We start from the raw sequence: 46559 nt of genomic DNA, 5'->3' as shown, positions 1-46559 counted from the left end.
AGGGAAGTGAGAGAAAAAAGGTCGAAATATCCCTTAAAAAACAATGCCGGTCACCTTAAGTGACCGGCATTAGCCTTTCTGGCCCGTTTTCTGTTTCATCCATAGAGCGTTTTAAACCCCCATGATTTTCTTCACCGGCATAATGCTATCGCGCAGGCGGGTGAGCCACTGGCTGATCTGCGCCGCAACAGCAATGGCTTCGCGTGCATCGCTTTTGATCAACTGAATGCTCTGACCGGGCTGAACCTGCGCCAGACGCCATAAGTCTTCTTCAATAATTCCGGCAATTTTCGGATAGCCTCCGGCGGTATTGGCGTCAGCCAGTTGAATGATCGGCTCGCCGGCAGGTGGAACCTGAACGATGCCGGGGACTAAACCGTATGAACGCATTTCGATGACTTTCGAGGGCGTGACCGGCGCGCCGGATAAGCGGTAACCGGTGCGGTTGCTGTGCAGGGACACTTTCCACGGCTGCGACCAGAAGCGGGGAAGATCGGCTTCAAACAGCGAATATTCTCCGGCGGGAATAGCCCGCAGTTGCACGCATCCCTCAGTGCTGGTCGGGAATACGTTTGCCAGCGCGATCTCCGGCGGCTCGATGCCCATACCTTGCGCAGGCAGGGGAGATGCGGTGTTTTTACCCGCCGCGAGGCGATCGTTTTTCTCCAGTGGTCGTCCGTCTAAACCACCAAAGCCACCACGCAGCGCGGTGCTGCGCGAGCCCATAACGACCGGCACGTCAATGCCTCCGGCGACGCACAAATAGCTGCGGGCACCGTAACGCGGGAACTGCATTTCCAGCTCCTGCCCTGCGCGGACGGAACACGCCCACCAGGGCGGAAGATCTGTACCGTCGAGCTTCGTGCGGCAATCTGCGCCGGTGATGGCGATGCTGGTATCGGCGAGAAACCGGACCTTAAACGGAAACATCTGCACTTCAATGCAGGCGGCGTTTTCGTCATTGCCCAGCATGATGTTGCCCGCGTGAAACGCCAGCGGATCCATCACGCCGCTGACAGACACGCCGATATCCCGGAATCCGCTGCGGCCCGCGTCCTGAACAGTATTCAGCGGGCCGGTTTTCACTATTTCAATCACGGCTGGTTCAGTCACAATTCAATCCTTTCTGGCAGAAAGCGCACGCTGTCCCCCGGTGCCATCAGCGCAGGATTCTCTGCCTGCGGGTCAAACAGCGTCAGTTCGGCGAATCCGATGGCGTTCCAGCCGTTTGGCCCGGTCAGCGCGGAAATCCCGGTCTGTGCGCCGCCGATAGTCACGGTGCCTTTGAGCATATTCAGCGAGGGGACTTTTTTACGCGGCGTGGCAAGAGACGGATCCAGCCCGTGGAGATAGCCAAAACCCGGCGCGCTGCCCAGTGAAAACACCGTGTAGCAACCCTCAGAATGGCGGCGGATGACCTCGCGCGGCGAAAGCCCGGTATGCTGGCAAACCGCGTCCAGATCGGTGGCATGTTCACCGCCGTAAATCACCGGAATTTCAATCAGCTTGCCTTGCGGATGTACGGCCTGTGCCTGTTCCCAGGCGGCCACCAGCAGGGCAAAGGTGGCGTCGTAATCTGCCGGTGTCTGGCGAAACAGCACCAGCAAATTGGTCACGCCGGGGATCAGTGATTCGATATCATCACGCGCGCGCAATGCGACCGCCAGTGACCAGATGCGGCGCTGGGCGGGCAGGTCGAAATCTCCCGGTGCTTCAATCAGCCATGCACGGCTGCCGATGGTGGAGATTTTGATGTTGTCGCCCTGACTGGCAAGAATAAAAGAGGCGCGGGAAGGCGCCTCGTGCGACGCAGTGATCATCGGTTATTCCAGAGGTTCGAATTTAAGGCTGGAGAGCGGCTGAACTTTGTCTTCGCGCACCATTTTGTATTCGGTATTTGGCCCGATCCAGGTATCCCAGATTTTATCGATGGTGCCGTCGTCATCCATCGCTTTCAGGCTGCTGTTAACCTTCGCCAGCAATGCCGGTTCGTCCTTTTTCATGCCGACGCCAATCGGCTCCAGCGCCATCGGCTCTTTGATCATCCCCAGTTCAATGCCGTCTTTTCCGGCCTGAGAAATCATTTTGATGGCGGTCATGGTGTTGGTCACAAAGCCCACCGCTTTATTCTGTTCCAGCGCCAGAAAGGCCGACGCAGCATCCTGGAAGGTCACCGCTTTTGCGCCTGCCAGATATATCGATTGTTCAGACGTCGTGCCTTTGGTGGCGCTGATGCGTTTGCCTTTAAAATCCGCACGAGTTTTATCGACGTTGGGCTTTTTCACCACCAGCACTTCTTTCGCCACATAATACGGATCGCTGAACTGAATCTGTTGGCCGCGTGTTTTGGTATACGCCAGATTGGCAATCAGCACGTCGGCGCGGCCAGTGGCGATCACTGCAATACGCGCTTCAATAGACGTCGGCATCAGATTGAGTTTTACGCCCATCTGTTTGGCTAATGCCGTGCATAAATCGACGTCCATTCCCGCCAACTGGCGCGTTTTCGGATCCGGCGACGAGAACGGCGGCACATCGGAATACACGGCACAATTGAGTGAACCGCGTGCCTGAATATCAGAGAGAACATCCGCTTTCGCAGAGGAAAAGGCCGCCATCAGTGGCAACGCCAGCAAGGAACAAGACAGTAACTTCAGTTTCATCATTCATTCTCCGGGATTTTTTAATTAGCAGTGTGTGACGACAACTTCCCCTGGCTCACTGTGAGCAAAACTGGCTGCGGTTTCTTTATGAGTCAGCCCGACTATATAAGCTCACCCTGGCGTTGTATAAGAAGTAAACCCTGTATGGCGATACGCTTTTTGTATGACCGGGAAAAAGGCGGCTCTGCCAGAATAGCGGACAGATTCATCCCGCTGCTCACCAGGAACGAAGGTTAATAATGAACGCCAGAATGGGTATTTCGCTAAAAATATTATCAGCCCTGTGTGCCACATTAATGTTGGCCTGCGTGAAAGGGCTGGGCGGAAATATACCTACCGGAGAAGTGATATTTTTTCGCTCTTTCGTCGCCTTATTCCCGCTGCTGATCTGGCTCAAATTGCAGGGCCCTGTTTTCCCCCAAATTAAAACGAAGAATATATCCGGCCATTTAATTCGCGGCTTTTCCGGCACGGGGGGAATGTATTTTAACTATCTGGCGTTAGTGTATATCTCGCTGGCGGATGCCACGGCGATAAGCTACGCCGCGCCGCTATTTACGGTGGTCATGGCCGCGGTTTTGCTGCGTGAAAATGTTCACGCAGCCCGCTGGCTGGCGGTGGGTATCGGTTTCACCGGCATTATCGTCATGCTGTGGGCGCATCTGACAGACAGCGGTTCGCTGCTCTCGGGCAGTTTTAAGCAGGTTTCGGCGGGGCTGGGCGTGATTCTGGCACTGCTGGCGGCGATGTGTACGGCGGTATCTTCGGTGCAAATCCGTTTTTTAAATGGCATTGAAAGACCGGGCGCGATCGTTTTCTACTTCTCGCTGATGACCATGCTGATTGGTCTGGCGACGATTTTCTTCGGCTGGAAAATCCCGACCACTTTGCAGCTTTTACTGCTCATCGGTTGCGGCTTTTTTGGCGGAATGGCACAAATCCTGATTACGCTGAGCCTGCGTTACGCCGATGCGTCGCTGCTGGCGCCTTTTGATTACACCACGATGGTCTGGTCGATGATGCTTGGTTTTCTGTTCCTCGACAGTTTTCCGTCATCTTCCACGCTGGCCGGTGCGTCAATCGTGGCCGCAGCCGGGATTTTCGCCTTATTGAGTGAGAGGCGTATAAACAGAACGGCTATTATCAAATCAGCAAAGTAGGGGAGTAAGGGGGGCGGTAAGCATCCTGATCTCCTCCCGGATATCTCAAACGTGCGTGGAACTAAAACGGGTGTGCTTACACCAGAAGCGGACCTTAAAAGATCGTGATGTGTTAGTAGGTTAGTTTCACTGCGAAAACTTGTGAAAAGAATCGGTAAATAATGAATGAATCACTCTCGTCCGCCTTTTCTCGCATCGCCGTATTACGATTAGATAGGGAATAATATGGTCAAGATATCATCTATTTTAGTGCTGATTAAGCACTAATTTATTATTGTCGCACGACTGATAATTAAGCAGTCTTGTTTTTTATTTCTTTGAATTTCCGGCTAGAATAGTTCATAGCAATACTTTGTGACGCGTATTACAATGCTATAAATCTCGAGGTGATACTATTAAGCCGCTGATACATTAATCTTTAGGAGAAATATGAACAAGGAAATCAACACCTTAAAGTTATTAAATGAAATAGGAAACGCTCCATCATTTAGTGACGCGATTGACCAGTATGAGTATTTTAAGAATGATTTAGGTGAGTGGAGGCTTATTTATTCCAACGAGTCTTCTGATGGACCATTTTATCTACCTAAAAAAGAGTTATCACCGAAATGTTACCTCTTAACGCCATTTAAAGGCAGTTCACTATATGTCATAGATAAAGAAGTGATTGAAATTAAGGGATTAACAAAACATTTCATCTCGACAGCAATATATGTTGACAGTAATACTGCCAGCTATATTCGTTCATTTGCCTATGAAGACCAACCGTCAGATAGAGTTTTTCAGGTTTGTCGTTCTGTATCTGAAAATATGTTGCAAGATGATGTTAATAATTTAAATATGGCATTGTATCTATCTGAGATAGAAAATAACCTGAAAGAAACTGACCTTAAAAAGGTTAGAGAAACAGTATCTGCCTTAAAATCGATTTCCATGATGAACTCTCCCTTTAATGATTCGTGGAGAGAGTCGTTTCTAAAAAAATATAAGACAATATCTGAAAGGGATGCCGATGAACTTCTCTTTGACTACTATAACAAAGATGGACGCCCGTTTGGTCAGTTTTCGGCGATAGTAGACCTAATGGAGCTGTTATTGCTAAAAACGAAAATAATTGAATACAGTTCAAAACGGTCCTCTGAAAATAAGTTGTTGAATCTTTTATCTGTGATTGACAAGGAAATCAACATTTTAATGCCAAAAGAAATGGCGGTTTGTGTTGATATTCTCTTCTACAAAAACACGCTACAAATAACCAGGAAACTGAATGGTCTAACAAATACATCTGAACCACTTCAGTTGATTAGAAATTGTGCTATGGATTTATTTATAGTTAGAATGTTAGATTTACTGACTAATACCATTAATGATGGAAACAATACACAGTTTCACCTTGCACAAATATTAACTTGTGATGTTGATGTTTGGGATATATTGAACCTCACTGGGCTCAATGCGATTGCGGTTCATCGAGAGTCATGTAAGTCACTTCCAGTTTATAGTAGTGATTTCACGGAATGGATATTTGATACACTTGGAGATAAAAAGCTAGATAGCATATCAAGAATGTTTACTCCTCAAGGCATTGTCGAAAGAAAAAAAAGGCATTCTCACAATGAGATAAAAAATAACTTACTTAGATCCCGTCAAGAGTTAGTTGAACTATTGAGAAGCAAAAGAAAAACATGACGCTATTTAACTCTGAGTAACCACATTTCCGTCAAATGCGCATGAGTTATTTATGGCTAATCTCGACACTCTGAAATCGGAAGATAACGGGGCGCACAAGCTTCCGTTCCTCGCTCACAGCACACCTTCAGCGTCACGTGTTTGTCTGCTGCGTGCCGCAAGCGGACGTTCAACACTTCTGATTATGTGGCCAAAATCGGTGTGCCACTACAGGTTGATATTCGCGATGAAGATGGTTGAGGTTTTTTTTTTAGCCAATAGAGAACCGAGTTTCTGAAATTCTGACTGTTTAAGAACAAAGCAAGCATCTTGCGGTAGTTCATAAACAGGAAAATATTCACTGGAGGAATTTGATACTTCTTTATGCTTCAATATATAGTCATAAACATCAGGTGGTGCATTTTGAGTTAAACGCATGATCTGCTGATTGACACGTGTTTGTCGGGACAGCCTCTCGAAAACCTGAAATGTTTTATTTGATATGGTAACTGTGATGCCATAATTAACATCAATTGATTGGTGTGTAAGGAGTGGTATTTTCAGAGCCTTAGCAAGTAGTTGTTGCAGAAGAACATATTCATAGCCGCAGAACATCGTGTCAATTATTTTTTCATGTGGATAGATGTAATCACCCTCTGTGCTAAATGTTAAGTTTATTCCGTTAAGAAAACAATCCTTATCTAATAAACAAAGGCGATTGATGAAAGAAGAATTGATCGGGCTAAGCTTCAGCTTTTGTTGTGAGGTTTTTATTTTTCTTATGATTACAGGTGACTGAAAGTAAATAGAAAGAAAAATATCACCATGAAGGGCATAGCGATAAATATCACTTTCTCTTATTTTTTGATCGAATAGCTCATTGGCCTTTTTTACGGATTCTCTTACAGTCATCCAGCCAGTCTCTCTGAATATTCTTCTGGTAGTAGGTATGGTTTTTGGCATGATGAATTTCCTCGAGCAATTTTTTCATAAACATAAAGCCCAACGTGATTTAGTTTAACTATATTGTAAAAAATTTATTTAATGTTGAAGTGTGAATTTGAATATATTCATCGCTTATTTCTTCACAACTAATTATTGCTTTAAACCAAAGCGGCGACACCAACATTTCAGTAGATTGTCTAACACGAATGCTGTTACTAATCTCGCCTCGTTTAATTGCTTCTTCAAATATTTTATCAGCCAGTTTTAATCTTGACTGCCATATGCCCTTGATTGCTTCTTTAACTTCTTCATCTCCCGTTCCAACAGCGGCGATTAAGCTATATACAAACCTTTTACCTTTTCCAGAGTTTAATAAATTGGCTATGGATTTTAAAAGATCTCTTAAATCATCCTGAATACTTCCTGTATTTGGCATCAGAACATAGCTTTCAGCTATGTGATTAAGAGTGTCTGCAATTAATCCGGCTCGCTCCGGCCAGCGCCTATAGATGGTTGATGGGCTTACATTTGCGAGAATTGCTATCTTCCTGTAGGTAAGAGCCTCAACCCCTTCTTCTGACAAAAGATGCTCTGCAGCTAGAAGTACAGCAGCACGATTCTTGGCACTACGGCCGCCAGTGCGCTCTGTTACATGGTCTAAACGATTAGCTCGAATAAAACTTGATCTGGCCATAATTACCCCATAATCTAAATGCAATACTTGTTGCATTAGAGGTTGGCATGAAAATTCATTGTTTGCAAACAGGTGATGTTCAGATTAAGAGTCGCCATGAGTTAGCTCGTTATGAATCGCGTCCGGCGAGGTTGTTTGACGTGCTCAAAGATAAGCATTGGAGTTCTCGTTTACCGATCGGTTGTTGGCTTGTCGAGCATCATGAAGGCCTTATACTTATTGATACTGGCGAAAGTACACATGCAAATGATCCCGGATATCAGCCTTGGTGGCATCCATTTATGCAAAAATGCGAACGTAGATGGGTCAGACCTGAAGAGGAGGTGAATGAAAAAATTAAGCAGTTAGGATTTATGGCTAATGATGTTCGCTGGGTCATTATGACACACATGCACGGAGACCATGCTGGCGGAATAAGACATTTTCCAAATAGTGAATTTATCCTAAGTGAGCTTGAAGCATCAGAGTGCTTATCTTGGAAGGGCCCTGTACAAGGATTTCTGAATATGCATTATCCTAATTGGTTTAGACCATCTACTATAAGATACGAAGATGGCCCATTTGTATCCTTCGAGAAACATCAATGCCTTACTTCAGATGGTTTAATTCGTATTGTTCCAACACCGGGGCATACAGCAGGTCATCAGTCTGTCATTATAGATTGTGGAGAATATAACGTTTTAATCGCTGGTGATGCCTCTTATCAGGAGAGTTACATGCTTGAAGGAAGTGTTGATGGGGTTGCGGTCGATGGAAATCTTCACCAGGAAACTACTAAGAAATTGCGTGCACTATGCAAAAGTAAACCTACGATAACGCAATTTGCTCATGACAATCTCAGCGCTGAGAGATTGGAAAATAAAATTTTCACTGTGCCAAATGAGCATTTTGACTGAAGTGTTTTCCCTCGACCCTTTTCATTATCTAACTGTATTAAGATAGCTCGTAATTTTTAGGTTCTAGGTCAGAATTCTTTTAATGATTTTGTTAATAAAATTTTTTGATTATTGAAGTAATCATTAAATGGAGAGCGAGTATTAAGGACGTTCTCCAATTAGAATTATTTTTCTACAGTTAACGTGTTATCAACCCATTAAGCATGAGATCCAAGTGCGCTTCTATTAATATTTCCTTCTTAAGATGACGGCGGCCGGTGACGTTTATGTGCAATATCATCAGGTTTAGAATAGAACTCATAATCACCTCAGGGAAACCTGACGCGGGTCCATCACGAAACTCTCCTGCTTCGACTCCTTCTTTTAATAATTTGCCTATTGCTCCTGCCAGAGGTTCTACGAATTCGTCATAGTGACGCTCAACAATTTCGGGAAGACGTACACCCTCAGTCAAAGACAAGCGCAGCATTTGCTGGATTTTTTTATCCTTTGATATTTTCTCAAAGGCATAGAGAAGCAGCTGACGCAGGCGTTCAGTGCAAGTACCATTGAATGAGTCTGACATGCTCAACACATCACGGTATGGTTGGGAATGGTGATGAGCCATCGCTTCGAAGAGCGCCTCTTTGGTGGGGAAATACAGATAGATTGTGCCCTTACTGATACCCAGTCGTCTGGCTATATCATCAAGTCTGGCAGCGGCATAGCCCTTAATTGCGAACTCTTCGAAAGCAGCCTCCATAATTTCTTGAGGGCGTTGCGCTTTTTGTTCAGCCCGTGTCATCTTATTTATCATGTTGAAAACTCCATAAATTACCTTGTCCGGGCCTCGATTTTATCCTGGTAGGATCATGTCACAGTTCTGCATCTCCGCAAATACCCTTAGTGTCCTGTCACTGATTTCAAAACCATTCAACCCAGTCTGTCTACTGTCGCACAGGTGATTGTCAGAAGTTAATCATTAAATTGACTGACTGGTCAGTCAGTGATAAATATAGCGTCTATTTTTCGTGGTTTCAATGATGGGGATCCCATGCAACGGGTTTCGATAATCGCATGCAGTTTGATATGCATAGCTCTGACAGGGTGTGACGGACAAAAACAAGCATCTGCCCCACTACAGCCGGTGCGTGCCATCCAGGTGCAACGGGTTCGATATCATAACGTGGCACATATATCGGGTGAGGTTGCTGCCCGGTTCCAGGCCGATCTGGCGTTCAGGACAGAAGGTCGGGTGATCGCGCGGCTGGTTGATGTGGGGAGCCGGGTGCATAAAGGAGACGTGCTGGCCCGGCTCGACGACGTAGAAAAAAAAGCAGACGTGGAGGTTGCGCAGGCCACACTTAACGGCGCACGCGCAACGCTCAAGTTAAAACTAAGCACCTTCAGTCGCGATCAGAAGTTGCTCGCAACCCATGCGATTTCACAGGCTGAATGGGATCAGGCGCGCGAAGACCTCAGCAGTGCACAGGCGGGGTTGGTCAGCGCGCAGTCATCACTTAATACGGCAAACGATGCGTTAACCTACACCGAACTCAGAGCGGATGCGGATGGGGTGATCGTTTCGCGACAGCTAGAGGTCGGCCAGGTAGTTGCCTCGGCCCAGACCGTTTTCACACTCGCTCATGATGGCTTACGCGATGCCGTGTTTGAGGTACCGGAGGCCCTGTTAGTCAACGAGCAGCCGGGAGATCACATTGAAGTCGGACTGCTTTCAATGGCTACTTCTCCTTTAACTGCCAGGGTGCGGGAAGTGGCACCGTTGCTGGATGAGTCGCGCGGCACCGTCAGAGTGAAAGCTACGCTACCGGCACCGGTACAGTGGTCACTCGGCGCACCGGTTGTCGGCGACTTCGAGGCGAAAGAAGAGCAGGGCATTTTACTCCCACCCGGTGCGCTGACCTCAATTCAGGGTAAACCCGCCGTATGGGTGATAGATAAGCAAAAAGACGTCGTTTCGCTGCAGGCTATTAAGGTTTCACGCTACCGCGCCCATGACGTGGTTGTGGCCGCTGGGTTAACGTCAGGGAGCTGGGTAGTCACTGAAGGCGGAAAGTTTCTGATAGCTGGTCAGCGCGTTTCTCCGGAGCAAAAATAGATGAACAGAAATCCATGGTTTTTTTTATGCCCACTGACCCTGCTGCTGGCAACTGTCTCTGGTTGCGATGATAAAACTACAGCACCTCCGGCCCCGCGTTACGTCCTTTCCGCAGCAGCCCTCGCCGAGTCCGCCGCTGGTATGCATCTCGCCGGCACAGTGCAACCCCGCATCACGTCCCCGCTTTCCTTCCAGACTCCGGGGCGGGTGGTGTCACGTCATGTCGTCGTAGGCGATGAAGTCAATGCCGGTGATGTGCTTGCTGAATTGGACCCTCTCTCTCTGGAGTTTTCGGAACAAAGCGCGAGGGCGAGTCTGCAGGATGCGCAGGCCAAACTTCAAAATGCCATGGTCAGTGCCAAACGGCAACGTAGCCTTGCCACAGCACGAGTTACGAGCGTTGAAGAACTGGAAGAGGCCGAACAGAATCTGACTGCCGCTCAGGCAGCGGTAGGAGAGGCCCAGGCGAGGCTGCGTAAAGCCGGTGAACAACTGAGTTATGCCCGGTTGAAATCGAATTATAACGGCGTAATCACATCGGTATCTGTCGAAGCCGGACAAACCGTTGCCGCAGGTCAAACCGTTTTTCAGGTGGCCAGCCTGGAGGGGCGTGACGTCGTGGTTGATGTGCCTGAAGAAGAGTTAAGAAATGTAACGCTTGGGCATAAATTTGAAATGACATTACAAATAGATCCCTCCATCAAATGGACTGGCGTACTAAGAGAAGTTGCGCCGGCAGCGGATGCGGCTACGCGTCTGCGGAGGGTCAAGATCGCCATAAATGATGCCCCGCCGGCATTTCGATTAGGCACTGTGGTCACTGTTTATCCCCTGATATCAAACAACTCAGGTACGTCCGTGATCATTCCTGAAACCGCCGTCTTTGAGCGTCAGCAGACGCACTTTGTCTGGGTGATTAACCCAGCTTCCCTGACCGTCGAACAGAGAAAGGTCCAACTCATACCATTTAATCAGGCAAATTCGGTTCGTGTACTAAGCGGACTGAAAGAAGGGGAGCAGATTGTTACGGCCGGTGTGAACAGCTTACTACCGGGGCAAAAAATTCGCATTGAGAGGACGTCAACGCTGTGAACAAATTTAACCTTTCGGACTGGGCGCTCGAACATCGCTCTCTGGTCTGGTACTTCATTATTATTTCGGCAGTGATTGGCTTCTTCTCTTATCAGGAACTGGGAAGAGAAGAAGACCCGGCTTTTACGATCAAAACGATGGTCATACAGGCGCAGTGGCCTGGGGCGACTGCGGAAGAAATGACAAACCAGGTAACAGATCGTATTGAGAAGAAGCTGCAGGAAATTGATACGTTAGACCACACCCGCAGTCAGACAACGGCGGGGCAAACCATCATTTTTGTGGATTTGAAGGAAGAAACGCCATCTAAGGACGTTCGCGCCGTCTGGCAGCGGATCCGAAATATGATGGCGGACATTCAGGGAGATTTTCCCGCCGGCATACAGGGGCCTTTTTTAAACGATCGTTTCGATGATGTGTTTGGCAATATTTATGCCTTTACCAGCGACGGTATAAGCCAGCGTCAACTGCGTGATTATGTTAATGAGGCACAAAAGAAAGTGCTGACTATTCCCAACGTCGGCAAAGTTGAGATCCTGGGAGCTCAGGATGAAGTCATTTATCTGGAGTTCAATCCACGTAAAAGTGCCGAACTGGGCGTGAGCCGCAGTCAAGTTATCGCCGCGCTGCAGGCGCAGAACGCCGTCACCGCTAGCGGGTTTATCGAAGCCGGTTCGGACCGGATCGCACTGCGGGTCGATGGGGGGTTTGCGTCTGAGCAAAGCCTGCGGCAAATCAACCTGCGTATTAATAACCGGTTCTTCCCTCTCACCGATGTGGTCAATATTACGCGCGGTTATGTTGATCCGCCGACCTCGCTGTTTCGCTACAACGGTAAACCTGCCATCGCACTGGCGGTGGGCATTAAATCAGGCAGCAATTTGCTGGTGTTTGGGCGCGCGCTGGACCAGATGGTTGACAATATTGTGCACGACCTGCCTGCCGGCGTGTTTGTTTCAAAAGTCTCCGACCAGCCTGCTATTGTGGATGAGGCCGTCTCCGGATTTACCCGCGCGTTATTTGAGGCCGTCGTCATAGTACTGGCGATCAGTTTTATCAGCTTGGGTGTCCGGGCCGGTTTGGTGGTCGCCATTTCAATTCCGCTGGTACTGGCCATTACTTTCCTGGTGATGTATTACGCGGGTATTTCGTTGCAACGCATCTCGCTGGGCGCATTGATCATTGCGTTAGGATTGTTAGTCGACGATGCGATGATTGCCACTGAAATGATGGTGGCGCGCCTGGAAATGGGCGACAGCCTCAGAAAGGCGGCCACGCATGTTTATACCTCCACTGCGTTTCCGATGTTGACGGGAACGCTGGTCACCGTAGCCAGTTTTATTCCTGTAGGATTTAACGCCAGCAATGCGGGCGAGTTCCTCTTTACGCTGTTTGTTGTCATTGCCGTATCGCTGATTGTCTCATGGGTCGTGGCAGTATTGATTGCGCCACTGCTGGGCGTGGCACTGCTGCCAAAAACGATTAAAAAGAAAGCGGAACATAAGAGCCGTACCGATAAAACCTTTTCCCGTATGTTGCACTGGTGTCTCCGCCACCGGTGGCTGACGATTGGTAGCGCCTGTGCGGCATTTATTCTCTCTGTTCTGGGCATGTCGCTGGTTCAGCATCAGTTTTTCCCCAGTTCAGACCGCCCTGAACTGATTATTGACTGGAACCTGCCGCAGAACAGTTCTATCGATGAAACCAGCCGGCAAATGGCGCAGTTTGAGCGGGAAGAGCTGCAAAACAGCCCTGACGTGGATCACTGGTCGAGCTATGTGGGCACCGGTGCTCCAAGATTTATCTTATCGTTTGACGTTCAGCCCTCGTCGTTGTCATTTGGCCAGACTGTCATTGTGGCAAAAGACATCAAAACGCGGGACCGTTTGCAGATAAAGTTCCGCACCTACTTAGCCCACACCTTCCCCGGCACCGACGCCTACGTCAAATTGCTGGATATCGGCCCGCCGGTTGGTAAGCCGGTACAGTACAGGGTAGCAGGACCGGATATTCAACAGGTGCGCAGCGAAGCACACAAACTGGCCGCCATCCTGGGACAGGATCCTGCGCTGAACAATCTTGCCTTTGACTGGAATGAGCCTGCCCGGGTGGTCAGGGTCAACGTCCTGCAGGATAAGGCCCGCCAGATGGGAGTCTCATCGCAGGCAATCGCTCAGGCGATGAATGGTCTGGCTGGGGGGGAAGCGATCACACAGGTCCGGGACGATATCTATCTGATAAACGTATTATGGCGTGGTCAGGCAAAAGACCGCGGCTCAGTCGATGCATTGAGAGACCTCCAGCTTGATGGTGCTAATGGTCAGCAGATACCGTTATCTTCTGTCGCCACTTTCAGCTATCAACTTGAGCAACCGACCATCTGGCGGCGTGACCGTGCGGCCACCATTACGCTCAAAGCGGGCGTGACCGGAGATATTCAACCGGCCACCATTGTGCAACGCCTTGAGCCAAAAGTAGAGACGTTCCGGCAAAGCCTGCCTCAGGGATATTCTGTCGAGACGGGCGGGGCGGTTGAGGAGAGCGCGAAGTCACAGGCGCCGATCGTGAAAGTAGTGCCCGCCATGCTGTTTGTCATTGCGACCATTTTGATGATCCAGTTGCAAAGTTTCCATCGTCTTTTTTTGGTCTTTTCCGTCGCACCGCTCGCGTTAATAGGCGTGGTAGCCGCGCTGCTGCTCAGTAACGCACCGCTGGGTTTTGTGGCCATACTGGGCGTGTTAGCGCTGGTCGGCATACTGATCCGCAACTCGGTTATCCTGGTGGTACATATCGACACGTTGCGGGCTGAGGGCGTAGCGCCCTGGCATGCAGTCGTGCAGGCAACCGAACATCGTATGCGTCCTATCATGTTAACGGCCGCAGCCGCAACGCTTGCACTTATCCCTATTGCGCGGGAAATATTCTGGGGGCCTATGGCGTACGCCATGATGGGCGGCATCATTATCGGGACAGTCCTGACGCTGTTATTCCTTCCCGCGCTCTACGTCACGTGGTTCAAAATCCCACAAGAGGAGAAAGCAGAATGATTCGTTTGCTGATGTGTACCGGCTCGAACAAAAGACCCTCTTTTACACTGAATCAGGTAGCAAAGGCATGAGTTATTTTATTGTTTCCCGAATCCTGCGCTTATCCCATCGCGCCCTGACGCCGGTCGCTGCAATGGTGTTCGCCACCTTGTTCACAGGTTGCACGTTAGCGCCCGATTATCATCGTCCCACTGCCCCCATTCCACCTGTGTGGCCAGTAAAGACTAAAACGAGCGTGTCAGACACGTCCGTTGCATCGATAACCTGGCAAACGTTATTCATAGATCCTAAGCTACGGGGGGTCGTTCAGCTAGCCTTGGACAATAATCATGATTTGAGAATCGCGATTCTGAATATAGAGAAGGCCCAGGCGCAGTACCGGATACAGCGCTCAGCGCTGATGCCTCAGGTTGGAATAACGGGAGCAGAACAAGCCCAGCGCACACCTGCGTCGGTATCTTACACGGGGATTGGGGGGGTAAGCCGAGGGTACAGTCTCGATGTCGGTATAAGCGCTTATGAGCTCGATCTTTTCGGGCGCATCCGTAGCCTGAAGGAAGAGGCTCAGCAGGATTACCTGTCGACAGCCTGGTCTCGACAGGCTACGCAGATAAGTCTGATCGCTGAAGTTGCGGGAAGCTATCTATCGCTGGCTGCAGACCAGGACCTGCAGCGTCTGGCACGGGATACATTGCGCAGCCGCCAGGCAGCATATGATTTGCAGCAGAGCCTGACCAGCGTCGGTAAATCATCCCAACTGCCGTTGCATCAGGCTGAAAGTGAGCTCGAGAGCGCCCGATTCCAGTCCCTACTTGCCGATAAGCAAGTGATGTCAGACAGTAATGCGCTGGCTTTACTGGTAGGCACACCTTTACCCGCAAACCTGTTGCCTTCAACAGACTCATTAGCGCACATGATCAGTGATAAGACTTTATCTGCGGGCCTCCCCTCTGATTTGCTGCAACAACGCCCTGATATCGTTTCAACAGAACATAATTTATTGGCTGCTAATGCTGACATCGGTGCAGCACGTGCAGCGTTCTTCCCAAGCATTAGCCTGACAACTTCTGCTGGGCGTGCGAGTAACGCCCTAGGGGAACTTTTTGACGCGGGTGGGCAAAGCTGGAGTTTTGCGCCTCAGGTTAATCTGCCCATTTTCAGTGGCGGGCGGCTGATGGCTCAATTAGAGACCTCCAAAGTTGAACGTGACATTGCGGTGGCAGAGTATGAGAAATCTGTTCAAACCGCTTTTCGTGAGGTTTCGGATGCGCTGGCAGAACGCAGCGTGGTTGATGATGAAACCCAGGCGCAGCAAAAGAATGTCCAGGCTGCTCAGGCAGCATTTGACTTCGTTCAGATTCAGTACGCTAACGGTGCGACGGACTACCTGAATGTGCTGGATGCGCAGCGGACATTATTCTCTGCGCAACAGTCTCTGATTCAGAGCAGACTTTCGCAGCAAAACAGTCTAATTACCCTTTACAAGGCCTTGGGAGGAGGGTGGGAGCGTGGAGCTGTAGACTAGCGGACCCTGCCATGTACGGCTGTTTACGTGCAGGCTAAGTATATTGCGCACTTCGCCTGCATGTTCATAAGTTCGGATTAAACGGATTTAATTGATTCCAATCCATTGAAATCTTGTAAAAATTTTTTCAATAATCTTTCCAATTCTATGCGGTCTTCATTTGGCCAGCTATTGAAGACGTCGTTATAAATGAGAGCTCGCGTATGATCGATTTTATCTGTCATCATTTTTCCTTCAGGCGTGACTACTGCTTCGTTAATTCGCTTATCTTTAACATTTTTCTGTCGGTAGGTTAGACCTATTTGCTCGAGTTTAGTTATCTGACGGCTCACCGTCGTGTAATCCCGGCCCACCCGGTCAGCGAGTTCTCCTACGCCTACAGGCCCAAAGCGGCCGATCAGGACCAGCAATGGAAACAATGCTCGATCAATATTAATACCGGAGTTTTTTATCATTATTTCATCACGTTGCGGCCGATTAAAAGTACCGACAATAGCCAGCAACGTATCATGTAAGTCATCAAAATTATCGTTTTTATGTGTATTTTGCACTCTTTTCATTGACGGCATCCTGGAGCGTGGATAATATGTGTATTATACACATCTATTTCTTTAACTAAAGGTTAACTCAATGAAAGCAGCACTTGTTAATGGCAAAGGCGAAACCCCGATTTACGGTGATTTTATGGATCCACAGGAAGATGAGCAGCATTTTGTGGTCAATGTTAAAGCCGCCGCAATCAGTCAACTGGCTAAGGCACGGGCCGCCGGAATACACTACAGCTCAGTAACTGAATATCCGTTTATACCCGGAATTGATGGTGCAGGTTATCTGACTAACGGTGAGCCGGTCTATTTTTTCTCATTGAGCTCCCCTTTTGGCAGTATGGCTGAGCTGAGCCTGGTAACGCCTAAAAGTATTGTGCCGCTCCCGGCAACACTTGATCTCTCAATGGCAGCCGCTATTGGTAATCCAGGAATGTCATCCTGGGCGGCATTAACGCGCAAAGCACAGTTGCGCGCAGGAGAAACTGTTCTTATAAATGGTGCGACAGGCACCTCAGGAGGGCTGGCTGTGCGTATCGCTCGTCACCTGGGTGCAGGGAAAATCATTGCGACTGGGCGTAACACTGTGGAACTGGCGAAACTTCGTACTCAGGGGGCTGATATCACGCTTACGTTGGATGAGTTACCGCATGAACTCCCGACCCTAATGAAACAGGGTGTTGATGTCGTGTTGGATTATCTCTGGGGGGACAGTGCTCTTGGCATTATGAAATCCGCCTCTGAAGGAGGTGCTAGGTTGGTGCGTTTTGTGCAGATCGGCTCATTAAGTGGGCAAGAAATATCATTACATAGCAAATTATTACGCTCATCAGGACTGACCCTGATGGGGAGCGGGCTTGGCAGCGTATCTAATACTGAACTGGTCGCTTCGGTTGGAGAACTATTACAAGCCGCTGCTTTGAGTGATTTCTCAGTCCCGTTTAGTATTCGGCCGTTAAGCGAAGTAAACGACGCCTGGAACAAGGATGACAGTCGTTGTCGTACTGTTTTCAATATCTGATATTAAAAATACGATCTGGTACTTAACAATTCCTAGTAATTTCCACTTCGCTCGTGAATAAATGGAAATTTCTGCTGAGATACTTATTGGCTCATAACAGTTTTTGAGAAGGTGGACCATTATCGTAATAGGCGGATGAGAAATCAGATAATCAGTTGAAATACCCTTATAAGGAAAAATATGAATATAAAAATCATCACGATTTCCATTAGATAATTCTGATAGCACTTTTTCTACTGGGCAGTCTGCAATGTCCGCTGCTCGCTCATAACAGACCTAATCCGTTTCCGTGGATAGTTCTGTATGAGAAGCGGATCTCACACTTTGGATTCACTCAGGACATTTTACCTGAAGATGCTAATAAACGGTTTAGCAATTAGTCCGAATTGAAGCCAGAAAAATGCCGTAACAGTACAGACTGATACGGCTATTTTTGTGGTTTATTTTATCAGAGGGGTTATAACATTGTGCAACTGATTTCCTTCCCACAAATATAAGGCGGCACATACTGTTTCGGGCACATATCCAGATAATCCGACCACCACTGCATCATCGCTTTACGGGCATCGAGATATTCTGCTTTATGGATGTAAGCCGCTCGAACGCTGTTACGCTCCTGGTGACTCATCTGCCGTTCAACCGCATCCTGTGCCCATAGGCCAGACTCCATTAGGGCACTACAGGCCATTGCCCGTAATCCGTGGCCGCAGATTTCATTTTTTGTGTCATATCTCATCAGGCGCAACGCCTTGTTGACGGTGTTTTCACACATTGGCTTATACGGATTATGGTCACCGGGGAATATCAGCACGCGACGCCCGGATATTTCCCGTATCTGTTTCAGAATAGCGATGGACTGACGGGAGAGTGGAACGATATGTGGAGTGCGCATTTTTGCACCAAGCTCAGAGTAGCGGACACCGGGGATGGCCTCGCGAGTGGCAGGAATGGTCCAGATTCTATTTTTGAAATCGATCTCAGACCAACAGGCGAAACGCAGCTCGCTGGAACGGATGAATAGGTGAAGGGTGAGTAATACGGCCAGGCGGGTTAACTCTCGTCCTTGCTGGTAGTCCTCAATGCGAGCCAACAGTTCCGGTAGTCGTTCCAGCGGAAGGGCGGGGTAGTGACGTTTAACGGGCGGGGCAATAATACCCTCCAGATTTGCTGCCGGATTGTTCTTTATCAAATCCTGATGTATGGCATGACGCATGATGTTGCACATATGCTGCCGGGTACGTGCTGCGACTTCCAGCAGACCTTTTTGCTCAATGCCTTTCAGCAGGTCGATAAAGTGACGAGGCTTCAGTTCAGCTACCGGCAAGTGTCCAATCACAGGGAATATATGATTGTTCATGCTGGCAAGCAGACGGGAGGCGTGGTTCTCTGACCATGTTCGGTTGCTTTTATGCCAGTCCAGTGCCACATACTTGAAAGTTTTTTCTGGCGAGGAAGTGGCTCTTTCAGCAGAGCGCTGTTGTGCTGGATTGATATTCTGCGCCAGCAATTTACGGATACCATCACGCTGTTGACGAGCATCAGCCAAAGACACGTCCGGGTAGGCGCCTAAGCCAAGGCGGGATTCTTTACCATCGATACGATATTTGAGATACCAGAGACGTGAACCGCCTGGATTAACCAACAGGTACAGACCATGGGAATCGGAAATTTTGAAGGGTTTTTCGGATGGTTTTAAGTTGCGGATTTTTGAGTCGTTAAGAGACATTTGGGGGTCACTCCATAATCGAACTGAAATGACCTCACAGCGGACCACCAATCCCTCCCGATGCGGAGGGAAAACAGAAGATACACCAGGATGAGATTACAGACTAACGCGCTGCGACAAGAGCGCGGATTAGCAAAAAGCCCGCTTAAGTTTCCTTAAGCGGGCTTCTCTAATTTGGCTCCTCTGACTGGGATCGCCTTTGCCAGTAACTGGCTAATAAGTAAGCTAAACCTGAATTTCCTTTCTGTCAAGACCCCCAGAATGACCACCTTAAACAAATATAGCGATGTGTTAATCAATAGTAAGCGGTGATCCCCTTTACCCTGATATACCAAATAACTCAGTTTCAACAATTATAATGGCAGACTCAAAGGTTAAGACTACTGACAGTTCCACAAATAATCAGATATAGAGTCAAAACATCAGCCTTTTCTGATAATCCCGACAAATTTGCGTGCGCGTAGACCGTTAGTGTTGTAGGGGGTATTTAAGCAGTCTCCTTGCAACTATATCGAGATAACCGCTAATCGGCTTGCCTTGTTTATCAAAACGCGGCGCTCCGCCAATGGAACGCAATACGGACCGCGACAGCAGTTTGTTGCTGGCGATACAGGAAGTTTCAGGCATCATCATACAATCTGGACAGGCACCTCCGCGCGCAGTGCACAACGATCCGGTACCGCATTGCGTAGCCTTTGAGCTAAGCATATTGGTTAACATTTCAATACCGACGTTGCGCCAGAGAGAGGATAAGTTGCCGAGATCCATGGTGGTACCGTTTCGATATACAACAAATGCTAGGTCATTAGGAAATATGTACTCTCCAAGTGAGCCCTGATCCAAGCCGGAGTACTCAGACACATACTTCATTAGTAGATGTGAAAAGCTGTGTAAGAGCGTATAGAGGTAGTGATAAACATGTGGGGTTGAATTTTCCGGCAAATTATCTAGGAATTGACTCATCGGTTGCGCTGTAAGCAAAAGTCCTGCGCCAATCTTTTCGTCGCCATTCAGTGTAAACATATCTAGGCAGTTTAAGCCGCGCAACCATTCAAGAACGAGATCCTCTTTAAGACGTACATATAGTGCTTCATTACCCTGCTGTATGACATAGACAGGATGGCGCATGCTGTCGTTCTGTTTCATTGGCGGGAACAAATTTAGGCGAACTGGCATGTCCATCCCGCGCTTTTCCCGCAAAATAGGAGAGGATTCCATGCGCGAATAACCAAAGCTGAAGCGACATAAGTCGAATTCCCTGATAAGGCCCATGTCTTCAAATCCCAGCTTGTCGAGTAACTCTTGCGTTAAGCTTTGTACATGGCCCTTATTGTCCTTGTCCTCCGGTGCAAGATCCTCGTCAAGGCGAGTGAAAGATACATACGGTTTCTTACCGTTGTTCTTTGCCTCCACATCAAGTCGGGTATTTTTGAGTGCCGCATGCTCAATGGCTAGACGGAAGGGGTCGAACTTAGATGCAAAAATCGATTGCCTATTTTGCAGGTTCGCAGCAACAGGCCCAGGTAGTTCACTCCTAGATATCAGAATTTGTCGCTGGCGAAGATCGTCCAGAATCCGTTGCCGGCTTGTATATGCTATATCAATAGCACCTTTGAGTACTGAGCCCATTGTCCCAGATAGCAGCCCTTCAAGAATGCGAATTTGTTCTACGGCAGCCATGTAATCTGCAAAGTCTTTGCTACATTCTGGTTTACTGTCGCAGGCCTTACGGACATCATCATCAGCAATGGGCTGAACGGCAAATCCATACTGCTTTGCTACAAAGTCTTTAAGCTCAGCTTCTCGTCCCGGTTGCAGTCGGTTAAGCAATTGCTGGCTGCTGTCCTTAAAGTCGATGAATAGATCAGATTTAACATAGTAAGCATTTGATGCGCGATAGGAGGTCGCTTGCATCCTCACTTCAGTCAGTCGATTAGGTGCCATTGATTGACCCAAAATGCGTAATGTTGCACTGTCATTCTGCAACCACTTAGCCGACAAGGGCTTATCACAGGTTGCGCACTCGAAAAACCAGTCGCCAATGCCAGCCGATCGTCGGTTCAACCGGAAAAGACTGCTCCCACAGACGCAATTATCACGACGCTTTATTACCTTGGAATCACGTTCACTCCAATGCCATTGTCCGGGAAAAGCGGCTTCCCAATTACCGGACCAGTGGACAAAAATGACATCGAGCTGCTCCCAGTCACATCGCCCCTTTTTTTTAGGATCTGAGCAGTGATTAGGTGTTAGAAATTTTAGATCCTTATCAAGATCTGTGAGTGTTGCGTAATCCTTGAATATCCCGCAGGTGCGGCAGACGAATGTCAATGGCGCAGGCGTGTATTCCATGTGAGAAGGTCGACATAAATAAAAGCGTTCTTGCCCCGGCAGTTGGAATGTTATCCTATTCATATCCAGCATAACTTGGTCAACACATTGCTCTGGAAGTATATTTGGTTTCGTCGGGTCGCCATCACGTACAGACGAAGCTGCAATGAACCAAGCGCGTCCAAGTTCATTCATCCGCTCGAATACTAAGTTTTTGGTCGACTCGGATAATTCTAGGGATTCTCCAGCAGTCGAGCGGGAAATACAGGCCCCCTTACCACCTTCAAAAGTGAAGAAACTCTCTGGTGCGTAAGCTGTGGCAAGCTGGTTGCGTGATCGGTTCATTGTTTTGGCTTTAGTCATTTTTTTCTCCGTCAACTCCATGCTTATTTTTCAATATCGGTCTAATCAATATCTGCGCCAGAGCCTTTCCTAATGAAAGTCATCGCGCGGGCTGTAGTCCCATCCGCCACACGTTTGTTAAACGCGTCAAAGGTTGATTCGCGGATAATACCAGGCTGGTCCACATCACGTAGCGACGTCATCGGTCGCATAAGATTGTTACGTTCCTCGAAGAATTGGAGCAGACGAGTGCCGTTAACCAGTCTTTCAATGCTAAGGTCCTGCCGGTAGTGGTTGAGCTCCTGTTTTAGTAAGGAAAGATAATAATGCTTTCCATTAGGGGAAGGAGAAAAATGCAGGCCAAGCGCCTTTTCCATGAATGTGGCGACAGATTTCATATTATCGGGGATTTCCAGGAAGTCGCGTACATCTGATGCCCAAGCGAATGTAGGGCTGTTGCGCTTCTTATCATCGTCTACTGCGCACAAACGTTCAATGGCGTTAACCCCACAGACATACTCCTGAAAGAAACTAGGCATTACACGTACTAAAGCTTTTTCTGCCCAACGATCGATAGCAGCAGGAAGGATCATTCTTTCCAAGAAACGGTGGAAGATATCATGAATTTCAAGTACGAAACGGTCGCGGTGTCGTTGTGGTACTGGTACCAATAATGAGAAACCAACATGAGTGCGCCCTACGCGCGAGGATGCTTGTATGTATTCCGCAATATCTGATGGGATACCTGCAAAGAACATGGCATTGAACTCTTCTACGTCAACGCCATGTGAAATTGCAGAAGTAGCAATAACTGATCGAAGTGTATCATTTAGGTCTGGGAATGGATTGTTTACTTCAGTACGACTCTCTGCCCGCCGGACGATGTCCTGAATATCAGCAGCTGATACCGCCCCTGAAATTAGTTCAGAATTTAGCGACTGGGCTGGGTATCCAGCCGACTGATGCAGTGCCGTGAACTGGCCCCTTTCAGTGTCGATGACTTGGTCACCACCTTTCTTGTTTGTCACATAAGTCAGGGCAATACGATGTAGGTCAATGAGCGTCAATAGCGTTGGGACATCAACGGACTCTAAAAGTCGGACGAACTGTGCCTGCAGCTGTCCCGGCGTCACCCATTGTATCAGTTCATTGCGCGCCTCATCTTCTTGGGATGATTCCTCGCTGCGTAAGCGTTCGTATAAACCCGTTAACATAACATGATAATGACCAAGGACGGAGGCCATAGCTACGGTGTGGCGATGACCATTGGTCAGTAATGATGAATAGACCCGTGCCCAGTGGCTTCGCAGTTCAATATCAGCCTCAGGGATAGCGGAGCGTTCGGAGTCATATGAGGTATTATCCGGCTGGAAAGGGGTTGCATAAAATGAATCGTAGAGTGTAGGACCGGGATACGGAAACTGGATTGTGCTGTCGCGCTGATAAAGATTACGCATTTGGCGCTGCGGTTCGGTGACTGTGGCCGATGCGGCAATAATCTTGATTTTGCGACGGACCGTAGATTTGGGTTCGTAAGAAAGATAATCTTTATAGAGTGGCGAGAGTTGATCGAATGCCGCTTCCAGTGCTGATTCAAAAAGACCGGAAAAGGTTCCGAGTGATTCGTCGAGAAGATGAGCCTCATCTTGAATCAGCAGGGCAGGAAAAGGGTCAAAGAATCGTCTTTCACCGGAAGTGAACGAGGGGAATAGGGGACGTGTGTCCGCGCTCTCACGAGTATCCCAGTCTCTTTGTTTCAGCGGTATATACAGTCGTTCACTGTCGACTTTTAAAAGAGGAGCGAAACCGAACATACCAAAGAATTTACGGATAGTTCCCTGAGACTGTCCTATTGCGGCGAGTTTGTCGACTGTACCCAGTAGGACTGTCGGAGCAAGGTCGTAGATGTCTTCATCGACAATATAAAAGGGCAGCGGAGTAGGCTTATTGAACCGGGCGTTCCAGGAACAATTCTTTTGGGACCCGGAGCAGTAGTGCCCCATTGCGTTAGCCCCTTTGCCCGAATGACGACGAAGTGCCAATATGCTGCCTTCTTTATTGCCACAGAACGGGCAGGATGTTAGCTTAAGCCAGCGTTCGCGGGCACTCTTATAGATTGGGACATTCTTGTATTCAGATTCTATATCAATCGCGACTTCGTCATCGCGGGGAACGTCGTTATAGCCGTCACCGGAATGCCAGTTTGGAGTGTTACTACTACCGACCCAAAATCCTAGCGAGAAGGGCTCACCCGGCAGTCCGCGCATGTGTCGGATCTCCTCGGCAGCACCAATTGTTGCAAAGGTGCGCCGCGCTTGCTGAAGAGTAAGCAGTCGTAGCGGATAGCGCATCAGTGCTGACACGCCTCTAAGTTTGCCCCTGAGGCGATCAAGAAAGAGCACGTAGGTTAGCAAACCAAGGAATGCCTCGGATTTACCACCGCCGGTAGAGAAATAAAGCAAAGTCACTGCGTTCGAGTGCCTTGCTACTTCCGGTGTGTAGAAACTGTGGAACTCAGGAATACGTGTTGCGAAAGCTGGGATGGATGCCAAGATAAAACTGAGCTGGAATAGCCTCCATTCATTATAGCCCTTTGATTTTGATACCTTTTCCATTGCTTTGTTCATTGATAACCATGCTTCGAATGGGATACCAAGCGGAGACGTCTGTTTGCCGGGTCCACTCCAATTTTCGCGGGACTTTTCAAGAATATCCAGACCACATCGAATAGCATTTAGTTCGGATTGCCATTCGGTGATATCTAACTGGAACTTATCTTCCTCTGCTGCCAATTGCTCTGGAGTATTCAGTCCAACGCCTTTCTGGGCCACGGCTTCTTTTTCAACTTTCTTCAGCCAAGCCTCATAGGCTTGGATTATTGGTTTTAGCCCTGTCATACAGTCTGGTTGCGACAGTTTTTCAAAGTTCAGCTCAACGGGGCGGTCGGTTGGGATGATTCTTGGCAGCACGTAACGTGGTGCCCATGTTGTGGTTAACTTCAGCTTACTCTCACCTGCCAACATTATTACGCCACCATTGAATCCCAGAGCTGGATATTTAAGGTATTGGTTATATCGATATGACGGTTTTACGCGGTCAAGATACATGTACCTGTGGACTGCTGTCGGTATTGTAGCGCTAACTGAGACTTGGAAGAACGAGGGTTCAATCTCGTTGAAGTTATTGACTGTAGGGATGTTTGTCCAGTTCTCCAATGCCAAATGAACGGTCAGGCGTGAGGGAGAGATAGGGTCCGGCACGGCTTGAATAATCCAACGCAACTCAAGGTGCGGCACTATAACCGGAAGGCTTGAGGTGCGAACTCGTTCTAGGTAATTATTCCAGTCCCGCACGTCGGATGGACGGATCCGTGTTCGCCTGTATCCCCATAATATTCCTCCTGTCTCAGTAGCATTACTTGCAGCCCAATCAGAGAGTTGTCTGGCAATCGATTCATTTAAGACATTCGTTGCTATCCTAGCATCCTCTGCGGCGCTCGACGGTCTGAATTCAAAGGACGGCAGGGTAAGATCTAATCGGAGCCACTTTGCAGGAGGAGAGATATCCTCCGTTAAAATATCTGGGGTCGACAGATTGGTCAGAACTTCTTGAACAGATCTTTCTTCTTCAATAATATTTGTTCTGTCTTCTGTTTCAACAGATTCGACTTCAGCCTCTCCGCTGGCTGGAGTTAGGTCAAGGCGGTTGTCGAACGTAAGCCCCATCGACTCATATACTCTTTTACGAACATTGTAACTTTTTGCTCCCCACTCCAGATCTGACTTTCCATGCGTCAGTTCGGTTGCGAGTTTTGCGAGTCCGTCCTTAACTTTGCTACGGATTTCTCTTTGGGCATCACGTGTTAATGGAAATATGGCCTCGAGCTTTCCACCAGGCTGTACCTCGCTTTCTTGAGGTAGAATGCGAACATATACAGCCCCTGTCAACGATACCTCCAGTCTTTCGTCTCCTGCCGCCGAGTTAATCTGAAAATCCATGCCGTGCGCGCTTATACGAATGGGATCTGCTTCCTCGTCATTTTCACGCTCATCAGCCGGCACAGGCATAATGAATTCTGACATCAGTACTGCACTAGGCTTAGTACTATAAATGATCTTATAGAAATCACCCCGTCCAGCTAAACGTGCGGACAGTCCGTTTAAAAGGCTGTCGACAACAGCCTCTTTATATGCCGGATGGATACCACGCGGATCTTTACTAAGAATGGGCATTTGTCGTTTCCTTATTGCTTAAGACCATACTTGGTGGTATGACGCGTTCGACTCTGAACACGCAACGAAGAGCATCCTTTTGAAGTTCCGGAAGAATTTCTTCAGGAACTTTCCTGTATATCGTCGCACTCTCTGGTTGGAAAAGGATCTCTGAGTATCGAGCGAGTAGCTCTCGTCCAAGAGATTGGTTTAGGTTTCTGGCATTCTTTATAAAGTTCCAGTGCTGCTGCGCGACATCTTCGCTAATACCAAGAGCTTTACAAAAAATCCTGAAATATATGGCGTTTCTGGATGCGTGAGGGCGTTTATTATCTTTTTTTAATGGAGCAAGCCAATAATAGATACGCCCTATTCGGCATTCGGCAGCGGTAGGATCAAGTTCAACCATCCTGCTATGAATTTCACGAGCAAGTACTGAACGTTTCGAGGATTTAAACATTAATGTGCAACGTCTCATCACATCATCGTGGTAAAGTTTCAATAGCATTCTCACAGGCTCGACAACCGATGTCATTGCTTCTTCCCCTGGCAGCAGCAGAGACTCAAGTTTTGTGCGTAACTCATCGCTCATGTTGAAGATAAAATCACCGCACTGAATGGCACTTGCGGCAGTGCGCCTGAAAGTTGATTCTTCGTCATCTATATATCGATAAACCCATCCAGAAACGCTTGTGCGTAAATTACCCTCAAGCTCGAATATAAAGCACGGAGTGTCAGTATTTTGACCCTCTACGCTCCTATCCTCAAACTTAAATAGCATCTGCATTTCACTGATTTTATTTATATTTATTGGATTAGGGATCTCGTTCAGACGTCGTTCAAGCGCTTGAGTTAATAATCCTATGCGGCCTCGATAAGCCTTAAAGACCTCGATTTCTTTCATGCAGGACAGTGTTTTAAGAGTGGATTCAGCCTGTCTGTAGGCTAGCAGAACAACCGTACGATGTGGAATGCCGGGATGAGTCAACAGAACACGAATGACATTTGGGTTAACTCCGATAAATACGAAATGTTTGTTCTTTGTATCATCAGTCAAGACATTGGAAACAGTCTGTAGGGTATACCACTTTATCTTAAGTGCAATCTCCGCCCATTCATCACCCATTTTTCGCTGAAGAAAATGATTAGCCAATAATATGTAACTATTGTTAGGTAATACGAATGACAGCCCTTGACAATGGGCTCCCATATGTTTTTTTACTTCGGCAAGCATACGTGCTGCCATTGGAGTTGCATCATTCCAATCATCAATTAGCCTTTCCGCTCGGGCTATAGCTCGCTCAACTGACTCCCTTAAACCATTCAATTCACCTGAGGCTAGTGAATTCAAAAGATTCAATTTTATTGGTGTCCAAGCGTTTCCCCTAAGATGATATTTTCCATCCTCGTTACCAGCGGACTGTTTGGTTAGATCTAAATATCCTGATGGCACGTTTGACAGGCGCAAAACGTACAACGAAGCCTGCTGTAATGCATTATGTGCAGGAGTACCATCGCATCCTGCACAAGCCATCAAATGTTGAAATGAAACTGCTATCTGAGATGCATCGCGGTCAACGATATGTACATCAAAGTTTGAATTGCTACGCTGTGCCGGTGCCCAGTTCGGTGCTTCTGGATGAGCAGAAAGTAGTGCATCCACCGCTTCTGCGGCTAGTACTTTTGTTGAGAATGCAAGTTTTGACTCATTGAGTTGTGCACGAAAAATAAAAAATGTTTTCGGATCATCTGTGACGATCACGGCGCCGCAATCAGAGAGTCCGTTGTCGTGCGCAAATTTTAAGTACTCTGGAATTTTCTTAACAGCTGAATAATTTGTTTTCGCAGCAGTTTCTGTAGCGTCAAACAAGATGGCTTCTGGTGTGTTTGGCTTTTTAAGTGCAGCTGTTTTAAGTGCATTTCTCCAAGATTCTTTTTTAACTGTATGATGTAAAGCTAAAAGTGCGCCTGGTGCTTTATTCGAAAAGCCCCATTCGGATTCAACATCTTGACGTATAGTACGACGGTTTGAGAGAGGCTCAACTTTCGAAAGCGTGCGTTCTAACGGGTTCGTCAACGGTGTAACCCACTCCTGCAGTGTAGGTTCAAATACGAATGTCGGTACAAGTTCTGCTAGAGACGGATTTGGCAGCTCAGGATGTAGAATTCGAACTTTATTTATAGCGCTTAGCACAGCAACAAAGGCCTGCGATGAGGTTTTGCTGACAACATTACTAGAGCCTTTACGTATTGACCATAGTGAACGGTATAATTCACTTAACTGTATTTTTTCAACAAGAACGTGATGAAGGGGCGCTCTTAATGCATGGGTTGCGGGGTAAAGCAACGTTCGAATTCCACGTAAATCCCTTGCAAATTGGCGCTCAAGATTAGCTAATGCATGAACTATGGGCAACGACGTTAGCTTGGCAGGCCAGATTAAGCATAACGTGGTGCATCGCTGATCTGCTGCTGCTAAAAGTGTATCTACAAGCTCAATCGTCCATGGCTGAGGCGCAATTGCTTCATCTGTCAATTTATCCTTAAGATGCATAAAGGTATCACCAGCGTGAATCCGTTCTTGAACTTGCTGCTTGGGTTGGTCTAATGGTTGAATTGAAGGGGGCGCATTTCCCCGTAATTGCGATACTTTTTGCTTAGCAGCATGGCGTTCTTTAATCTTGCGTGCGCGTTCGTTCAGGCTGGCTCTGGATTTTGATTGGTCCGCAAGTCTTTTTTTTAGAGAATTTAAGTCACGCATGGAAAACGGCCCTCTTGGATTTGAGATGTTAGTGTTCTAACACCACTTGATAACCCTTAATAACTGCGTCATCCCATGTGTTGCCATTATGTAATGCTTCTTGAAGAACAATAGGATCTGGCAATGCGAGTTGGTTAAGTTCAAAAGCTGAAACATTTGTAGCACCAGAGATACAACGAAAGTAACGATCCACTGTATATGTGCTGAGTAGTTCAGCCAGGTTTTCTGGCGAAAGTATCGGTTGTGAGGTTACTTGCTCAAGTATAACCACATGATTTTCACCAATAAATCCGCCATAGGTATCGAAGATATCCGAAGAGACAGTGGCAGCAACAAGGCGATGAGGTTGCTCATTCGAGGTTACGCGCTGCAATACAACACAAGGCGAAGTTATTATCGATGAACTCGTTCTGCCCCCAAGATCAACAAAACGATATGCGCTATTCAATTTTGAGTCCTCATCTATTTTGACGACACCACGCTGGGAAATATCACGGGACCATAATAGAGGCATGACTGAATTAGCATTAGCCCGCATTGCTGCTTGGATTGATTCAAATTTTGGTCGTTTGTCGCGATTCCAGACATATGCACCAATTCTAACTTTATAACCATAGTCAGCTAATCGAAATTCGGATAAACAAATCGTCCTAATTAAAGCCACGTCTCCAATGGAGCGTGGAATAGGCCACGCTACACCAGAATTGGGCAATATGCATTTACCTACGTTTTTATATTTACCCATTCTTGAAACTACCGAAACATTTGCGCACGCAGGAGTGGATCGCTCTTCTAGGCGGCGTCGAAATACGCTCAATGTAGTTTCTTGCTCTACGTCGATGAATACCCCCTGACGATCACTGACCATACCTATATGCTCAATATCCGTATGAGTAGCAAGAAACTTGCGCAATCGACTAAAGTATTGGCCAGAAAGGAAGCTAGTTGGTGTAACGAGTGCTGCACGACCACCGTCCCGCAAAAGGCGTATGCAAAGTGTGATGAACAAACAGTAGAGATTAGGTTGCGATTGGATGACATCTGCGTATACCGATCGCAAAGGTTCCAACTCATTTGCTGTCATTTTACGGTATGGTGGGTTGCATACTATAACATCGATCTTACCCATATCGGCGTGAAGGTCTGTTAGCGAATTTGCATGTTGAACATTAAATTTGGGAAAGTAGCCAGACTTACGTATCTCATTGTGCAAAGCCATGCAGAGAAAATGTTTGGACAGTTCACACAAAGTTAAATCCAAGTCGGTACCATGTAAGTGAATTTCTATGTGTTCTAGAATTTTACGTGGGGAAAGTCCTTTCGCAAATAATGCTGTCCGCATTCGCAGTGCTATTGGGGCTAGGAAAGCTGCGCCTCCGCAGGCGGGGTCCATGAATGAGCAGCTTCCGAAATCAGTGCCTTGGTTAGATAAGTCACTGAGAAGGCCTTCGGTCAAAGACACTGGGGTGAAGAACATTGCCATTTTCTTGCGGTAGCTATCTTCGGCAAGAATAGCATAGGACGAGCTTAGCCAGTAGGTAGCTTCAAGGAAGGTAAGTTGCTCTAGAAGGGCAACGAATGCTGATACTTCTGGTTCAGAAGCTAAGAGATTCGAAAATGGAAGTGAGGGTTTAGGAAGAGAAGGGTGCACATGGCTACTCCAATCTCTTAAAATGGTTCCTACAAGCGTCGCTGTATCGACATTCGAACGCTGCTGCGCTAGGCCGAGCGAGCGAATATGACGTTTAATAGACAGTCTTGAAGGTTGTGTCACCGATATCCCTTCCAATTATCAAGTGAAGCGGGAAGTACAATATCACTTGACCATGAGATAATCATCTGATCATCCTGGAAATTACTTACATGAGAGTTGTTCATAAGGTTTATCTTATAAAAAAGTGATGTACCACTCATAACTGTGACCTGCTCCCCGTTGATTAATACACCACGATGTGAGTAATGTCTTCATTGTGACCCGCTCCCCGTAGACTTTGTGTAATCGGGTAACCTAAATTCGATACTGCTAAGGCGATAATTTATAGGCAATAGCCACTGATACTAAATCAATCAGTTACAGACTAAATTTGGTTAAATAATACGCTAAACTTACAATAATTTCCGATCTCTAAACTGACCCCTTTTGCTATAACTTCGTAATGACTACTGAGACACAATATTGTAGAGTTTCCCCTCATCTTTTTTGCGGGATCTGGTAAATGACCGTCAGGAGTTATAGGGATTTAAATCTGGTCAGGGCTAACATTGAGCCTGAATGCAGGCAGTTCATTCAAAGCAGAACGTATGCAGTTCAGTCAATTGGCCCGATGCCGGGGCAAAGGTCCGGACTCAGAGTGACATTCGCGAAAACAGGGGATAGCTTTGCTACCGTTAACATTTTCTATAATGGCGATGGTTCGTCTACAGTTCAGTACCTTACGGGTGCTAATCAGCCTCTGGGTAAGGAGCTGGCTGATCACCTTTTTGAAACCATTAATCCTGCAGAATTTGAACATGTAAATATGGTCGTGGAAGGGTTTGTGGTGGGTACCATTTTACCTGTGCTTGAGTTATCAGCAGAAGAAACACATATTGAGTTCAGGGAACACCTTCGTAACACTCACTCCATCGTGTGGAAAATCACCTCCACTACCTACCAGGATGAATTGACGGTTACCCTGCACACAACAACAGGCAGGCTTCAGATTCAGGGCCGTCCACTATCCTGTTATCGGGTTTTCACGTTCAACCTAGCAGAACTGCTTAATTTGCAAGGTCTGGAAAAAGTGTTAATCCGCCAGGATGATGGCAAAGCGAACATCGTTCAGCAGGAAGTCGCCCGCGCTAACCTAGAGTCTATAATGGGCGATGCTTATCCTCACTTGCACGCCACTGCTGAAAAATTGCTCATTTCAGGTCTGTGTGTTAAACTCGCCGCCCCAAAATTGCCAGACTACTGCATGTTGCTCTACCCGGAACTTCGCTCCATTGAAGGTGTCTTAAAGAGTAAGATGTACACATTTGGTATGTCTGTACAGCAACCTTTAGGGTTCGGGCCTTTTTTCGATAAAGTTGGTTTAAATTACATTTTGAAACCACAATATGCGGCCCTTCTCAGGCCAGAACAGGCTAATATCATTGATGGTGCCTATACTTTTTGGAATGGAGAACGTCATGCTGTGTTTCACATGGAAACGGTGGTTGATACCAGCCGCATGATTTCCGACATGGCCCGACTAATGACCAAAGCTACTAAAGCGTGGCAAATAATCAAGGATTTGTATCTTGTTTGAAATTACCGGAGTTAACGTCTCAGGATCTCTTAAAGCTGTCGTCATGGCGACCGGCTACGAGAACCCGTTGTCTTCTGTCAACGAAATTGAGACGAAACTCACTGACCTGCTTGGCCAGAATGAAAATGGTGAAATCCTGTTCGACCTTCTATGCGCTAACGGTCCTGAGTGGAACCGATTTGTGACGCTTGAAATGAAATATGGCCGCATTATGCTGGATTCGGCCAAAATTATTGATGAGCAGGAAATACCAGCGCAGATCCTGAGTAAACTGATCTTTACTTTACGTAATCACCCTGAGTATCTGGAAGCGTCCGTATTGACTCCAGATGACGTACGCCAGGTCCTTTCAATGGATATGTAAGGTGCTTGATGGTTAGGAAAATGAATCATCGCATCAAAAAAATCCTGACCATGATAATTGTTTTCGGGACGCAATGTTGGCTTGCCACCGGGACGTTTATGACGATAAAACGCAGACTTTGATGCATTTTAGCCTTACACACATTTTTCAGACTCATTTATCCCGCAACCTCTGCCAGATACCATCGCTTTCTGCCTATCCCATTCAGCTTTTCGTATAATAATTCCGTGGCGTGCCTGTCAGCCTCCGCATTAGTAAAGCGTAGCCGGTTTCCGCAGAGGATACATTTGTACGGATCCGTGTGCGGGAATCCTTTCATCAGTGCTGCGAAGCCGGGCTGTTCCGGTTTTTTCATCGCCTCCATCAGCAGGGCTTCATACACTTTCGGCAGCAGAGTGCTCTGTTTCTGGTTGGATAAAAAGCCGTAGTAACGCACCATTTAAAAATGCTTCGCCAGCACGTAGCTGATATAGCGCCCGATCATCTCTTCCAGGGTCAGCGTCTGCTGCCGGTACTGCTGTGTACGGTGGTCGTAATAGTGATGAACCAAGGCACCGCCGCTGTAGTGCCTGAGTTTTGCCGCCGAAACCGGCGGCCTTTTCAGGCGCGGCCCAGATATTTGACGCTTCGCTAGGTTCCCCGGGTTTTCTTTGCAAAGTGGACCTTCATGCGGCGTCCGTACTGCGCCTGCAGATATCGATTCCACTAATTTTTGTCCCGGAAGTGTTCCAGCCCCGGCAGAAAGCCGGGATTAATCAGATCATAGCTGTGGCGCAGCAGGCGGATGACTGCACCACGCCAGATCTCCTCGACGGCGTGCTCCTTAAAGAAGATATCGCGCCAGACGCCGTGTTTCACGTTGAGTCCACCGCTAGTGACGGACAGGTGAATGTGCGGATGCTGGTTGAGCTGGCGAGCATAGGTGTGCAGGCGCAGAGGATACTGACCTCCACGCCCTGTCTGCGGGCCCAGCATAACATGGCGCGGGTGGCAGCGCGGCAAAGGGTGTTGAGCAGGGGCTAGTTGTTGAGGAAGAAGGGCCAGAGTATATGAGGCATAGTAAAGGTAATGTGCTGCCAGTCTCAGTCGGGCAGAATATGACTTTGCCGGGATACCCACTGCTCCGTGGTTTTGAAGCCACAGGAACTGCTGGCTTTTGACTTACAACTCTGGCAGAAAAAGCGGAAGTGGGTGCATTCAGGTGACGAGCAGCAATAGCGGCGAACATCCATAGCGGTGGTGCCGCAGGCGAGCATGCGCTCGGCGCAAAGGCGGGTCCAGGGCGTGACGCTATCGCCAAACTTATCAAGGAACTGATTCCAGGCGTCATCGACGGTGAAAAGCAGTTTGGCAGGACGCGGAATATACATGCTGCAGAGTATAAAACGGGACACCGGGCATGCAAACCATCGTAATGGCGAAGCCGTGACGCTCGCCCCATAGGGGCGCTACTGTTCTCAGGATAACTTATCCGGCGTAGGTATTACTCTTGATGGGCTGCTGAAAATTAACACTGATGACAGTTGGAACGTTGTGAGTGCCCTGTCCGGCAGCGGCGTCGTGGAAGCGATACCAGCACTATTTCACCTTTGATTCTGCCGACCTGATACAAAGCTTTACCGGCACCCTGGTGCAGTTGAACAGAACCGTCGACCTGACCCTGACCCTGACCCTGACCCTGACCCGGGCTGATGGCTGCAAAAACGGAATTCACAAAAATGCGTGGAACTAAAACGTGTGTGCTTACACTATAAATCGTGGTCTACATCGAGCCGTTGCAACTCGTCGAGCGTGTAGATGCGGAAGACATTTCGGTGGCGGGTTTCCAGCGGGATGTGCTGATGGTTAACGATGACGTGCCTGATGGTGTCAAAGAGCCGTTCAAGACCGCGTTTTTTCTGCGGGTCCGGCACGATATAAAAAACGTAAATCCAGTCTTTACGGGTCCGGGCCTGTAAATGGCTGGCGATGATCGACTGATAACGGGCTCTGGTTTTCAGGCGGCGCTCGGTCTCAATGGCGATCACGGTGCCGCCTGGCAGGGTAATCAGTCCGTCCGGGCGATGGCTGGTCTGATAACGACTGAGGAAGGATGTGCGATCTCCGTTTATCCATCCAGATGCGCCTTTTTGCTCAAGGATGATGCGGGCTGCCTGATTATCAAGGTGGTGCTCCAGCGTCCAGCCGGTGATTTTTGAAGGCTCAAACCGTGCTGGGAAAAGCGCATCGTTTGGGGTTAACACAACGGCCAGTCCGTCACTGGTTATGCCCCATAATGAAATTTTCATCGTGCGCGATACCAGGACGTGCTTTTGTATTAAGCCCATGCCCTCGACTTTTGAAAGCAGGGAATATAGCGATTTATGATCCCTGAAGCCAAACAGCAGCATCAGCGTTTTAAAATCACTGTACGTTTCTTCTTTCAGGAAATTCAGTAGTCGTTTTATTTTTTCGAGGTGTCGCGTCTGGCGTTCGCTGTATGCGCTTATAAGCATCATTCCCCCTTTAAAAATCCAGCAATGGTGGGTTTTCCTCTTTATCGGCGTTCGGTGTTGTTGTGTCTTCTTCGTCCGTATTATCAAAAAAAAGATCGGGTCGCGTTGTGGTGATATCCGTCTTTGATGCGGGTCCGGGGGAAGTTTCCTCCTCGTTAAAATCCAGGGTGATATTTACCGTTGCGGCGGTGGCGGCAATCGCGGGCGAAACGGCACAGATCTCCAGTTCGCGTTTTTTCACCCTGATGGGCGAAATCAGAGAAGCAGACGGGAGTGCTTTTGTCGTGAAGATGAAGCTGACAAAATCGGGTAAGTTCAGGATCATATTGCTGTCGGTAAAGAAACGCTCCGCCTGCCTGATGGTGCGTTCATCGTCGATAGTCTCTGTCAGCACGGCATCGGTTTTCGCTTTGCGGACCTCATCATCGACTAATATGGTGCCTGACATCCGGGCCACCCATTCAGCGGTGTCAGGATCCATGACACGATAAACCAGTTTGAATTTAGCGTTCTCAACGACTGCGCCGACAACGGCGTCGCCTTTCAAATCTGCCGGACAGTCTTTTAAATCGGCAATCGACTGGTGGTCCATAATAATATGCACGCCTTTATCGCGTGCCGCGCCTAAGCCTTCCAGCGCGGGCCTGGATAAATGGTATTTCAGTTCGGAAAGATAAATAGCAATGGGGCGGGGCACGTCTTTCACTCGCTCGCGCCTTTCTGCCAACTGGTACAGGCGAACCAGCAACATGCGTTGAGTGGTAATGATTTTGCTGTTGCGCATTGAGCCAATCACGTAGCAGCAACCGCCTTCCTCAAATATCGTATTAAGCGAAAATCCTCTCGGTGCATTAATGGCATTGAGCAAGGCCAGCTCTTCAATTTTCCCGAAAAAGGCTTTTATCTTATCCGCAATACCCTGAACGTAGTCGCCGTTATAAACATCCCGAATGGTTGCGGTGGTATGTTGATTAACAAACTGCGCGGCTATCCGGGCCGCTTTCCGGTCGTCAATGCGGTAAAAGTCCGACTCCTGACCTTTTTCTGCCAGGCTGAACCCGGCAACAAAAAGCTCTTCCAGTTCATCGGCGGTGATCTCTTCAATCAGGTTTAACTGGTATTGGGGTTTTCGCAGGTCAATTAAGGCAAAAGGTTTGCCTGCATCCTCACAGGCCTTGCGGTAAAGGTGGGGTGCCCATTCATCATCCTTGGGGTCCATCACAAATACGCCTTCACCGGCCAGAATACTTTGATAAAGTAATATCCCGGTGGCAACGCCCTTACCGGCGCCGGTGGTGCCGATAATATCCGCGTGTTGTTTTTGCCAGTCTTTTAACGGCAGGTACATCGGCTGAATATCTCGGTCAATGCCTATAAATAACCCTTTGTTCAGGTCGATATAATCCAGTGGGTCATAATGCAGCGTTTCCGGCAGCAGGGATTTCACCGTGCGCACATCGGTACGTAATTCCCGTTCAAGCGTTGTTTTCCTGACGAGGTGTTTCTTTATTTTGTCTAATTCAGGTGTTAATACCCTGCGCAGCAGAATATGCAAAATAAAACCCGCTACCGTAAAGGTAATCAGCACCGGCCATGCCAGAATGGGAACGCTGGCGACTACTCGGCCTTGATAAAGCCACTGGAAAATCCAGATAACAACCGGGGCCATCGTACCGGAAAGAAAACACAGTATGGAAAAAGCAATAATCAGCTTTTGCCACAACGGGGCTTTTTGCCGTTCATCGCTTTTCATCGACGCGAAAAACGGCATCGTCAGCCCCGATAACAGCGCCAGCATCAGCTGATGCTGTTGCATAAAAGCCATGAAGCTCAGCGCGCCATTCACTATCGGCGACAGTGAAACGGCCAGCTTATTCAAAATCACGATGCCTCCTTCGTCAGCAGTTCGCCCCATGACGTCGCCCCATCAGTTCGCCCCACGGTGTCGGGCGAAAAGGCGGGGCGACCATCAGGGACGAAGAAGGTGGCCGCTGTGCGACCATGTGCAGGAAAGCATGCTTGCCTGCCCGAACGGCGTGCGCCAGTACAGGCGGGCTGGACGCCCTTATGGCCTGTCACATGGGGGTAATGTCGCGGCTGGACGCCGTGCCAAAACCCCCAACGTCAACGGCGGCACACCGTCGCCCGCTACGCGCGACCACCCCCTTTAAGACGGTCGCTTTCGCCTTTTTCTTCCCTTTGCTCGTGCCTCGCAGCGGGAATAAAAGGGAAGCTGACCTTTAAAGAGGGTGGTCGCGCCACGCTACCGGCTTTTGGCCGGAGACTTAGCCGCGACGGTGTGCGGGGCTGTGCCCCCCAAATAAACCGCTGTCGTGGGCGACAGCTTTTCGCTCGCCGGGGCGGCGAAATTTATTCGGCTCCCCCCGGCCGGCAAAATCCGCGTGGGCGCGGCTGTTTGCCGGTGAGGCGCGGTACCTGAACTATTCTCGCTCCTTAACCCGCGAAAATAATTCTGTCCGCTGCCTCATTTTTACGGCCCGCATTTCTTCACTCCTTAATCCGCGAAAAATGTGGAGCCTTAAAAACCTGAAAACCGTCACGCCTTAAGCCGGACTCGCCCAGATTTCCTGTTCAATTTCTCCAGCTACTGAAGAGATGGCTTCGCCATGCTCGGCTAAAATAACCTGAATTCGTCGGGGCAGTTGTGAATGAAAATAAGTCAGTAATATCCGGTCAGGTTAATATAGAAAATGAAGGAACTGATATCGCTAACTGAGAGTGGTAGCTAATTCTGGGGCTGGTGAAAGGGTGTGAGAGCGTCATTATTAGGCTTACATATTGACCATGATTGATGTTGATGAAGCTAATGAAAGGCCGGACGAAAGGTCCAAGGCATAGTAGTTCCGATAGTTGTGATTTTAAGGTCATTATCTAAAGCATGATTCACACCATCAGAAATTTCATAATTAGATAACCATCTGGAAGATTTGAATATCAGCCCTTTATCAATAATAAATCCCAATATGATGATCCTGTAATCAATGTTGGGATGCATCTTGGAAAAATACATTGAATTTTGTTCTAATTTTTTAGGTTTAGAAGGATCAGCAGCAGAGCTCCCGACAACATGCCAAAGAGTACACTCTGTATAGTGAGCGATTGTAGAACAAGTATCTATATCAGAGGGTTCATGTACCCAGCATATTGCGAAGTTAAAAAGGCCGAATTTATGTGTATGCAACTCTAACTTTTTTTTAGTAGCATCAGCATCATGATAATCACAGGCAATATGAAATATATTATCTGACTTAAGATTAAGTTTTAATTTCCTAAAATTATCTTCCCCACGAGATAAGATAGAAACCATATTTCCGTCTTTAATCAAACGCTCAACAACACCCGATAACATTCCAGTTCCTCCAACAACAAGATAATGTGAACCCATTTTTCATTCCTCATATTATAATTTACAATAGTAATATAAATTCGTTTAGTATTTTGACAGAACTTGATTCATTATATTAAGTTCAATAATTTGTCTTTCAATTCTTTTGATGACATCATCACTAAAGCGAATGTTGCCAGATGAATTTTCAATAATATCAGACTTAGATGCAGCAACTTCGGTTTGAAGTGGATATCCATACATGGTTTTTACCAGTGTATTCATTGTGATACAGGGGAATGCACATCTTTGAGGAGAGCTTCCATAACTAATAAGGCCGACAGCCTTGTTACGAAAAGCATCATATCTTAAATGATCAATCGCATTTTTGAAAACGCCGGATATAGTACCATGATAAAGTGGAGAGCCGATTAAATAAGCATCAGCTTTGTTAAAGCGTGAAAGAAAATTTCTTACGTTTTCATCGGGATAATCCTCAGGGTGGGAATGGTAAGCGGGATCGGCAAATGGTAGTTTAGAGAATCTAAGATCCTCGAATGTTACTGTTACACCAATTTTTTTAAGGAAGAAATCACTTTTCTCCATCAATAAGCGAGTTTTAGAGTTTTCTGAAATGGAGCCGCAAAGAATAAAGACATGCATAATTCATTCCTCATTATTAATCATATGGTATGAAAGATAATCTCTAAAACCTTTTTCGAAGGAACTGTAATCACAATCAAACCCCCATTTCCGAGAAAGGGTAGTGCTTAACGGCTTACTCCTATTAAGAATTACAGAACACTTTTTACTACCAACGATGTCAATACAAATATCATGCCTGACTTGTTGCAGTGTCGATACTAGTTCCTGAAAACTTGTAATTTCTCCTGGGCTAATATTCAGAGCTCCTGTAGCATCATTAAATGCAAAGTGATATAAAGATTTTGCTGCATCAGAGATGTATAAATATTCATTATTACCAATTACATCTTCCTCAACTATAACTTTCGTACCAGAAGAAGCATTAAGAATATTCTGGACAATAGATTTTAAGTATCTGCCCATCCAAGCACCACCAACAAAGTCGCCAGCACCATAAACACCACAAAATCTCAGAGACAAAGTTTTCGTATTGCTTCTCAGAGCAATTTTGTTCAAGTAATTTTCACAAATTAGTTTTCCGAGACCATACATATTGGTCGATGTTTTAGGAGAATACTCATCGAAATCAAAATTCTGGTTATTGAAGTCATATACAGCAAGGCTGCTGGTAAATAGGATTTTTTTGACAGAATTCTTTTCACACTCGTCGAAAATGTTTAAAGAATCAACAATGTTAACCTGTAATGCAGCAACAGCATTAGAATTAACTTTAGAGTCCATTACACCTGCAGTATGTATTACTATTTCTGGGCTAAAGTCTTGGAATACTCTTGAAACATTATTGTAATCATTAATGTTCATCACTAAAAAAGAATTTTTGATTTCTACCTGGTCAGCCAAAGAACCGTCTAACAATACTTTGTCAACTATTGTGACTGTATGACCTTGATGAATAAAATTTAAGGCTGCATGAACTCCAATTGACCCTGCGCCAATAATTAATATTTTCAATTATGCACCTCTTCTTGAGAGTTGGTAAAGTAAATAATCACAATGAGAAAGGTTATTATTGTAAAAGCAAAGCTTAAAGTAAAAATCGGTTTAAAAACCACTAATGAAACAATAGATGTTGCAATTGAAGAAATAATAAACTGAAGGAAACCAAAGACTGATACAGCTTTGGACGCATCCTGATGAAATTTTGACAAGCACTTTGTGAACGACGGGGGAAAAATCAATGCGCATCCTGCATTCCACAAAAAAGCGCTGAATACAAATGCTTCGAGCAGAAAAGTTGCTTCTGCAAGAAACACGAAAAATAACAAAATTAGAGAACTGAGTAGTAGAAAACCAATACCAAAATGAAATGGTTTATTAAAAATTATGAGACCAGGCATAATGAGATTCATAATTGAAATCATCAAATATCCAACTGCGCTCAGTGGTGCTATATAACCATAGGCATAGCTAGGCAAATGTAAGTCTTGCTCAAAAATAAAGGGCCCGAGAACTGTAAAAGAAAATATTCCTGCAAAGGCCAAGCTAGCTACGAATGAGTACTTAAGGAAGTATTTATCAAGGAAGATGAATTTAAGACCTGACCTGACGGTTGTTTGGAACTTTACTTTTTCGGTACTAGGTACTGCACTGACACTCAATATCAAGAAAATAACGCCAAAGAAAATTTGTAAAAAGAATGGTGAGTACCATCCCCAGTTAGTAGTTGCAAAGGCACTGAGTATTGGTCCAAGGATTGGCGATAGGGAGAAAGTTACCCCTGAGATGAAAAATGCTCTAGATATAAAGTCTTTATCGATTTTTTTTCTAATAACTGCACGTGAGGATATAACGATTATCGATGTTGCTAGTGCCTGTAATGCTCTAACAACATAAAGTATTTCAATTTTGTTATATACAAAGATTAGTAAGGTAGCTAACAAATACAAGACCGAACCAATTTTAAGTGAAATTTTTTCACCGAACTTGTATACAATAACATAAACAAAGAGCTGGGAAACTCCAAAAACATACAAGTAAATAGCAGTAGAAATTTGAACTTCTTTTGGTGTGGCTGATATAGCCTTAGCTATTACAGGTAAAGCAGGAGCGAGCAAAGCAAGTGATATTGGTGAGCTAGCGCCTAGTACAGCACAGACCCAACTAAGACTATATGTGCTGTTTTTCATCTCAGCCTCCAATGTTAACTACCTTTAAAAAAATTTATAAAACAGCAAGTTATCATTAAAGTGATTTTACATCACATCCTATGATCAACGTTTAACAAAATAATATGTACAAGATAGAAGAAAAAGCAAATAACAATAACTTATAATTAATGGCATTTATTTTGTTTACATTTCTTTACATCTTAAAATGTAAAAATTACAACTTTAAAAAAGTTTTGATGTATTAGTTAATATGTCAGCCCGAAAGACTAAATCACTCCAGCATTCATTTGGGGTGTGCTTTAGGAATGACAACTACTAAGTTTTCTAACCTATGAAAAGGAATATTGCTATGAATACTGCAAAAAACAACCCTAAAGTTTCTGCAAAAAGCGTTTCCAATTCCGTACAAATGCTCAAAGATCTAGAGAAAATGGTAGCATCTGCTCGTACTTCAACTAAGGCCGATGATAATCTGGCTGTTCGCGCAATTGCATGGTAGTTGTGTTCGGGGAGAGAAATCTCCCCTTTAAATAACTAACTGATTTAAAAGGGAGATGGACATGAAGGCATTACCGCTAATTCTTGCTCCATTCAGTACTTCTTCGCAGAGACAATTATGGTTAAGTCCAATTGATATCCCAGAGAGTAAATCAAAGATTGAGTTTAAAATACAGCAGCAAAGCCATGAAACATTCTCGTTTATCATCACGTTACTAAATCAACTTTACAACCAATTTCCGTCATACCGCGATAGTATCCAGGCTCTACTTTCTCAAGTTCGAACAGTAAGTGACTCACAATCAGAGGATTTTGCTTTAAGCGATAGCAATTTTACTGCTGATGCTGTCCAGTTTGCTGTATTAAGAAGAATTAGTCGTGAAAGCGTCTATACGGCAACTGTAATTGACCAGGTTGCTAAAGAACTGAACAGGGTACTCTGCGGGAGTGAAATAACTGATGCTATTGTTCAAGATTTTGATGAAATTGATCGCCCATCATTGAAAATACTTTGTAGGGCAGTTTTATTACTACCTAATACAGAAAAGTTGAAATGGCATTGGGGCGGAGGAGATGTTTCAAGATCAATTTATTTAGAAAATAGTGAATTAGCAACAAAATCAACTCCAAGATCAAATTTATTAAAACAAATTTTTCATGTGATTATTAAGCCCCAAGTTAACTATCCGCCCCTTTACCAAGCTAAATATGATACATCGATGCCTGTTAAAGTGCTTAAATCTTCAAAGCCAAAAAATGTTTTAGATATTAGTCGTGCGCTTGTTATGCAGAACTATGATGGCTGTTTCCATTGGGCTGAGGAACTTCATGATTGTACGAAAGATCCTCAAGAGAAATCAGAGTCTTTAAGACTGCTGTCTTTAAGTGCTGTTAATACAGGCTCTTATATAGAAGCTATTTCTTATTCCGAACAGGCCGAAATAATTACCTCAGATCCTGTCACAAAAGCTAAAATTTGTTACATGGCTGGGTTGATATACGCCAAACGCCTCTACAATTCAAATCTAGCACTAACGCAATATGAAAAAGGAATGCGATATCTAGAACAGGTACCAAAGACACCAGAAGTTTTAGTTGAACAAGCATGGTTAAAAAATGGAATTGCTCTCTTAAACGCGTTATCGTGGAAGAAAACAAAAAATGATGACGATTATCAACGAGCCTTCGCGCTTGTTAATGAAGCTTTTTGGCTAATAAGCGAGCTTGAAAATCCAGCAAGTGCATATCTAAGATTCAATTTACTGGCAAATGCAGCTTTTTTGATGGAAATGCGCGGTGATTATAATGCTGCAATAAGCGTATTTGAAAATGTTTTTGAACGTTTTGCTTTAAGAGACCAGCAAAGTGCTAGAGGCCAGATGACAATAAATTACCGGATGGCCGGTTTAAGGATGAGAGCAAAGGATTTCAATGGGGCTTTTCTACATATTTCTCGAGTCATTGAAGCTGACGAGGTATTAAGTTGTCCATTTATGGCCGATCATGTTAAAAGGCTTATTGGTTATTATTACTTTATGACTCAAAATTATAACAAAGCATATTTTATATTTAAGGAAGGTTTGGACATAACATATGCAGCAAGGTTGGGCTCTGGACTTATAAGTCATGTTACAGGAGTAATTTCCACCTTAATCGCTTTAGGTAAGTATTCAGAGATAAACTACTACTTTGACATGCTAAATTCCTTGGGTTTAGATGAACATGTAGTCGATATAAAGGATAAAATTAGTAAAAATTCATGCACACCATTATCTCCATTATGGAAACTTCCAGCTTATATACCCGAGGTTGATTTAGAGGATATTCCTGTAAGTAATCTGAACAAGCAGTTAGTTAATCCTGCTATAGCTTAATCATGAGGCCATCGATGATTGTTGTTATAAATGCAACTAGAAAACCTGCACCTTCTGTACAGGGTAACAGTGCAACACGCACACTTTTAAACAATGCACTTGAAAAAGTAACTCCTCATTATGATAGTTTTAAATATTATGACATTAGAGATATGGACCTGCCTTTTTTTGATGCCAGAGAAACAAAACTTTATAATAGCTTAGATTTAAATAACTTGTTAACTGATCTAGTTAAAGCCAAAGGGGTCTTTCTGGGAGTACCAGGTTACTGGAGCGGAGTATCAGGATGCTTTAAAAATCTTATAGATTTAATTTGTGGAGCTCACTATGACTCACTAGAACCTGAGACAGTTCTTAAAGGTAAATATTTTGCAGGTTTTTCTGTAGGCACGGACAATCTGACCACACTACGGACGGCTGAACAAACATACAGTATACTTGTATCAACTGGTGCGCTACCGGCAGAAAGGATTATACCTATTCCTAATCCGCGCTCCGCATCTTTTGATCTTGAAACTTCAGAAATTCTTATTTTGAATGCTCTAGTACAACTGATTAAATCAATAGAGCTATAAGGCGAATCTAATGAATACAGTTGAGGGTATTATTGATAGACTATTGGAAAACTTATCCAATGATGGGTTGAGGATCTCTTCTAATCAATCTGTAGATTGGGCCTTTTTTTCTTCTGCCGGAAAAGAGATAAATCAAAACTTTAATATTCTTTCAACAACTATAACTCCTGCTATGTGTAGGCTTCTTTACGCATTTGGTTGGATAACTGTCCCTGAATCAATCATATCTTTAGGAAGCTATACGGGTTATGCATCAGCATGGATCCTTTGTGGCGCGCAAGACTATCATAAAAAAACAAATAAAGGTTCTAATAATATCTTGTTAAGTTGTGTTGATATTAATGAGGAATATTTAAATATTTCAACCGAAAACTTTAATAAGATCAATAAAAATTCAAATATAGAACATATCTTAATGGATGCCAAAGAGTTTATTACGGAAGATGATGGCAAAAGCAGTATATATTTCATTGATATTGACAACCCATTAAACGGAAAAGATGATTATAATGAGTTACTTAAGTCAATCTTAGAGAAGCCACCAAGCAATAAGTTTATACTTGCACATGATTGCTCAGTCGCTAAATTTAAAAATGTATTTTTAAATTACAAAAAAATTATTGATAAACTTCATCATAGTAATAAATTTTACTGTGAAATTCCCATCGACGAATGTGGTATATCTTTTTTACATTTAGAGGGCTGCCAAGATGTATGATCTCAGTTTGGGACACATAGTTTTAGATCAAAATGATGAAAGCTCTATCTTTTCAAGATATGGCAATCCATTTGGTCAACCATATTTGTGTGATGCGTTAGCAGCACTCCACAAAGTTTCACCTTCAGAAGTGGCCGTTACAACTGGCGCCTCTATGGCTCTAGCCTCTATATTTTCACATTTACCGATCGGTTCTGTAATAGCGTGCCCTCGCCCTTATTACCCTCCCTATTTAAGCCTGATAAATAGATTCGGACTTACACCTTATCTTTACAACTGTAACTCAGAAATAGAGTTAACTGACTCTATTTCTGAGTTAGCCGAAGTAGATTACAAAGCAATAATTTGGAACTTTCCACATAATCCAACAGGGATGGTTCCAAATAAAAAATTAGTATCTACTGCTATAGAACAGTCAACTGCAAAGAATGCTTTATTTATTTCAGATGAAGTATATTCAGATATTTTCTATGAAACTCGCAGGCCATTCTATGCTTCGGAAACAAGAAATAATACAATGGTTATTGTAAAAAGTTTCTCTAAAACACTGCAATTAGCTGGAGAACGTGTTGGATATTTAATCGGAGATAGTGAAGTAATTCGCAACATTATGAAACAGCATTGGATTCTATCAATGAGTGCCCCTATAAGTGGACAGGTACGTGCATTCAATGCCTTGAATTCTGGCTACGAAACTAACCTAATGATTCTTAGGGAAAGACTAAACGAACATATGAATTTAGCACTAAGCATCCTTTATGAGCATGGTGTTTCTCCTATTATGTATCCGCGTGGGGGAGTATTTATATGGTTAAAAAATACTATGAGATCATCTATGATTGAAGATTTTTCATTCTACGAATTATTAAAAAAAAATAAAATTGTTGTATCCCCAGGTAAAGCGTTTGGTGTTGACCAAAGCCACATTAGAGTTTCTTTTGCAATTCCAAAACCAGAACTTATTGAAGCATTTACTTCTTTGGGAAGGGTGTTTTCTAATTCATAGGTGAATCAATGAATATATTAATTATAGAATCAAATCAATCTGGCTTAAAATCTATCCCCACAGCTAAAAGCATGATGTTTGATGTTACCTTTGTCCAAATTGACGACTACTCTCCTTGGCCTAAAACCCCTGAAAATATTTCGCTGACTCAACAATCCAATGAAATAATATCAGTTCCTCATTTAGAGGATAAAAATTATATTTTAGATATAATTGCTAAACTTCATATAAAAAAACCTTTTGACTTTATTTTACCTTTAGAGGATTTAACGGCAGAACTTGCGACCTGGATTGCCAAAAAATTAAATATTAAGTCAACTAATTACACCGCGCTAATGAACTGCAGGAATAAATTTATTTGTCGGAAAATAATAAAATCAAACTATATAGCATCAGTACCTTGCGAGATTTTAGTTACACTTGACGACTTAGATAAGTACACTGGGAAATATCCTGCTGTAATTAAACCTTCATTTGGCAAACTCAGCCTGAACGCATTCATCGTAAAAAATTACGACGAAGCTCGATATACCTTGAAGTCTTTGCTCTCAGATAAAAAAGACTTTATAACTGAACGCGGTTTTTTGATCGAACAATATATACATGGTGAGCTTATATCAGTTGAAGTTGCTTGTTTAGGTAATAAGTCTGAAGCATTTATGACTACCTCTAGAAAACGTAGTTTATTGAATGATGCTTTCGAACTAGGTTCTGGGATGCCCAGTGGCATATCTGAAGATCTTTACAAAAAAGTAACTAAATATGCTGAATCTGTTGTTGATGCACTGGGTTTAGATTTGGGTATGGCGCATGTCGAGTTGATAATTCAAAATGGTCAGCCTATTTTAGTTGAAATAAACCCAAGAATTATGGGAGGGCCTTTAGAAGTAATTT

Annotated in this window: 39 protein-coding genes (1 of these 39 cut by a window edge); 17 read left to right on the top strand and 22 right to left on the bottom strand. The window is 45.6% G+C overall.

Annotated elements, in window-relative coordinates; all coding sequences use genetic code 11:
* Positions 1 to 111: 111 nt before the first annotated feature.
* Genes DXU84_RS19885 through DXU84_RS19875 form a run of 3 tightly spaced genes read right to left on the bottom strand, consistent with a single transcriptional unit; the run spans position 112 to position 2663 of the window.
* Positions 112 to 1098 (bottom strand): biotin-dependent carboxyltransferase family protein, encoded by a 987-nt coding sequence (locus DXU84_RS19885; protein ID WP_183065314.1) that lies wholly within the window; start codon positions 1096 to 1098, stop codon positions 112 to 114.
* A gap of 11 nt (positions 1099 to 1109) precedes the next feature.
* Positions 1110 to 1820 (bottom strand): 5-oxoprolinase subunit PxpB, encoded by a 711-nt coding sequence (gene pxpB / locus DXU84_RS19880; RefSeq protein ID WP_013576012.1) that lies wholly within the window; start codon positions 1818 to 1820, stop codon positions 1110 to 1112.
* 3 nt (positions 1821 to 1823) lie between these two features.
* Complete coding sequence (locus DXU84_RS19875; protein ID WP_041689107.1) at positions 1824 to 2663, bottom strand: transporter substrate-binding domain-containing protein; 840 nt, start codon at positions 2661 to 2663, stop codon at positions 1824 to 1826.
* Positions 2664 to 2902: 239 nt separating this feature from the next.
* On the opposite strand from DXU84_RS19875, the gene DXU84_RS19870 reads away from it, so the two are divergent.
* Together DXU84_RS19870 and DXU84_RS19865 are read left to right on the top strand one after the other, a co-directional pair.
* Positions 2903 to 3823, top strand: a complete 921-nt coding sequence (locus tag DXU84_RS19870) for a DMT family transporter (protein WP_037034595.1) — start codon at positions 2903 to 2905, stop codon at positions 3821 to 3823.
* 429 nt (positions 3824 to 4252) lie between these two features.
* Positions 4253 to 5512 carry a hypothetical protein gene (locus DXU84_RS19865; RefSeq protein ID WP_153376568.1) on the top strand — a complete coding sequence of 420 codons (1260 nt, stop codon included), beginning with the start codon at positions 4253 to 4255 and terminating at the stop codon, positions 5510 to 5512.
* 207 nt (positions 5513 to 5719) lie between these two features.
* Here the strand turns inward: DXU84_RS19865 and DXU84_RS19860 are convergent, their stop codons facing one another.
* Both DXU84_RS19860 and DXU84_RS19855 read right to left on the bottom strand, forming a co-directional pair.
* A complete protein-coding gene (locus tag DXU84_RS19860; RefSeq protein ID WP_153376567.1) occupies positions 5720 to 6454 on the bottom strand; it encodes a hypothetical protein in 735 nt (244 codons plus the stop codon).
* Positions 6455 to 6512: 58 nt separating this feature from the next.
* A complete protein-coding gene (locus DXU84_RS19855) occupies positions 6513 to 7130 on the bottom strand; it encodes a TetR/AcrR family transcriptional regulator (RefSeq protein WP_194286524.1) in 618 nt (205 codons plus the stop codon).
* A 47-nt stretch (positions 7131 to 7177) separates the two neighbouring features.
* On the opposite strand from DXU84_RS19855, the gene DXU84_RS19850 reads away from it, so the two are divergent.
* Positions 7178 to 8026 (top strand): N-acyl homoserine lactonase family protein, encoded by an 849-nt coding sequence (locus tag DXU84_RS19850; RefSeq protein ID WP_015696816.1) that lies wholly within the window; start codon positions 7178 to 7180, stop codon positions 8024 to 8026.
* A gap of 178 nt (positions 8027 to 8204) precedes the next feature.
* On the opposite strand, the gene DXU84_RS19845 is transcribed toward DXU84_RS19850, so the two are convergent.
* A complete protein-coding gene (locus tag DXU84_RS19845; protein ID WP_015696817.1) occupies positions 8205 to 8822 on the bottom strand; it encodes a TetR/AcrR family transcriptional regulator in 618 nt (205 codons plus the stop codon).
* A gap of 237 nt (positions 8823 to 9059) precedes the next feature.
* Here DXU84_RS19845 and DXU84_RS19840 point away from each other — a divergent pair, with 237 nt between their 5' ends.
* The 4 genes from DXU84_RS19840 (at position 9060) to DXU84_RS19825 (ending at position 15788) form a co-directional block, all read left to right on the top strand.
* On the top strand, positions 9060 to 10124 hold the full coding sequence (locus DXU84_RS19840) for an efflux RND transporter periplasmic adaptor subunit (RefSeq protein ID WP_153376565.1): 1065 nt from the start codon (positions 9060 to 9062) through the stop codon (positions 10122 to 10124).
* Positions 10125 to 11216 carry an efflux RND transporter periplasmic adaptor subunit gene (locus DXU84_RS19835; protein WP_153376564.1) on the top strand — a complete coding sequence of 364 codons (1092 nt, stop codon included), beginning with the start codon at positions 10125 to 10127 and terminating at the stop codon, positions 11214 to 11216.
* Positions 11213 to 14263: an efflux RND transporter permease subunit gene (locus DXU84_RS19830; protein ID WP_370461819.1), complete on the top strand. Its 3051-nt coding sequence runs from the start codon at positions 11213 to 11215 to the stop codon at positions 14261 to 14263. The genes DXU84_RS19835 and DXU84_RS19830 overlap by 4 nt, the downstream gene beginning before the upstream one ends.
* Positions 14264 to 14330: 67 nt before the next feature.
* Positions 14331 to 15788, top strand: coding sequence for an efflux transporter outer membrane subunit (locus DXU84_RS19825; protein WP_153376563.1), 1458 nt, complete (start codon positions 14331 to 14333; stop codon positions 15786 to 15788).
* Between the two features lie 77 nt (positions 15789 to 15865).
* Here DXU84_RS19825 and DXU84_RS19820 read toward each other — a convergent pair whose 3' ends face one another.
* The gene (locus tag DXU84_RS19820; protein ID WP_153376562.1) at positions 15866 to 16348 is read right to left on the bottom strand and encodes a MarR family winged helix-turn-helix transcriptional regulator; all 483 of its coding nucleotides are present in this window, start codon (positions 16346 to 16348) and stop codon (positions 15866 to 15868) included.
* A gap of 70 nt (positions 16349 to 16418) precedes the next feature.
* Between DXU84_RS19820 and DXU84_RS19815 the strand changes: the two genes are divergently transcribed.
* Positions 16419 to 17354: a zinc-binding alcohol dehydrogenase family protein gene (locus DXU84_RS19815; RefSeq protein WP_153376561.1), complete on the top strand. Its 936-nt coding sequence runs from the start codon at positions 16419 to 16421 to the stop codon at positions 17352 to 17354.
* 457 nt (positions 17355 to 17811) lie between these two features.
* Here the strand turns inward: DXU84_RS19815 and DXU84_RS19810 are convergent, their stop codons facing one another.
* From DXU84_RS19810 to DXU84_RS19790, 5 genes are all read right to left on the bottom strand, one after another.
* A complete protein-coding gene (locus DXU84_RS19810) occupies positions 17812 to 19080 on the bottom strand; it encodes an integrase arm-type DNA-binding domain-containing protein (RefSeq protein WP_153376560.1) in 1269 nt (422 codons plus the stop codon).
* Positions 19081 to 19548: 468 nt separating this feature from the next.
* The gene (locus DXU84_RS19805; protein ID WP_153376559.1) at positions 19549 to 21774 is read right to left on the bottom strand and encodes a hypothetical protein; all 2226 of its coding nucleotides are present in this window, start codon (positions 21772 to 21774) and stop codon (positions 19549 to 19551) included.
* Between the two features lie 41 nt (positions 21775 to 21815).
* Complete coding sequence (locus tag DXU84_RS19800; RefSeq protein ID WP_153376558.1) at positions 21816 to 25985, bottom strand: DEAD/DEAH box helicase family protein; 4170 nt, start codon at positions 25983 to 25985, stop codon at positions 21816 to 21818.
* Positions 25972 to 28725 (bottom strand): hypothetical protein, encoded by a 2754-nt coding sequence (locus tag DXU84_RS19795; RefSeq protein ID WP_153376557.1) that lies wholly within the window; start codon positions 28723 to 28725, stop codon positions 25972 to 25974. Before DXU84_RS19795 ends, DXU84_RS19800 begins: the two co-directional genes overlap by 14 nt.
* A 28-nt stretch (positions 28726 to 28753) precedes the next feature.
* Positions 28754 to 30499, bottom strand: a complete 1746-nt coding sequence (locus tag DXU84_RS19790; protein WP_370461818.1) for a class I SAM-dependent DNA methyltransferase — start codon at positions 30497 to 30499, stop codon at positions 28754 to 28756.
* A gap of 442 nt (positions 30500 to 30941) precedes the next feature.
* Here DXU84_RS19790 and DXU84_RS19785 point away from each other — a divergent pair, with 442 nt between their 5' ends.
* Together DXU84_RS19785 and DXU84_RS19780 are read left to right on the top strand one after the other, a co-directional pair.
* Positions 30942 to 32015: a type II toxin-antitoxin system RnlA family toxin gene (locus DXU84_RS19785; RefSeq protein WP_153376555.1), complete on the top strand. Its 1074-nt coding sequence runs from the start codon at positions 30942 to 30944 to the stop codon at positions 32013 to 32015.
* Positions 32008 to 32379, top strand: coding sequence for a type II toxin-antitoxin system RnlB family antitoxin (locus DXU84_RS19780; protein WP_153376554.1), 372 nt, complete (start codon positions 32008 to 32010; stop codon positions 32377 to 32379). Before DXU84_RS19785 ends, DXU84_RS19780 begins: the two co-directional genes overlap by 8 nt.
* 157 nt (positions 32380 to 32536) lie before the next feature.
* Here DXU84_RS19780 and DXU84_RS25230 read toward each other — a convergent pair whose 3' ends face one another.
* The 4 genes from DXU84_RS25230 to DXU84_RS25215 all read right to left on the bottom strand — a co-directional run bounded on the left by DXU84_RS25230 (position 32537) and on the right by DXU84_RS25215 (position 33773).
* Positions 32537 to 32818 (bottom strand): hypothetical protein, encoded by a 282-nt coding sequence (locus DXU84_RS25230; protein WP_228389034.1) that lies wholly within the window; start codon positions 32816 to 32818, stop codon positions 32537 to 32539.
* Positions 32819 to 32929 (bottom strand): hypothetical protein, encoded by a 111-nt coding sequence (locus tag DXU84_RS25225; RefSeq protein ID WP_255425931.1) that lies wholly within the window; start codon positions 32927 to 32929, stop codon positions 32819 to 32821.
* A gap of 155 nt (positions 32930 to 33084) precedes the next feature.
* Positions 33085 to 33354, bottom strand: coding sequence for a transposase (locus DXU84_RS25220; protein ID WP_228389033.1), 270 nt, complete (start codon positions 33352 to 33354; stop codon positions 33085 to 33087).
* 107 nt (positions 33355 to 33461) lie between these two features.
* On the bottom strand, positions 33462 to 33773 hold the full coding sequence (locus tag DXU84_RS25215; protein ID WP_370461817.1) for a transposase zinc-binding domain-containing protein: 312 nt from the start codon (positions 33771 to 33773) through the stop codon (positions 33462 to 33464).
* Between the two features lie 143 nt (positions 33774 to 33916).
* Here DXU84_RS25215 and DXU84_RS19770 point away from each other — a divergent pair, with 143 nt between their 5' ends.
* Entirely contained in the window at positions 33917 to 34111 is a 195-nt protein-coding gene (locus tag DXU84_RS19770) for a hypothetical protein (protein WP_153376553.1), read from the top strand.
* A 16-nt stretch (positions 34112 to 34127) separates the two neighbouring features.
* Here the strand turns inward: DXU84_RS19770 and mobC are convergent, their stop codons facing one another.
* The 6 genes from mobC to DXU84_RS19740 all read right to left on the bottom strand — a co-directional run bounded on the left by mobC (position 34128) and on the right by DXU84_RS19740 (position 41012).
* Entirely contained in the window at positions 34128 to 34874 is a 747-nt protein-coding gene (gene mobC / locus DXU84_RS19765; protein ID WP_153376552.1) for a MobC family replication-relaxation protein, read from the bottom strand.
* 10 nt (positions 34875 to 34884) lie between these two features.
* On the bottom strand, positions 34885 to 36759 hold the full coding sequence (locus DXU84_RS19760) for a type IV secretory system conjugative DNA transfer family protein (RefSeq protein ID WP_370461816.1): 1875 nt from the start codon (positions 36757 to 36759) through the stop codon (positions 34885 to 34887).
* Between the two features lie 939 nt (positions 36760 to 37698).
* A complete protein-coding gene (locus tag DXU84_RS19755; RefSeq protein WP_153376550.1) occupies positions 37699 to 38280 on the bottom strand; it encodes a hypothetical protein in 582 nt (193 codons plus the stop codon).
* Positions 38281 to 38325: 45 nt separating this feature from the next.
* Positions 38326 to 38883, bottom strand: a complete 558-nt coding sequence (locus tag DXU84_RS19750; RefSeq protein ID WP_153376549.1) for an NADPH-dependent FMN reductase — start codon at positions 38881 to 38883, stop codon at positions 38326 to 38328.
* Positions 38884 to 38886: 3 nt separating this feature from the next.
* Positions 38887 to 39837 (bottom strand): NAD(P)-dependent oxidoreductase, encoded by a 951-nt coding sequence (locus tag DXU84_RS19745; RefSeq protein ID WP_153376548.1) that lies wholly within the window; start codon positions 39835 to 39837, stop codon positions 38887 to 38889.
* A complete protein-coding gene (locus DXU84_RS19740; RefSeq protein WP_153376547.1) occupies positions 39834 to 41012 on the bottom strand; it encodes an MFS transporter in 1179 nt (392 codons plus the stop codon). The genes DXU84_RS19745 and DXU84_RS19740 overlap by 4 nt, the downstream gene beginning before the upstream one ends.
* Before the next feature lie 331 nt (positions 41013 to 41343).
* On the opposite strand from DXU84_RS19740, the gene DXU84_RS19735 reads away from it, so the two are divergent.
* From DXU84_RS19735 to DXU84_RS19710, 6 genes are all read left to right on the top strand, one after another.
* Positions 41344 to 41493, top strand: coding sequence for a hypothetical protein (locus tag DXU84_RS19735; protein ID WP_153376546.1), 150 nt, complete (start codon positions 41344 to 41346; stop codon positions 41491 to 41493).
* Between the two features lie 61 nt (positions 41494 to 41554).
* Positions 41555 to 43366 (top strand): hypothetical protein, encoded by a 1812-nt coding sequence (locus DXU84_RS19730; protein WP_153376545.1) that lies wholly within the window; start codon positions 41555 to 41557, stop codon positions 43364 to 43366.
* 14 nt (positions 43367 to 43380) lie between these two features.
* Complete coding sequence (locus DXU84_RS19725; protein ID WP_194286523.1) at positions 43381 to 43941, top strand: NAD(P)H-dependent oxidoreductase; 561 nt, start codon at positions 43381 to 43383, stop codon at positions 43939 to 43941.
* 10 nt (positions 43942 to 43951) lie between these two features.
* The gene (locus DXU84_RS19720) at positions 43952 to 44659 is read left to right on the top strand and encodes a hypothetical protein (protein WP_153376543.1); all 708 of its coding nucleotides are present in this window, start codon (positions 43952 to 43954) and stop codon (positions 44657 to 44659) included.
* Positions 44652 to 45665 carry a pyridoxal phosphate-dependent aminotransferase gene (locus tag DXU84_RS19715; protein WP_153376542.1) on the top strand — a complete coding sequence of 338 codons (1014 nt, stop codon included), beginning with the start codon at positions 44652 to 44654 and terminating at the stop codon, positions 45663 to 45665. Before DXU84_RS19720 ends, DXU84_RS19715 begins: the two co-directional genes overlap by 8 nt.
* A gap of 8 nt (positions 45666 to 45673) precedes the next feature.
* Positions 45674 to 46559: the 5' portion of an acetyl-CoA carboxylase biotin carboxylase subunit family protein gene (locus DXU84_RS19710; protein WP_153376541.1), read on the top strand. Its footprint extends 350 nt past the window's final position; only the first 886 of its 1236 coding nucleotides appear in the window; the start codon lies at positions 45674 to 45676; its stop codon lies beyond the right edge, outside the window.

The sequence above is a fragment of the Rahnella sp. RcJ3 genome, assembly GCF_009498575.1.
Classification (GTDB): Bacteria; Pseudomonadota; Gammaproteobacteria; order Enterobacterales; family Enterobacteriaceae; genus Rahnella; species Rahnella aceris.
This window is presented reverse-complemented; position numbering and strand designations above follow the sequence as displayed.

What these genes read in the sequence shown, in the direction of transcription:
- pxpB (WP_013576012.1), bottom strand. Translation starts at nt 1,820, where the DNA reads ATGATCACTGCGTCGCACGAGGCGCCTTCCCGCGCCTCTTTTATTCTT.
- DXU84_RS19875 (WP_041689107.1), bottom strand. Translation starts at nt 2,663, where the DNA reads ATGAAACTGAAGTTACTGTCTTGTTCCTTGCTGGCGTTGCCACTGATG.
- DXU84_RS19870 (WP_037034595.1), top strand. Translation starts at nt 2,903, where the DNA reads ATGAACGCCAGAATGGGTATTTCGCTAAAAATATTATCAGCCCTGTGT.
- DXU84_RS19865 (WP_153376568.1), top strand. Translation starts at nt 4,253, where the DNA reads ATGAACAAGGAAATCAACACCTTAAAGTTATTAAATGAAATAGGAAAC.
- DXU84_RS19860 (WP_153376567.1), bottom strand. Translation starts at nt 6,454, where the DNA reads ATGCCAAAAACCATACCTACTACCAGAAGAATATTCAGAGAGACTGGC.
- DXU84_RS19855 (WP_194286524.1), bottom strand. Translation starts at nt 7,130, where the DNA reads ATGGCCAGATCAAGTTTTATTCGAGCTAATCGTTTAGACCATGTAACA.
- DXU84_RS19850 (WP_015696816.1), top strand. Translation starts at nt 7,178, where the DNA reads ATGAAAATTCATTGTTTGCAAACAGGTGATGTTCAGATTAAGAGTCGC.
- DXU84_RS19845 (WP_015696817.1), bottom strand. Translation starts at nt 8,822, where the DNA reads ATGATAAATAAGATGACACGGGCTGAACAAAAAGCGCAACGCCCTCAA.
- DXU84_RS19840 (WP_153376565.1), top strand. Translation starts at nt 9,060, where the DNA reads ATGCAACGGGTTTCGATAATCGCATGCAGTTTGATATGCATAGCTCTG.
- DXU84_RS19835 (WP_153376564.1), top strand. Translation starts at nt 10,125, where the DNA reads ATGAACAGAAATCCATGGTTTTTTTTATGCCCACTGACCCTGCTGCTG.
- DXU84_RS19825 (WP_153376563.1), top strand. Translation starts at nt 14,331, where the DNA reads ATGAGTTATTTTATTGTTTCCCGAATCCTGCGCTTATCCCATCGCGCC.
- DXU84_RS19820 (WP_153376562.1), bottom strand. Translation starts at nt 16,348, where the DNA reads ATGAAAAGAGTGCAAAATACACATAAAAACGATAATTTTGATGACTTA.
- DXU84_RS19815 (WP_153376561.1), top strand. Translation starts at nt 16,419, where the DNA reads ATGAAAGCAGCACTTGTTAATGGCAAAGGCGAAACCCCGATTTACGGT.
- DXU84_RS19810 (WP_153376560.1), bottom strand. Translation starts at nt 19,080, where the DNA reads ATGTCTCTTAACGACTCAAAAATCCGCAACTTAAAACCATCCGAAAAA.
- DXU84_RS19805 (WP_153376559.1), bottom strand. Translation starts at nt 21,774, where the DNA reads ATGACTAAAGCCAAAACAATGAACCGATCACGCAACCAGCTTGCCACA.
- DXU84_RS19800 (WP_153376558.1), bottom strand. Translation starts at nt 25,985, where the DNA reads ATGCCCATTCTTAGTAAAGATCCGCGTGGTATCCATCCGGCATATAAA.
- DXU84_RS19795 (WP_153376557.1), bottom strand. Translation starts at nt 28,725, where the DNA reads ATGCGTGACTTAAATTCTCTAAAAAAAAGACTTGCGGACCAATCAAAA.
- DXU84_RS19785 (WP_153376555.1), top strand. Translation starts at nt 30,942, where the DNA reads ATGACCGTCAGGAGTTATAGGGATTTAAATCTGGTCAGGGCTAACATT.
- DXU84_RS25230 (WP_228389034.1), bottom strand. Translation starts at nt 32,818, where the DNA reads ATGGTGCGTTACTACGGCTTTTTATCCAACCAGAAACAGAGCACTCTG.
- DXU84_RS25220 (WP_228389033.1), bottom strand. Translation starts at nt 33,354, where the DNA reads ATGCTGGGCCCGCAGACAGGGCGTGGAGGTCAGTATCCTCTGCGCCTG.
- mobC (WP_153376552.1), bottom strand. Translation starts at nt 34,874, where the DNA reads ATGCTTATAAGCGCATACAGCGAACGCCAGACGCGACACCTCGAAAAA.
- DXU84_RS19755 (WP_153376550.1), bottom strand. Translation starts at nt 38,280, where the DNA reads ATGGGTTCACATTATCTTGTTGTTGGAGGAACTGGAATGTTATCGGGT.
- DXU84_RS19750 (WP_153376549.1), bottom strand. Translation starts at nt 38,883, where the DNA reads ATGCATGTCTTTATTCTTTGCGGCTCCATTTCAGAAAACTCTAAAACT.
- DXU84_RS19740 (WP_153376547.1), bottom strand. Translation starts at nt 41,012, where the DNA reads ATGAAAAACAGCACATATAGTCTTAGTTGGGTCTGTGCTGTACTAGGC.
- DXU84_RS19735 (WP_153376546.1), top strand. Translation starts at nt 41,344, where the DNA reads ATGAATACTGCAAAAAACAACCCTAAAGTTTCTGCAAAAAGCGTTTCC.
- DXU84_RS19730 (WP_153376545.1), top strand. Translation starts at nt 41,555, where the DNA reads ATGAAGGCATTACCGCTAATTCTTGCTCCATTCAGTACTTCTTCGCAG.
- DXU84_RS19725 (WP_194286523.1), top strand. Translation starts at nt 43,381, where the DNA reads ATGATTGTTGTTATAAATGCAACTAGAAAACCTGCACCTTCTGTACAG.
- DXU84_RS19720 (WP_153376543.1), top strand. Translation starts at nt 43,952, where the DNA reads ATGAATACAGTTGAGGGTATTATTGATAGACTATTGGAAAACTTATCC.
- DXU84_RS19715 (WP_153376542.1), top strand. Translation starts at nt 44,652, where the DNA reads ATGTATGATCTCAGTTTGGGACACATAGTTTTAGATCAAAATGATGAA.